Source organism: Vibrio sp. 10N.261.52.C2 (assembly GCF_041471425.1).
Taxonomy (GTDB): domain Bacteria; phylum Pseudomonadota; class Gammaproteobacteria; order Enterobacterales; family Vibrionaceae; genus Vibrio; species Vibrio crassostreae_C.
On the sequence record NZ_JBFROH010000029.1, the window covers coordinates 1 to 57671 of the forward strand.

The 57671-nt window shown below is 44.6% G+C and carries 49 protein-coding genes and 1 pseudogene (1 of these 50 running past the window's edge); 32 read left to right on the top strand and 18 right to left on the bottom strand.

The window, feature by feature from the left end:
* Positions 1-14: 14 nt before the first annotated feature.
* The 16 genes and pseudogenes from AB4307_RS11225 to tldD form a co-directional block, all read left to right on the top strand.
* A pseudogene (locus tag AB4307_RS11225) lies at positions 15-167 on the top strand (MSHA biogenesis protein MshF); the annotation flags it as partial.
* Positions 168-246: 79 nt separating this feature from the next.
* Positions 247-822 (top strand): prepilin-type N-terminal cleavage/methylation domain-containing protein, encoded by a 576-nt coding sequence (locus tag AB4307_RS11230; RefSeq protein WP_372051215.1) that lies wholly within the window; start codon positions 247-249, stop codon positions 820-822.
* Positions 823-857: 35 nt separating this feature from the next.
* The gene (locus AB4307_RS11235; protein WP_372131917.1) at positions 858-1373 is read left to right on the top strand and encodes a type II secretion system protein; all 516 of its coding nucleotides are present in this window, start codon (positions 858-860) and stop codon (positions 1371-1373) included.
* Positions 1374-1523: 150 nt separating this feature from the next.
* Complete coding sequence (locus tag AB4307_RS11240; protein WP_372131919.1) at positions 1524-2015, top strand: prepilin-type N-terminal cleavage/methylation domain-containing protein; 492 nt, start codon at positions 1524-1526, stop codon at positions 2013-2015.
* The gene (locus AB4307_RS11245; RefSeq protein WP_372131921.1) at positions 2012-2593 is read left to right on the top strand and encodes a type IV pilus modification PilV family protein; all 582 of its coding nucleotides are present in this window, start codon (positions 2012-2014) and stop codon (positions 2591-2593) included. The genes AB4307_RS11240 and AB4307_RS11245 overlap by 4 nt, the downstream gene beginning before the upstream one ends.
* Positions 2593-3339 (top strand): prepilin-type N-terminal cleavage/methylation domain-containing protein, encoded by a 747-nt coding sequence (locus AB4307_RS11250; protein ID WP_372131923.1) that lies wholly within the window; start codon positions 2593-2595, stop codon positions 3337-3339. The genes AB4307_RS11245 and AB4307_RS11250 overlap by 1 nt, the downstream gene beginning before the upstream one ends.
* Positions 3329-3766, top strand: a complete 438-nt coding sequence (locus tag AB4307_RS11255) for an MSHA biogenesis protein MshP (protein ID WP_372131925.1) — start codon at positions 3329-3331, stop codon at positions 3764-3766. The genes AB4307_RS11250 and AB4307_RS11255 overlap by 11 nt, the downstream gene beginning before the upstream one ends.
* Positions 3763-8163: a DUF6701 domain-containing protein gene (locus AB4307_RS11260; protein WP_372131927.1), complete on the top strand. Its 4401-nt coding sequence runs from the start codon at positions 3763-3765 to the stop codon at positions 8161-8163. The genes AB4307_RS11255 and AB4307_RS11260 overlap by 4 nt, the downstream gene beginning before the upstream one ends.
* A 150-nt stretch (positions 8164-8313) precedes the next feature.
* Entirely contained in the window at positions 8314-9357 is a 1044-nt protein-coding gene (locus AB4307_RS11265) for a rod shape-determining protein (RefSeq protein WP_017062957.1), read from the top strand.
* 94 nt (positions 9358-9451) lie between these two features.
* Entirely contained in the window at positions 9452-10339 is an 888-nt protein-coding gene (gene mreC, locus AB4307_RS11270) for a rod shape-determining protein MreC (protein WP_004735927.1), read from the top strand.
* On the top strand, positions 10329-10817 hold the full coding sequence (gene mreD / locus AB4307_RS11275) for a rod shape-determining protein MreD (protein ID WP_017061361.1): 489 nt from the start codon (positions 10329-10331) through the stop codon (positions 10815-10817). The genes mreC and mreD overlap by 11 nt, the downstream gene beginning before the upstream one ends.
* Before the next feature lie 7 nt (positions 10818-10824).
* On the top strand, positions 10825-11448 hold the full coding sequence (locus AB4307_RS11280) for a Maf family protein (RefSeq protein ID WP_017066953.1): 624 nt from the start codon (positions 10825-10827) through the stop codon (positions 11446-11448).
* A 20-nt stretch (positions 11449-11468) separates the two neighbouring features.
* Positions 11469-12938 carry a ribonuclease G gene (gene rng / locus AB4307_RS11285; RefSeq protein ID WP_017061363.1) on the top strand — a complete coding sequence of 490 codons (1470 nt, stop codon included), beginning with the start codon at positions 11469-11471 and terminating at the stop codon, positions 12936-12938.
* Positions 12939-12948: 10 nt separating this feature from the next.
* On the top strand, positions 12949-16824 hold the full coding sequence (locus tag AB4307_RS11290; RefSeq protein ID WP_372131929.1) for a YhdP family protein: 3876 nt from the start codon (positions 12949-12951) through the stop codon (positions 16822-16824).
* Positions 16825-16918: 94 nt separating this feature from the next.
* On the top strand, positions 16919-17731 hold the full coding sequence (locus tag AB4307_RS11295) for a carbon-nitrogen hydrolase family protein (RefSeq protein ID WP_017061365.1): 813 nt from the start codon (positions 16919-16921) through the stop codon (positions 17729-17731).
* Positions 17732-17750: 19 nt separating this feature from the next.
* Positions 17751-19196, top strand: coding sequence for a metalloprotease TldD (gene tldD / locus AB4307_RS11300; RefSeq protein ID WP_017061366.1), 1446 nt, complete (start codon positions 17751-17753; stop codon positions 19194-19196).
* Between the two features lie 108 nt (positions 19197-19304).
* Here the strand turns inward: tldD and AB4307_RS11305 are convergent, their stop codons facing one another.
* The gene (locus AB4307_RS11305; protein WP_017062953.1) at positions 19305-20684 is read right to left on the bottom strand and encodes a PhoH family protein; all 1380 of its coding nucleotides are present in this window, start codon (positions 20682-20684) and stop codon (positions 19305-19307) included.
* Positions 20685-21150: 466 nt separating this feature from the next.
* Here AB4307_RS11305 and rapA point away from each other — a divergent pair, with 466 nt between their 5' ends.
* Positions 21151-24060: an RNA polymerase-associated protein RapA gene (gene rapA / locus AB4307_RS11310; RefSeq protein ID WP_372131931.1), complete on the top strand. Its 2910-nt coding sequence runs from the start codon at positions 21151-21153 to the stop codon at positions 24058-24060.
* Between the two features lie 92 nt (positions 24061-24152).
* On the opposite strand, the gene AB4307_RS11315 is transcribed toward rapA, so the two are convergent.
* Positions 24153-25430, bottom strand: a complete 1278-nt coding sequence (locus AB4307_RS11315) for an NRAMP family divalent metal transporter (protein ID WP_065584686.1) — start codon at positions 25428-25430, stop codon at positions 24153-24155.
* Between the two features lie 156 nt (positions 25431-25586).
* Between AB4307_RS11315 and rluA the strand changes: the two genes are divergently transcribed.
* Together rluA and AB4307_RS11325 are read left to right on the top strand one after the other, a co-directional pair.
* Positions 25587-26321, top strand: coding sequence for a bifunctional tRNA pseudouridine(32) synthase/23S rRNA pseudouridine(746) synthase RluA (gene rluA, locus AB4307_RS11320; protein ID WP_102332750.1), 735 nt, complete (start codon positions 25587-25589; stop codon positions 26319-26321).
* 36 nt (positions 26322-26357) lie between these two features.
* On the top strand, positions 26358-27320 hold the full coding sequence (locus tag AB4307_RS11325; RefSeq protein WP_372131933.1) for a D-2-hydroxyacid dehydrogenase: 963 nt from the start codon (positions 26358-26360) through the stop codon (positions 27318-27320).
* 84 nt (positions 27321-27404) lie between these two features.
* On the opposite strand, the gene AB4307_RS11330 is transcribed toward AB4307_RS11325, so the two are convergent.
* From AB4307_RS11330 to argR, 4 genes are all read right to left on the bottom strand, one after another.
* The gene (locus AB4307_RS11330) at positions 27405-27842 is read right to left on the bottom strand and encodes a universal stress protein (RefSeq protein ID WP_010434405.1); all 438 of its coding nucleotides are present in this window, start codon (positions 27840-27842) and stop codon (positions 27405-27407) included.
* Positions 27843-27949: 107 nt separating this feature from the next.
* A complete protein-coding gene (locus AB4307_RS11335) occupies positions 27950-30529 on the bottom strand; it encodes a TRAP transporter permease (protein ID WP_372098529.1) in 2580 nt (859 codons plus the stop codon).
* 255 nt (positions 30530-30784) lie between these two features.
* Positions 30785-31753, bottom strand: a complete 969-nt coding sequence (locus AB4307_RS11340) for a TAXI family TRAP transporter solute-binding subunit (RefSeq protein WP_017061374.1) — start codon at positions 31751-31753, stop codon at positions 30785-30787.
* A 342-nt stretch (positions 31754-32095) separates the two neighbouring features.
* On the bottom strand, positions 32096-32566 hold the full coding sequence (gene argR / locus AB4307_RS11345; protein ID WP_004740827.1) for a transcriptional regulator ArgR: 471 nt from the start codon (positions 32564-32566) through the stop codon (positions 32096-32098).
* A gap of 332 nt (positions 32567-32898) precedes the next feature.
* Between argR and mdh the strand changes: the two genes are divergently transcribed.
* Positions 32899-33834, top strand: coding sequence for a malate dehydrogenase (gene mdh / locus AB4307_RS11350; RefSeq protein ID WP_009847834.1), 936 nt, complete (start codon positions 32899-32901; stop codon positions 33832-33834).
* Between the two features lie 124 nt (positions 33835-33958).
* Positions 33959-34150 carry a hypothetical protein gene (locus tag AB4307_RS11355; RefSeq protein ID WP_017068805.1) on the top strand — a complete coding sequence of 64 codons (192 nt, stop codon included), beginning with the start codon at positions 33959-33961 and terminating at the stop codon, positions 34148-34150.
* 110 nt (positions 34151-34260) lie between these two features.
* On the opposite strand, the gene ispB is transcribed toward AB4307_RS11355, so the two are convergent.
* Positions 34261-35232 (bottom strand): octaprenyl diphosphate synthase, encoded by a 972-nt coding sequence (gene ispB / locus AB4307_RS11360; RefSeq protein WP_372131935.1) that lies wholly within the window; start codon positions 35230-35232, stop codon positions 34261-34263.
* A 268-nt stretch (positions 35233-35500) separates the two neighbouring features.
* On the opposite strand from ispB, the gene rplU reads away from it, so the two are divergent.
* The 6 genes from rplU to folA all read left to right on the top strand — a co-directional run bounded on the left by rplU (position 35501) and on the right by folA (position 39506).
* Positions 35501-35812, top strand: coding sequence for a 50S ribosomal protein L21 (gene rplU, locus AB4307_RS11365; protein ID WP_004740823.1), 312 nt, complete (start codon positions 35501-35503; stop codon positions 35810-35812).
* Between the two features lie 19 nt (positions 35813-35831).
* A complete protein-coding gene (gene rpmA / locus AB4307_RS11370; protein ID WP_004735905.1) occupies positions 35832-36089 on the top strand; it encodes a 50S ribosomal protein L27 in 258 nt (85 codons plus the stop codon).
* A 323-nt stretch (positions 36090-36412) separates the two neighbouring features.
* Positions 36413-37585 (top strand): Obg family GTPase CgtA, encoded by a 1173-nt coding sequence (cgtA, locus tag AB4307_RS11375; protein ID WP_017061377.1) that lies wholly within the window; start codon positions 36413-36415, stop codon positions 37583-37585.
* Between the two features lie 164 nt (positions 37586-37749).
* A complete protein-coding gene (locus tag AB4307_RS11380) occupies positions 37750-38517 on the top strand; it encodes a threonine/serine exporter family protein (RefSeq protein ID WP_017061378.1) in 768 nt (255 codons plus the stop codon).
* A complete protein-coding gene (locus AB4307_RS11385) occupies positions 38517-38990 on the top strand; it encodes a threonine/serine exporter family protein (RefSeq protein WP_017062945.1) in 474 nt (157 codons plus the stop codon). Before AB4307_RS11380 ends, AB4307_RS11385 begins: the two co-directional genes overlap by 1 nt.
* A 36-nt stretch (positions 38991-39026) precedes the next feature.
* Positions 39027-39506: a type 3 dihydrofolate reductase gene (gene folA, locus AB4307_RS11390; protein ID WP_017062944.1), complete on the top strand. Its 480-nt coding sequence runs from the start codon at positions 39027-39029 to the stop codon at positions 39504-39506.
* Between the two features lie 74 nt (positions 39507-39580).
* On the opposite strand, the gene AB4307_RS11395 is transcribed toward folA, so the two are convergent.
* From AB4307_RS11395 to lptD, 6 genes are all read right to left on the bottom strand, one after another.
* Positions 39581-40384 carry a symmetrical bis(5'-nucleosyl)-tetraphosphatase gene (locus AB4307_RS11395; protein ID WP_017062943.1) on the bottom strand — a complete coding sequence of 268 codons (804 nt, stop codon included), beginning with the start codon at positions 40382-40384 and terminating at the stop codon, positions 39581-39583.
* 29 nt (positions 40385-40413) lie between these two features.
* Complete coding sequence (gene apaG / locus AB4307_RS11400) at positions 40414-40794, bottom strand: Co2+/Mg2+ efflux facilitator ApaG/CorD (RefSeq protein ID WP_004735899.1); 381 nt, start codon at positions 40792-40794, stop codon at positions 40414-40416.
* Between the two features lie 88 nt (positions 40795-40882).
* Positions 40883-41698, bottom strand: a complete 816-nt coding sequence (rsmA, locus tag AB4307_RS11405) for a 16S rRNA (adenine(1518)-N(6)/adenine(1519)-N(6))-dimethyltransferase RsmA (RefSeq protein ID WP_017062942.1) — start codon at positions 41696-41698, stop codon at positions 40883-40885.
* Complete coding sequence (pdxA, locus tag AB4307_RS11410) at positions 41695-42687, bottom strand: 4-hydroxythreonine-4-phosphate dehydrogenase PdxA (protein ID WP_102398245.1); 993 nt, start codon at positions 42685-42687, stop codon at positions 41695-41697. The genes rsmA and pdxA overlap by 4 nt, the downstream gene beginning before the upstream one ends.
* Positions 42674-43972, bottom strand: coding sequence for a peptidylprolyl isomerase SurA (gene surA, locus AB4307_RS11415; RefSeq protein WP_065584690.1), 1299 nt, complete (start codon positions 43970-43972; stop codon positions 42674-42676). Before surA ends, pdxA begins: the two co-directional genes overlap by 14 nt.
* A gap of 43 nt (positions 43973-44015) precedes the next feature.
* Positions 44016-46349, bottom strand: coding sequence for an LPS assembly protein LptD (gene lptD / locus AB4307_RS11420; protein ID WP_372112559.1), 2334 nt, complete (start codon positions 46347-46349; stop codon positions 44016-44018).
* Positions 46350-46498: 149 nt separating this feature from the next.
* Here lptD and djlA point away from each other — a divergent pair, with 149 nt between their 5' ends.
* Together djlA and AB4307_RS11430 are read left to right on the top strand one after the other, a co-directional pair.
* Positions 46499-47353: a co-chaperone DjlA gene (djlA, locus tag AB4307_RS11425; protein WP_017061385.1), complete on the top strand. Its 855-nt coding sequence runs from the start codon at positions 46499-46501 to the stop codon at positions 47351-47353.
* A gap of 57 nt (positions 47354-47410) precedes the next feature.
* The gene (locus tag AB4307_RS11430) at positions 47411-47956 is read left to right on the top strand and encodes a DUF924 family protein (RefSeq protein WP_017061386.1); all 546 of its coding nucleotides are present in this window, start codon (positions 47411-47413) and stop codon (positions 47954-47956) included.
* A 95-nt stretch (positions 47957-48051) separates the two neighbouring features.
* Here AB4307_RS11430 and AB4307_RS11435 read toward each other — a convergent pair whose 3' ends face one another.
* From AB4307_RS11435 to leuA, 5 genes are all read right to left on the bottom strand, one after another.
* Positions 48052-48834: a DUF547 domain-containing protein gene (locus tag AB4307_RS11435; RefSeq protein ID WP_017061387.1), complete on the bottom strand. Its 783-nt coding sequence runs from the start codon at positions 48832-48834 to the stop codon at positions 48052-48054.
* A 156-nt stretch (positions 48835-48990) separates the two neighbouring features.
* Entirely contained in the window at positions 48991-49593 is a 603-nt protein-coding gene (gene leuD / locus AB4307_RS11440) for a 3-isopropylmalate dehydratase small subunit (protein ID WP_017062937.1), read from the bottom strand.
* 14 nt (positions 49594-49607) lie between these two features.
* A complete protein-coding gene (gene leuC, locus AB4307_RS11445) occupies positions 49608-51020 on the bottom strand; it encodes a 3-isopropylmalate dehydratase large subunit (RefSeq protein WP_017062936.1) in 1413 nt (470 codons plus the stop codon).
* A gap of 116 nt (positions 51021-51136) precedes the next feature.
* On the bottom strand, positions 51137-52228 hold the full coding sequence (gene leuB / locus AB4307_RS11450; protein WP_102393667.1) for a 3-isopropylmalate dehydrogenase: 1092 nt from the start codon (positions 52226-52228) through the stop codon (positions 51137-51139).
* Between the two features lie 98 nt (positions 52229-52326).
* Positions 52327-53874 carry a 2-isopropylmalate synthase gene (gene leuA / locus AB4307_RS11455; RefSeq protein ID WP_048614879.1) on the bottom strand — a complete coding sequence of 516 codons (1548 nt, stop codon included), beginning with the start codon at positions 53872-53874 and terminating at the stop codon, positions 52327-52329.
* Between the two features lie 568 nt (positions 53875-54442).
* Here leuA and AB4307_RS11460 point away from each other — a divergent pair.
* The 3 genes in view from AB4307_RS11460 to AB4307_RS11470 are tightly spaced (each overlapping or abutting the next) and all read left to right on the top strand, a layout consistent with a single transcriptional unit that may run on beyond the window.
* Positions 54443-55102 carry a TetR/AcrR family transcriptional regulator gene (locus AB4307_RS11460; protein WP_017062933.1) on the top strand — a complete coding sequence of 220 codons (660 nt, stop codon included), beginning with the start codon at positions 54443-54445 and terminating at the stop codon, positions 55100-55102.
* On the top strand, positions 55102-56439 hold the full coding sequence (locus AB4307_RS11465; RefSeq protein WP_372131937.1) for an efflux RND transporter periplasmic adaptor subunit: 1338 nt from the start codon (positions 55102-55104) through the stop codon (positions 56437-56439). The genes AB4307_RS11460 and AB4307_RS11465 overlap by 1 nt, the downstream gene beginning before the upstream one ends.
* Positions 56436-57671 carry the start of an efflux RND transporter permease subunit gene (locus AB4307_RS11470; RefSeq protein ID WP_372131939.1) on the top strand. The gene runs 1872 nt beyond the window's last position, so only the first 1236 of its 3108 coding nucleotides appear in the window; its start codon is at positions 56436-56438; its stop codon lies off the right edge, out of view. The genes AB4307_RS11465 and AB4307_RS11470 overlap by 4 nt, the downstream gene beginning before the upstream one ends.

Here is a 57671-nt window from a genome sequence, read left to right on the forward strand (position 1 = left end):
TTTAATTACGCAACAAAGCCATTTTAGGGCTAAGCTCTCCAAGTGTTGAAGATAAAAGTGATAACATACACTTTCACTGTAGTTATCATTATTCTGATAAATATCAGGTAGATATATTACTTGAAAGCGAAAGGTTTAGTGTAAAAGCCAATATTTTGGCTTTGTGAGAATATTGACACTGTTTTTATGGTTTTATACGTGTGCAAATGTATAATGCGCGTTAGTAATTAGATGAGTAGGTAGAAAATGCTTAAAAATCAAAAGGGTTTCTCCCTTGTCGAATTAGTCATCGTAATTGTTGTCGTTGGTTTATTGGCAGTGGCGGCTTTACCCCGCTTCTTAGATGTGACAGATGAGGCTAAAAAATCCAGTATTGAAGGCGTGGCTGGTGGTTTTGCAACCGCAGTATTATCAGCAAGAGCACAGTGGGAAGCAGAGGCTAGGCCATCAGAGAAGATAGGTGTTGAAACATACAATACTGTAAACTATGATGGTGTTGATTTTTGGTTAACAAGATCAAAAAACAGTAACAACGTCGAGACCGACTTTCGTGATGGCTATCCGTGGACTCTGAACAATAATTCGAGCACTGCTCCACAAGATATTTCAGATGAAACATGTTCTGAGTTGATGGAAAACTTGCTGCAAAACCCACCTAAAGTTGGTGCGGTTTCAGATATCGCTAATGACTCAAATTACAAATATTCAGCGCAAGCGAATTCAGGTGATGCAACCTGTACTTACGTTCAATTAGAAGGTAGTACCGAGCATGAATTTGTTTACGAAATGAAAACTGGTCGTGTGACCGTAACTTTGCAGTAAGTCTGCGTAAAATTAAACATAGAGAGAGCTTAACTATGAAAAGACAAGGCGGTTTCACCCTAATCGAACTAGTGGTTGTAATTGTTATTCTAGGTATTCTTGCTGTAACTGCGGCACCGCGTTTCCTAAACCTGCAAGATGATGCTCGCACTGCAACATTAGAGGGCTTACGTGGGGCTGTAGCAGGAGCCATGGGGATCTCTTATGGTAAAGCGGCAATCAACGGCATTGAAGCTACAACATATACTGCTTTTACTGATGATAATCCAGGTACTGTAGTTGAAGGTATAGCACATAGTTTTGGTTACCCTGTTGCTGTTAACGATGAAACTGCTAACCAAGGCGGTATCATGCAAACCTTAGATGTATCAAATGAGTTCGTGGTTTTAGATAGCTCTGAAGATGATGCAACTGACCCTACAAATACTACTATTGACATTGGTATAGACGGATACACTGTGCAATGTGTTCAGTATACAGCAGCTATTGATGCGAATACGCCTGCGACTGTATTGATTGTTGATGGTGCCGATGGAAACTGTGGCTTATAATCTCCAGTGAATATTATCTAGATTTTAGGCCGGCTTTTGTCGGCCTTTTTCTTCCTATCGCTCATAAATATTAAAACTATTCATATACATAAGATCGATATCTTCATTATCTTGTATAATCAGTATTCGCTTGGCAGTTAGAGGCTCATTATGGATAACAGCCCCACACCCAAAGGCTTTACTCTAGTAGAGCTGATCATCGTTATCATTATCCTCGGTATTGTTTCTACCTTTGCCGCGAGCCGCTTCGTAGGTACCTCTAGCTATTCCACTTTTACTGCGCAAGAACAAGCTACCTCTGTTATTCGCCAAATCCAAGTCAATCGAATGCAATCGAATGTTTCCGCTGCTAATGATAGCTTTCGCCTTGCTATTAATGATGACTGTTTAGGTTCAGTCACCGCTTGCAGTTTAAATCTATCGAACAGCGCTCAAAAGTCACAAGCCGATGCGCGTAGTGATTATGTACGTATATCAGACATAACGTTTTCTCCAGCGAATACTGTTATCGACTTTGATTTATTGGGGAACCCTTCAGTAAGTGCTGGAGTGAATATTACTATTAACTCTACTTCTTCAAATAATAGCGCACAAGTTTGTATTAATTCTCAAGGTTACGTGCGTGAGGGAGCATGTTTATGATGCGCTCCCGTGGCTTCACTCTTATTGAAAGTATTGTGGTGATTATCGTATTGGGCGTTGCTATGGTCACGATTACTAGTTTTTTAGCTCCTCAAGTGGCGGGCTCCGCTGACCCTCAATATCAAAACCGCTCAGTAGCTTTAGGCCAGAGTTTGATGAATCAAATATTGGCACGTGGCTTTGACCATAATAGTGACTTTGACGGAGGGGTAATGCGTTGTGGTGATTTTGAATATAGTGGTTGCACTGATCCCGACAAGCTTGGGGTTGATATTGATGATGGTGAACAAGAAGGTAAGCCAGCAACGTTTAATGACGTGGACGACTATATTGGTTGCTGGTATACGGCTGCGACTGAATCCGCCTGCCTGTCGAGTACTACGAATGAATTAGCCAATATACTTGATGAACAGATAGATGATAGCTATGCCAATTTTCGGGTGGAAGTATCTGTGTTTTACGATGGCAACATGGACGGAATTGATGACAACACAATTGGCACGATGAAGCGTGTTGAGTTACAGATCTTTGGTGGCAACAACCGCTACAGCGTTATCGCTTACAAGGGGAACTACTGATGAAGCAACGTGGTTTTACCTTAATTGAGATGATTGTAACGATTGTCGTCGTTGGTGTGATTGGTTTAGCGATCGCAGGTTTTGTTGAATACGGCATGAAAGGTTATGTCGACACTATCGATAGACAAAAGGTGCAAGTAAAAGGGCAGTTTGTTGTTGAGAAAATGTCGCGAGAAATCAGTCACGCGGTCCCTAACAGTTTTGATTCGAGTATTGCTCCGGCTTCGGTTTTTGCTCAAAAATGTCTTACCTTTTACGCTATTAAGTACTCAGGCTTTTATCACCTTGATGAAGCGACAGATGAACTTAATTTTATTATCGGCCAAGACTCCCCAATACTCGATGAAGATGATTTCCTTATTATTAACCCAACCGCGTACTCGGAGTTGGTGGCTGGTTCAACTAAGCGAATTCCTGTATCGGGGTTAGTCTCAACGAGCAATGTGTTTACCGCTTCTTCGGTAAGTTTGAGTAGTCAATCTATTGCTAAACGTCATTATATTTACGATGACAGTGATAGTGCTCCAGTGAGTTACTGTTTAGTGAACGATACTATTCAAAATCAAGGTCTAATCCAGCGTAATGGAGTTACCGTTGCGGATAGCATCAATTATTCTGAAAGTAATTTTCGTTACGAAGAGCCAAGCCTACAAAGAGGTGGTGTAATTCACATCGATCTTGTACTTGAGCAAAACAATGAAGTAAGTGTTTACCAACAAGATGTGCAGGTACTTAATGCGCCATAGTAAATCATCCCAACAAGGCAGTGTTTTGGTCGTCGCAGTATTTGTTATTGTGGTGATGGGCTTCCTCGCGACTTCTCTGGTGCAAGTCCAGTGGTCAAATCACGATACATTGACCCGCAAACAACTTGGAACACAGGCTTGGCTATTAGCACACTCCGCTAATGAGTGGGCACTTACCCAAGTTTATCCTTTGACTGTTTCGCCTGCGGTTTCAACGAGTGTGAGCACTGTGTGTAGCAACTTAAACTCAAGCCAAGTGAGTAGTGGTATGTCGACTATCTGTACTGTGGATCAACTAACTTGCCAACAAATTGGTGTGTTAGATGGTGTTGGCTTTTTCAAAATTGAATCAACAGCCGTTTGTGGCTCAGGTATCAACCAAGTTCAGCGTATTCAAGAAGTTTGGGTGAAGGAGTCAATACGATGAAAGCATGTAGATATATTTTAGTTGCCTGTTTCTGCCTATTCCCTTTGATCGCGACAGCGTCGACTTGTAACGTAGATCCGAGCGGTGAATTTAAAATATCATTTAATATCAATTCCGCCCAGCTTGTTGAATCTGTGTTTGCAGAGCAAGAGCCCGGAAATAACCGCCCGGAATACACCATCTGGACCAATGATATTAATGAGCCTACGGTGGGAGATACGCCCTTTATTCGCGATCCTCGTTACATGGTTGGTGGGGGAGACTATAGTGTTCAACTGATTTATCAGCCGGGAGCGGGAAATGATGCCGGAACCGCAGACTACTACGTTGACGATGGGCAGGGTTTTACTTTTTTAGGCAATTACCCCGCAGACTTTAAAGGTATTCACCCGCAAAGCGTCGATATTAATAGTGGGGACAGTACTGAACTAGAATGTGACAGCTCGGATATCGAGCCACCGCCGGTTTATTCAAACGATGCTCAGTATGAATTTGGTATCGTTCAGTGCTCTGGTGGAGAATGTAAGATCCCACTGACTCAGTCTTATACCAACACGCCACTGGTGTTTGTGATGCCAACCATTGATTCAAGTGCCCCTGACGCGGATGCTCCTGCAACGTTAATGGTTACCGAGGTAAGCAAAACCGAAGCGACCATCAAGCAGATTAAGGCGCCAAAGAATGGCGGTGGTTCAGATTTAGATAGCCAACCGATAACAGAAGTCAGTTACCTTGCGATTGAGCCCGGTGTGGCCGATTTTAATGGCCATGAAGTCATAGCGGGTTATTTGAACACCGATGCAGCCAGTGCTAAATCAGGCTCAAATAGTAATGATAGAGTCCTTTATAGCGATTTTGGCGGAGCTGGCTTTTCTTCTAATCCGGTGGTATTGCATCAAATTCAAACTCGAAATAACAATGATAAATGGATGACCTCTGGCAAGGTTAGGCGAACCGATGAAACGTCATACATTGATTTGTTTTTGGAGCTAAGTGCTTCTCACCGCAGTAACGATGATTATGACGATGAGAAGATCGCGTTTTTAGCGACGTTAGCCACCAATACTAACCTTGATGTTGATGGTTTTAAGGTTCAATTTGCAAGAGGGTATGATACGCCAAGTCAAAGCGGTAATGACCCAATGTTGGATGGCTGTGAGGATAAGTATGCTACCACCTCTCTAACGAATATTGACGGGATCATAGCTAATAAACAAGAGAGGGCTGGTGGACACGGAGGCTGGCTACGTCGATGTAACATTAACACGAACCAAGTTAGCTTTGTTGTAGATGAGGACTTTAGAGACCGCACGCATATTCCGGAAGAAGTGGGTTACTTTGCGTTTGAGTTACCTGAGGTGGTTCCTGTTGCCAACGTGTGTAACTTGTTTCCCGAGCCCATTCAGAGTTGGACTGGTGTGAATAGCTCATTGACGGTTACCAGCCAGCAAACAAAATTTAGCGGCTGGTCTAATAACTATATCAATCAATCTTTAAAAAAGGTCTCTGAAGGCTATGAGCTCTTTAATGATAAATGGACAACAAAAGATGACTTTTTATTATTGGGTTTTGATGATGCGAGTGAGTTTTATCATATTTATAATTTTCCAGTGTGTGATGAACATCAATGTGATGTTGGTAATAATGATAGCCAACTTGAATTAAGAAAGATTAAAGGCAGTTACGTAACCTCTATTGCAGAAAAAAATCCATCAGAAAGTTTAACCATTACGGGCAAGGCTTCGGATATTTTGCAGAGCTGCGGAGCGGACTCAGAGATATGTTCTTACCAAATTAACGGTGAAACAATAGATGTTTTCATTGAGAGTAACTTGTCTAAGCTCGTTATCAACAAGCAGGGGAATGATTATAATCTAGTTCGAATCGTCTTAGATGAAGACAGTTATATCTCAGATGTTAAAGTTAGTGGAGGGGCGGGTGTAGAACTGGTTTTTCCTGATAATTCCACGGTGACCTTTGATAATTATGAGCATGATGCAGGAGATTTGGTATATGCCTTTGAGGGCAACTCTCAAATAAATGTGATAACACGTATGAAGTTTAACTTGGCAGTTGATATACAATCTGACTTCGCTTATCCCATTATATACGCTCCTAAAGGTGAGGTCATATTTGACGTTGGGAACTCTACTTTCAAAGGATTTATTCTCGCAGATACTGTAGATTTAAATCAGACAGCTATTCATGGTGCCGTGACAGCGAGAGTCGCCGTGCTTGATAATGGTGTAACGATAATCAAACCTGATTATTCTTGTGAACCCCCAGTACAGCAAGGATTATTGGTTGTAGAACCTCAACAATTATATAGCCTAACCTGTGAGCGAATTCCGGTTGAGTTTCGCCTAGAAGAGAATGGCGAATTGGTCGACTCTAATGAGCAGTTTGAAGCGACGGTAACCCCAACGGGAACGCGATGGTGTAAGGGTGAAGCTAACAATGCGTGTGAAACTCCGGATTATACGTTTGATGGTGGCATTCGAACCTTGTATTTAGACTCTGATACGGTTGGTAGTTTCAGTGTTGGGGGAGTCTACGATTCAGAGCCCGCAACATCGACACAAGTTTTTTATGTGCCCTATAAGTTTGATACAAGCCCAAGCCAAATACATATGAATGCAGCTCAAGACTCTCAAGAGTTAGTGGTAGAGGTGACGGCTCAAGCTTGTGATCAAGGCGTTGTTAGCCCAGTAAATGGCTATACTAAAAACTTATCATTTGATGCTTCTAAAGATTACTTTCTTGAAATGCCTACCCCTGAAGATGGATCACTTGATGACTTCTCAGTTACAGATCTAAATTTTGATAATGGTGGTGCTACAACTGAAGTAAATTGGAGCAATGTTGGGCAAGTTAATGTAGTTATCAATGATCCTAGCTTTGATTGTTCTGAAATTGAAGGGTGTCCTATTTATGAACAGCCTGATTCCGCAAGTTCGGGGTTGGTTGGTAGCTTTGTTGTCAAATCTAAACCTTATGAGTTTGCTGTATGTACTGATAGCGATTCAAGTGGAACGAGTACAGAATCCAGTAGTAGTGGCTTTGTTGCAGCGGGGGAGAGCTTTGATGTGGACGTGAAACCCATGATTACCGGAGCTAATGTAAATTCCGTATGTTCAAATAATGTAGGTGTTCCTTCGAATTATTTTGTGTCTCAAGCTTCGATCAGTGTTTCCCATTATTTAGACACACCAAGTGAGGGTGTACTTGGCTATTTGATGCCCGACACGATATCTCCGAGTATTTCAATTAGTGATCAGTCAAATGGTGGGTACCAACTTGATGGGTTAACCTACTCAGAGGTAGGAAGTTTTGAATTGGTTGCAATTGAAACGGGTAACTTTTATAGCACCATTGCCCCTCCAAATGGTGATTCAGGTGTCACTGGGTCTAAAACTATCGGCCGTTTTTACCCCAAATACTTCATGCAAGGTGACCCTGAGTGGAATGTTACAAATCAAAGTGATATTGCATACTTAGACCAACCTTATGACTCAACCGTTCATCAGGTATACCCAATGGCATCAGGTGAAAGCAGTGTTGGTAACGCGCTTAACAACTATCAATTCTTTGCCCCGAGCCTACAAGCCAGTTTTGGTGTTCTAGATGATACAGCTGTCGATAATGGGTTCTTGCTGGATACTGAGGCAGGCACTTGGTCTACTGATCGTAAGCATTGGTTGTTGAACGATAGTGCCGCAGTTCTTCAGCGAGTTACGGATTTGGATGACGTTAGCCGCAGAGATGCACCGTTTAATACTTCAGATGCTAACTCCACTATTACCCACTTTGGCTTGACTGTTGCAGGAGTTGATCCTGTTTCATTTACTGACTCTGATATTTTGACTGATTCTGTCGAGTTTCCGGTCCAGCCTCCAGCTCGTTATGGTCGAATGGTGCTAGATGATATTGGTGGTAATTCTGATACTACTCTAACTATTCCATTGCGCGCTGAGTTCTGGGATGGCAGCGAGTTTATTGTTAACGAGGATGATGACCGCAGTACCTTCAATGGGGCTAATACTTGTAAACAAGTTATTTGGCACAGTGAAGGGGCGGCAACCACTTTAGTTTCACTTAACGGTAGTGGGAATGTGGATGATGGAGAAGAAGAGGTCACAGCAAATCAAAATACGCCAGCAGGAACAGACGCGCCACGTGAGCAAGTTCGTCTGTGGTTAAGAATGGATGACTCTGAGCCTGATAGCGATGGCGGGAATAACATCTCATGTAGTGGCAGTGATCAAGATCAACCATGGCTACGTTACAACTGGCGCCAACTGGGTGATGAAGATCCCTCCACCGTCGTCACATTTGGTATCTACCGCGGTAACGATCGTGTGATCTACCGAGGTGAAAGTGGCTTAACAGGTCAGTAATAATATAATTTTTGCCCCTTAAGTTAGGAATCTGTAAGAAATTGCGGGTTTCAGTCCATGTTTGCACTTCAATGCCTTGCCGTAACAGCAAGGCATTGGTACATTTAGTGCAATTTTTGTCTTCTAATTCTTGCAGGATGAGCGAAGAATATGTTTAAAAAACTTCGTGGCATGTTTTCAAACGACCTATCGATTGATTTAGGTACAGCCAATACCCTTATTTATGTAAAAGGCCAAGGCATTGTTCTTGATGAGCCTTCAGTTGTCGCTATTCGCCAAGATCGTGCGGGTTCTGCAAAGAGTGTCGCTGCTGTTGGCCACGCTGCTAAGCAAATGCTTGGTCGTACGCCTGGTAACATCTCAGCGATCCGTCCAATGAAAGACGGTGTAATCGCCGACTTTTACGTAACGGAAAAAATGCTTCAGCACTTCATCAAACAAGTGCATGACAACAGTGTGCTTAAACCAAGTCCTCGTGTTTTGGTTTGTGTACCTTGTGGTTCAACACAGGTTGAGCGTCGTGCTATCCGTGAATCAGCGTTAGGTGCTGGTGCTCGTGAGGTTTACCTAATCGATGAGCCTATGGCTGCTGCGATTGGTGCTGGCCTACGTGTCTCTGAGCCAACAGGTTCAATGGTTGTTGATATCGGTGGTGGTACTACTGAAGTTGCGGTTATCTCACTGAACGGTGTGGTTTACTCGTCTTCTGTTCGCATTGGTGGTGACCGTTTTGATGAAGCGATCATCAACTACGTTCGTCGTAACTACGGCAGCTTGATCGGTGAAGCGACAGCAGAGAAGATCAAACACGAAATCGGTTCAGCTTACCCTGGCGATGAAGTCGAAGAGATCGAAGTACGTGGTCGTAACCTTGCTGAAGGTGTGCCTCGTAGCTTTAGCCTAAACTCAAACGAAATCCTTGAAGCACTTCAAGAGCCTCTATCTGGCATCGTATCTGCAGTGATGGTTGCACTTGAACAGTGTCCACCAGAGCTGGCTTCTGATATCTCAGAAAACGGTATGGTACTAACGGGTGGTGGTGCACTGCTTAAAGACCTTGATCGTCTGTTAACAGAAGAAACAGGTATCCCTGTTGTTGTTGCAGAAGAGCCATTAACGTGTGTTGCTCTAGGTGGCGGTAAAGCTCTAGAGATGATCGACATGCACGGCGGCGATCTGTTCAGCGAAGAATAATATCTAGTGTTAGGCTCTTTTCTTATCTAGTTTTATGTAAAGAGCCTAGGACCTTGTCTATAGGATCAAATGTAGCTCTAGGACCAAATATAGAATGAAGCCAATTTTTGGTAGAGGTCCCTCTCTACAATTGCGCCTGTTTTTTGCTGTAATTTTATCAGCCAGCCTTATGCTGGCTGATAGTCGTTTAGATGCTTTCTCAAATGTTCGCTATCTATTAAACAGCATGGTTGCGCCTATTCAATATGCAGCCAACTTGCCTCGCACTATGTTCGATGGTGTTTACGACCGTTTTAGCACTCGCAAAGGGTTAATTGAATCTAACCATAATATTAAACGAGAAGTCTTGCGTCTGAAGAGCGAGCTGATTCTGCTTGAGCAATATCAAGAAGAAAACAAGCGCCTTCGTAAGCTGTTAGGCTCGCCGTTTATCCGTGATGAGAAGAAAGTCGTCACAGAAGTTATGGCGGTAGACACTTCACCATATCGCCATCAAGTCGTGATCGACAAAGGTCAGATTGATGGGGTGTATGAAGGTCAACCGGTGATCAACGAAAAAGGCATTGTCGGCCAAGTCACTTTCGTTGCTGCTCATAATAGTCGTGTATTACTACTCACTGATGCAAACAATGCGATTCCTGTTCAGGTTATTCGTAATGACATCCGTGTGATTGCTTCGGGCAATGGCATGATTGATGAGATCCAGCTAGAGCACATTCCAACCAGTACCGATATACAAGAAGAAGATCTGTTGGTGACATCAGGTCTTGGTGGGGTATATCCAGAAGGTTATCCAGTCGCCTATGTTACGGCCGTTGATTACGACCCGAAACGTGAGTTCGCTGTGATTAAAGCTGAGCCTGTGGTTGAGTTCGATAAGCTCAGATACCTGCTGCTTGTATGGCCTGATGAAAACAAACAGATGCAAGCGGATCAATCGAGCATAGAACAAGCATTGTTAGAGGGCGAAGATGGCCAATAGCGTTTTGAGAAGCAAGGTAGTAATTTTCTGCTCATTTTTAATAGCACTGATTCTGCAGACGATCCCTTGGCCTGGTAGCTTAGATTTATTTAGACCATCTTGGTTACTGCTGGTTACGTGTTACTGGGTTTTGGCTCTACCGCATCGTGTTAACGTGGGTAGTGCTTTGATTTTAGGCTTATTGTGGGACCTTTTGATCGGCTCTACTCTGGGTATTCGAGGCATGATGATGGCAATAGTGATGTACATTATTGCGATGAACTTCCTCGTCATTCGTAACATGGCGTTATGGCAGCAAGCGATGATCATTGCCGCGTTAACGGTCTTGTTTGAGGTGTTGATCTTCTTTGGTGAATATTTGATCCAAGATGTTGTTTTCAATCCGTTATCGTTATGGAGCGCATTGATAAACTGTATACTTTGGCCTTGGATGTTTTTATTAATGAGACGCGTGCGTCGCCATTGGCATGTGAGGTAGCGTGACGATGGAAAAGAAACATTTAGTTTTGGCATCCGGCTCTCCACGCCGCAAAGAATTGCTATCTCAACTCGGTTATGAGTTTTCTGTCCTCGTAACCGATGTTGAAGAGTGTAAACACGCTCAAGAAACCGCCGAAGAATATGTTAAGCGACTATCTTTAGATAAAGCTTTAGCTGCGTTGTCTTTATTGAAAGATAACCCTTCTGAAAGGCAGCATGTCGTTCCTAGTTCTGATACTGTAGATCATGGCTCTGATATAGTCGTTCTTGGTTCTGACACAGTCGTCGTAAGCCAAGGGCAAGTGCTTGAGAAACCCACCGATTTTGCTGACTCTAAGCGCATGCTTACTCAGTTAGCGAATGAACGTCACCAAGTGATGACGGCGGTTTCTGTGGTTTCAGAAGAAAAACAAAGAACAGAAATCATTATTACCGACGTATGGTTTAAACCCCTCAGTGAAAAAGAAATAGAACAATACTGGCAAACAGGGGAGCCATGCGATAAAGCCGGTAGCTATGGGATCCAAGGTTTGGGCGGACGCTTTGTCACCCGAATCGAAGGTAGTTATTACGCCGTTGTCGGCTTACCTTTATTTGAAACGGACCAGCTACTGCAAGAATTCTTATAATTACTAACCTGAGGTGCACCATGAGTGCTGAATTGTTGCTGAACGTGACCCCGAGTGAAACTCGTGTGGCCATGATTGAAGGAGGGGCTCTTCAAGAGATCCATGTCGAACGAGATGCTCGACGCGGTATCGTAGGAAATATCTATAAAGGACGTGTAAGCCGTGTTCTTCCGGGAATGCAGGCGGCTTTTGTGGATATAGGCCTTGAGAAAGCAGCTTTTTTACACGCCTCTGATATTGTCCCACACACTGAATGTGTCGCTGAAAACGAAAAGAAACAATTTCAGGTTCGTGATATCTCAGAGCTTGTCCGTCAAGGGCAAGACATTGTGGTGCAAGTGGTCAAAGACCCTCTTGGTACTAAAGGTGCTCGCTTAACCACTGATATCACTCTACCGTCTCGTTATCTGGTATTTATGCCGGGCGCAAGTCATGTTGGTGTATCTCAACGTATCGACAGCGAGTCTGAACGTAACCGTCTTAAAAAAGTCGTGTCTCGTTACTGTGACGAACACGGTGGCTTCATCATCCGCACAGCAGCAGAAGGTGCAGATTCAAATGAGTTGGCACAAGATGCCGCATTCTTGAAGCGATTATGGCTAAAAGTATTAGAGCGTCGTGGTAAGCACAAGGCGCGTACTCGTTTGTATGGTGAGCTTTGCTTAAGCCAACGTATCTTACGTGACTTCGTCGGTACTGAGCTGAGCAAGATTCAGGTCGATTCTCGTCTAGAATATGAAAACCTAAAAGAGTTTACCTCTGAATACGTGCCTGAGCTGACAGACAAGCTTGAGCTGTATGAAGGTGATAAGCCTATCTTTGATATGTACGATACCGAGAACGAAATTCAGCGTTCATTGGATCGTAAAGTCGAATTAAAGTCTGGTGGATATCTGATTATCGACCAAACTGAAGCGATGACCACGGTTGATATCAACACTGGCGCGTTTGTTGGTCGTCGTAATCTAGAAGAGACGATTTTCAACACCAACGTAGAAGCGACTCAAGCGATTGCTCGCCAGCTACGTCTGCGTAACCTAGGTGGCATCATCATTATCGACTTTATTGATATGTTGTCTGAGGAACATCGTAAGCGAGTACTAACTTCTTTAGAGGCTGCGCTCGACAAAGACCGTGTGAAAACCAATATTAATGGCTTCACGCAGCTTGGGTTGGTTGAGATGACTCGTAAACGTACTCGTGAAAGTATTGAGCATATCCTATGTTCGAGCTGTCCTGCTTGTGAAGGCCGCGGCAGTGTGAAGACAGTTGAAACCGTTTGTTATGAAATTCTTCGAGAGATCACGCGAGTGAATCGTGCGTACGACGCCGATAAATTTGTGGTCTATGCGGCAGCTGCCGTAGCTGAGGCGTTAGAGGGCGATGAATCTCATGCGCTTGCGGAGCTTGAAGTCTTTATTGGTAAGCAAGTTAAAATCCAGGCTGAGCCTCTGTACATACAAGAGCAGTTTGATGTTGTTATGATGTAATGGAAATTTTGTGAGCTCAAGCGTTACTCTGATTCTACGTGCATGTTTATGGTTAGTGGTTACTCTCTTAGTAACGCTAGCCATTGCCGTTACTACACTGCGTGTAGCCTTGCCCAATTTAAACAAGTATCAATCTGAAATTGAGCTTTGGGTAAACCAACACTCCGGTTTTGATTTTTCGATTCAAGATGTGGGCGGTTTTTGGCGTAATACTCACCCCTCTATTGCTCTGCAAGGCGTTAAAGCTAGCCTCCCCAATGCAGAAGATGTGACCTTCTCTGTTGAGCGTGTTGAAGTCGAGTTTGACTTGATTCAATCGCTCGTGCAGATGCGCCCGGTTGTGGCCGATCTAGTCATGAATCAAATGTATCTTGATATCCGCTCAATTGATCTGTTTGCCGGACAAAATGGCAAAGACGAACCTACAGATCCCGAGTCTTCCAAGCGAGTGATACAAGAGCTCGATAATTTACTGCTAAAAACACTCGTCGATGTAACTGCAAAAGATTCTTCTATTCTTTATCACTCTGTTTCGGGTGAAGAACGTCAGCTCGATATAGAAACCTTAAAATGGCAAAACTCAGACAAACATCACCTTGCTGAAGGTGTGGTGAGTATCAAAGATGCCAATCTAAACTCTCTGTCAGTGAGTGCTAACTTTATTGATGGTGGGTCACTGACTGATGTGACTGGTGAGTTTTATGTCAGTGCCGACAGCATTTCTGTTAAGCCATGGCTTACGCATTATATGCAGGCGGAATCCGGCATTGAAACGGGTACTGTGAGCTTGAATAGCTGGCTTACACTGCGCAATAGCAAACCGGTAAGCGCTTATGTAGAGGTTTTACCCTCAGAATTGACGTGGAACGAAGATGGCGAGCATGACCTCATGCTTGAGTCCGGTGTCTTTAAGTTATCTCCGACAGATGACGGTTGGCAAGTAAATGGTCACTCACTAAATCTTAGAACGGATGACACACCTTGGCCAGAACTCGACGTAGCCTTCAAGTGGAATCAAGGTCCATGGCAACTCAACATTTCTGAGCTGGATATTGCGACTATTACTCCGTTGATTAAGCTGCTGCCTGACTCTGAACAATCAACCAAAATGATTAACGTATTGGCGCCGGGCGGCTCTGTTTCTGATATCCGTGTTTCCATGGGTTCGGGAATTGACAGTTTACGTTATTCAGCCAGTTTTTCTGATCTTGCTATCGAGCAGTGGGAACTAGTCCCAGGCTTTAGCCAAGTGTCTGGTAGTGTGTTTGGTTCGGCCTCGGAAGCGAAAGCTAGCCTGCATGTTATTGACGATGTGTTCCCTTATGGTGACGTATTCCAAGCGCCTTTGAATATCAAACAAGGTCAGGTTGATATTGTTTGGCAGCAAGATGAAAACGGCTGGAAGCTGTGGTCAGACAAAATCACAGCTGCCACCCCCGATTTACAAGTACTAGGCGCATTCCGCTTAGACTTCCCAAAAGATGCGAGCCCGTTTTTATCCTTCTACGGCGAAGCGGACGCTTACAATGTCGGTGAAACATGGCGCTACTTACCTACACTGGCTCTTGGGCAAGATCTAACAGACTACCTTTCAACTGCGATTCAAGCCGGTAAAGCGGATACCGTAAAACTGTTGTGGCATGGTGATTTGTCTCAATATCCATACACTAACCACGATGGTATTTTCCAGGTTTGGGTTGGCTTAGAAGATGCGAAATTCAGCTTTGATACCGCGTGGCCACTGATTACTGATCTTCAGCTTGATCTGTTGTTTGAAAATGATGCGATGCATCTGGATTCTCGCTCAGCTCAACTGATGGATGTGACGGCAGATCGAATCACAGGACGCATTCCTTATTTAGGGGAAGGCGGCCATATTGAAATTGAAGCTAAAGCGACGGCGTCTGGCAACGCAGTACGCGATTACATGACGTCTTCGCCACTGGTGGGCTCGGTAGGCGCAGCCTTAACCGCACTTCAAGTGAGTGGTGATGTCTCTTCTGAGTTCCAGCTGAATATTCCGTTTGATTCTGAAAAAGAAGCAAGAGCATGGGGTTACGCCGACTTAAGTGGCAACCATGTTGAGATTGAAGCGCCGCCAATGGTGCTCGAGAACACCACGGGTCGAATTGAATTTGATAATGACGTAGTGACGGCAAATGGCCTCGCTGCGGATCTGCTTAACCAAGGTATCTCGCTTGATTTTAAGGGCCTTAATGATGGTCCTGGCTATGCAGTTGATATTGATGTGTTAGGTGATTGGGACGTCAAGCCTCTAGAACCTTACATCGGTGAGCAATGGTTAAGCCGCTTATCAGGTCATGCGCAATGGCAAAGCCAGATTGATATCCAGCTGAATGATATCGGCTTTACCTACCAACTAGACTTACAGTCAGACCTAAAATACTTGGCGAGTGATTACCCATATCCATTGGCGAAAAAATCACTAGAAAGTGGCTCTGCAAGGCTACAGGCATCGGGTAACCAAGAGACGATTACCGCGCGCCTGCAATTGCCAAAAACCAAGTACCAAGCTGAGATTGATATCACAGGCGACGTGCCTGAGTTAACGGCGACCAACTTAGTGCTTGGTCGCGGTGGCTACAAAATTAGCCCGGTGGTGGGCCATCACGCCCTGATTCGTACAGACAAATTCAATGCCGATGATTGGTTATCGGTTGTAATGGAACCGGTAAAGCCTTCAACGGCTGTACTTAGTCAAATGAACACGCCAACCATACCTGCGCCAAGCCGTATTACCTTTGAGAGTAAAGAGCTGATCTTGGGTGGTATCTCTTGGAATGACGTCGATTTTAGTGCTAGTAAGAACAAACAGGCGTGGCAAATGGAAGTGTCTAGCCAAGAGCTAGAAGGGGATATTAACTACCTGCCTCCTTATGATTTGACAGTTTCACTGGATCGTCTGCATCTGTTTGTTCCTGAGTGGAGTGATAAGAACAACCAAGATCAGCAACTGCTGCAACGTAAAGAACAAGCTGCGCCATTGATATCCAAATTGGATAGAGAGATCCACGATGCGATGCCAAACCTGACCCTGACGCTGAACGACTTTTGGCTGCAAGGCTATAAGGTCGGTAAAGTCGATGTTGAGATGGCCAGACAAGATAATCGCATTGATTGGAAGAAGATTCAGGTTCGAAGCGGCGGCAATAAAGCGGATGTCAGCGGTTGGTGGGAACTGGACGGTGACAAGAGTCATTCCGCGCTAACGGTTGATGTTGAAGGCGAAAACAACAGTGAGCTCATGGAGCGCTTTGGTATTACTTCCGGGATTCAAAAAGCGCCATTCGCGTTGGAAGGTCAACTAAATTGGGATGGTTCGCCTTGGGGAATCAAAATGGATACCCTTGATGGCAACGTTAAAACCAAGTTTGGTAAAGGCATTATCTCGGATGTGAGCGGCGCAGCTCGATTACTTGGCCTGTTTAGCCTAGATTCGATCATCCGTAAGATGCAGCTCGATTTCTCAGATGTGTTTGATAAAGGTATGGCCTTCAACAGCATCACCGGAACAGGCGAGATTCAAAATGGTATCTTCCTGACCAATGATCTGAACATGGATGCGGTCGCAGGTGAGATGAAAATCAAAGGTATCGCTAACCTCAACACGCGTCAGGTTGATGCTGAGGTGAACTTTACCCCAGATATTACCTCGGGTATTCCCGTATTAACGGCCTTTGCGGTAACCCCTCAAACGGCGCTGTACGTATTGGCGGTGACCACGGTTATCTCGCCAGTTGTGGAAGTCTTTACCCAAGTAAATTATTCGGTGAAAGGACCATTGGATTCACCAACGGTGAGCGAACTTTCTCGTAGCTCTGGCGAGTTTCAGCTGCCAGAGAAGCTGAGAAAATTAGCCGAATAGGCCTTAAATTAGCCGAAAAGACCTTATGCCCGAGTCTGCGAATATACGGTGAAATGCTGATTTCTGAATCATAATGAATGGAGGAGCGATACACATGGATTGTGTTGGGTTGATTCAAATGACATCTGGCCCCAGCCCTGAATTGAACTTTGAGTACCTTGCTCAAGAAGTTGCAAAGTGCAAAGAGTTGGGGGCTAAGTGGGTTGTTTGCCCTGAAAACGCGTTAGTTTTTGGCAGTAAAGCCGACTATCACCAGTGTGCTGAGCCTTTTAATGATGGCCCACTGCAAAAGAAAATCTCTGAGCTAGCAAAGCTTCACAGAATTTGGATCGTCATTGGCAGTATGCCGATAAGCACAACTAACGGAGTGACGACCACCACCTTGGTGATTGATGATTTTGGTTGCCTCGTTGCTCATTACGACAAGCTACACATGTTTGATGTGGATGTCGCTGACGCCCATAAGTGCTATCGAGAGTCGGATATTTTCACTCCGGGCAACCAAGTTGTGACAGCGGAAACGCCTTTTGGTCGCTTAGGTTTGAGTATTTGTTATGATGTGCGCTTTCCACACTTGTATTCAGAGTTACGTAAGCAAGGGGCACAAATCATTGTGGTGCCTGCGGCTTTTACAGCGGTAACGGGTCAAGCGCACTGGGAAGTACTATTAAGATGCCGCGCGGTTGAAACACAGTCGTGGATTGTCGCGGTAGGTCAAGGCGGAAAACACCCTTGCCAAAGAGAAACATGGGGACACTCAATGGTGGTTGATCCATGGGGACGAGTGGTCGCACAGTTAGACCAAGATCCTAAAAGTATGGTGGTTGAGATAGACACATCCAGTTGCGAGTCCATTAGGCAAAATATGCCCATCGCGCAACACTCTCGATTTACCAATCAATTTTAATTACAAACAAGAGCCATCTATGAGCATTAATCAAATTGAAGAAGCGCTACTGAACCCGACAGGGCTTACGGAGCAAAATATCGCAGATACATTGGCGAGTATTGCTACCCGCCAAATTGATTATGCTGATATCTACTTTCAGTCAAGCTGGCACGAATCTTTAGTGCTAGAAGACAGCATTATTAAAGACGGCTCTTTCAATATCGATTGCGGTGTTGGCGTTCGTGCAGTATCTGGTGAAAAGACTGGTTTTGCTTACTCTGACCAAATCCAATTGGATGGTCTTAAGCAGAGCGCAATTGCGGCTCGTGGTATTGCTAAACAAGGTCAAAACGGCAAGGTTCAAGCGTTCAAACGCAACTCTAATCAAGCTTACTATGATGCAGTTAACCCGCTTGCGAGTTGGGAAAAACAGCAGAAAACAGAATTACTAAAATCATTAGATGCTTACATTCGCACTAAAGAGCCGATGGTGACTGAAGTATCGGTGAGTTTAAGTGGTGTGCATGAGCAGATGCTGGTTGCTGCGACTGATGGCACTTACGCTGGTGATATTCGTCCGCTGGTTCGCTTGTCTATTAGCGTACTTGCACAGAAGGGTGATCGTCGTGAGCGTGGTAGCGCTGGTGGTGGTGGCCGTTTTGGTTACGACTTCTTCTTAAGTGATGACAAAGGCACTCAAGTTGCTTACCAATTTGCGGATGAAGCGATTCGCCAAGCATTAGTTAACCTTGAAGCAGTGGCTGCGCCTGCTGGTGCCATGCCTGTGGTTCTTGGTTCTGGTTGGCCGGGCGTTCTGCTGCATGAAGCGGTAGGCCACGGTTTAGAAGGCGACTTCAACCGTAAAGAGTCGTCAGTATTCTCCGGCAAAGTTGGTGAGCAAGTAACTTCAAGCCTATGTACGATTGTCGATGACGGTACATTAACGGATCTACGCGGTTCATTGAACGTCGATGATGAAGGTGTTAACGGTCAGTACAATACGTTAATCGAAAACGGCATCCTAAAAGGTTACATGCAAGATAAGCTGAACGCTCGTCTAATGGGTGTAGCACCGACAGGTAATGGTCGTCGTGAGTCATACGCGCATCTTCCAATGCCACGTATGACGAATACATACATGCTACCGGGCGAACACACACCGGAAGAGATCATCGCGACGGTTGAGAAAGGTATCTACGCACCGAACTTCGGTGGCGGTCAGGTCGATATCACATCAGGTAAGTTCGTATTCTCAGCGTCTGAAGCGTACATGATTGAAAACGGTAAGATCACTCACCCAGTGAAAGGCGCGACGCTAATCGGTTCTGGTATCGAAGCGATGCAGCAGGTGTCTATGGTGGGTAACGACCTAAGCATCGACCGTGGTGTGGGTGTGTGTGGTAAGGCTGGTCAAAGTGTGCCAGTGGGTGTTGGTCAACCAACATTGAAACTAGACTCGCTAACCGTTGGTGGTACTGAGTAATTCAGACTAACCTCTGCCGACTTACTTCAAAATATTAAATTGAAAAGCGCCTCCAATGTGAGGCGCTTTTTGTTTTTAGATTACTGATTCAGTGAGCGTATAGAGTCACTACATGTTCTCTTCCGCAAACTCAGCTAGTCGGCTACGCACCACACCATTGAGGTGGATGTTGGCACTGCCTTCGAAGTTTTTAAAACGCTCAACCATGTAGGTTAAGCCTGAAGTCACAGGGGTTAGGTAAGAAGAATCTATCTGCGCTAAGTTACCTGAGCAGACGATCTTAGTACCTTCACCACAACGGGTGATGATGGTTTTTATCTGTGAAGCGGTGAGGTTCTGACACTCATCCAAAAGCACAAAGGCATTTTGAATCGAGCGGCCACGCATGAAGTTGATTGATTTGAACTGGATATTGGCTTTGTCACAGATGTACTTCATCGAGCCTTCTGTGCAGTGGTCGTTCTTGTGCAGCGCTTCCAGTGTATCGGTCACTGCGGCTAACCAAGGCAACATTTTCTCTTCCTCTGTACCCGGAAGGAAACCTATCGACTCACCAATATCAGGGGTGTTGCGGGTTACGATGATCTTATCGAATTGCTTACGTTCAATGGTTTGTTCAAGTGCAGCAGCCATAGCAAGCAGTGTCTTACCACTACCTGCGGCGCCAGTGAGAATCACAAGATCAATATCAGGGTCGAGCAGCGCATCAATCGCCATGCCTTGATAGACGTTCTTTGGTGTGATGTCCCATGCTCTGCGATTCATCAATCTTTCGCGGCTGAGGTCTCTCAGGGTAATGCTTTCCGGCTCAATCTCCTCGACTCGAGCGGCAAAGTCACTTTCTTCGTCAATCACATATTGGTTGAGGAAGGTTGGCTCGAACGGCGCTCTTGCTAAGGTGTGCAGCGTCTTGCCGCCTAAACTTCTGCTCTCGACATTATCGATACCATCCCAAAATGAGCCTTCCAGTTGTTGGAAGCCTTTGGTGAGGTATTGGATATCATCAATCAGTTGGTCAGTTTGATAGTCTTCAACAAAACGTACACCGGCGCCTTTTGCTCGTAAACGCATATTGATGTCTTTGGTGATGAGAACCACTTCGCGTGGTGCGCGTTTATTTTGAAGATAGAGGACAGCGTTGAGGATTCGGTTATCGCCCGCCTTGTCATCGGCAAAGGCTTTGATGCTTTCTTGAAGTTCGTAGTCAGCGAGTATTGAAATACTGCCAGATGCATTTATGTCTTTAGAAAAAGGGATGCCTTCCGATATTTGGTCTGGTGTGGCTTCCCTGAACAGGTCTTCGAGCGTTCGAATCGCAATTCTCGCATCTCGAGCAACGTCTCTTTTACTGTCTTTGATTCTGTCGAGTTCTTCTAGCACTGTCATGGGGATAACGACATCGTGCTCTTGGAAAGAAAATATAGCGAAGGGTTCGTGCAGTAGGATATTGGTGTCTAAAACAAATAGCTTCCGGTTGGTCTCGCCCATAGCATCTCCTTGCCGACGTGCGGCTTGCCTTGCATTCATTGAACGTAGATAAAGCTCATATAAAGATTAGTATCTGATTCTGGTGATAGTCAACTACTCACCTAAACTTCATCTAGAGGAACAGCACCATATCGTTACGAGTGAATATGGTGTATTCGTTTGAGAGCAGCAATCTGCTACCTATAGATTAACCATGAATTTTTGACAGTTTGATTGCACTGGCGAAAACAGAAAAAAAGCATGAAATCATCTCCTTTAGGCGTGACCTAAATCACAGCATCGAGTAAGATTAGCGACCTTTTTCTGCACCATTTTCTCGAGATATTTATTATTGAGAGCGCACTTAAAAAGTGGCTGCAAACTAGACATTTTTGGCTATATTTTTAGTTCAGGAGCGATAGTGTTCTTGTTTAAAACTGCAGTTAAGAAGACCAAATTCCAACTATAAGATTGAGGTAGTCGATTCATGACATTTGCTTTGGGGCAACGCTGGATAAGCGATACGGAGAGCGATTTAGGTTTAGGTACCGTTGTAGCAATGGATGCTCGCACAGTGACACTAATGTTTGCAGCGTCAGAAGAAAACCGTGTTTATGCACGTACTGATGCTCCCGTAACCCGAGTAACGTTTAATGTAGGCGATGTCATCGAATGCCAAGAAGGTTGGTCTCTGTCTGTCGAGGAAGTTATCGAAGACAAAGGTCTGCTGACTTACTTAGGTACTCGCGAAGATACCCAAGAAACAGAAGTCACTCTGCGTGAAATCTTCTTAAGCAACCAGATCCGCTTTAACAAGCCACAAGATAAGCTATACGCAGGTCAAATCGACCGTATGGATAACTTTGTGTTGCGTTACCGTGCGCTAAGCAACCAGTACCAACAACACAAGAGCCCGATGCGTGGCTTGTGTGGTATGCGTGCTGGCTTGATCCCTCATCAGCTATACATCGCTCATGAAGTGGGTCGTCGTCACGCTCCGCGCGTTTTACTGGCTGATGAAGTGGGCCTAGGTAAAACCATCGAAGCGGGCATGATCATCCACCAACAGGTGCTGTCTGGCCGTGCTGAACGCATTCTGATTGTGGTTCCTGAAACTCTACAACACCAATGGTTAGTAGAGATGATGCGCCGTTTCAACCTGCATTTTTCTATCTTCGATGAAGAGCGTTGTATTGAAGCGTTTGCTGAATCAGACAACCCGTTTGATACCCAGCAGTACGTTCTGTGTTCTTTGGACTTCCTACGTAAGAGCCGTAAGCGCTACGAGCAAGCACTTGAAGGCGAGTGGGACTTGTTGGTTGTCGATGAAGCGCACCACCTTGAGTGGAGCCAAGACAAACCAAGCCGTGAATACCAAGTGGTTGAAGGCTTAGCGGAAAATACGTCTGGTGTGCTACTACTAACAGCAACGCCTGAACAGCTTGGTCGTGAGAGCCACTTTGCACGTCTGCGTCTGCTTGATCCTGATCGCTTCTACGATTACGAAGCATTCGTTGAAGAAGAAGACCAATACGCACCGGTTGCTGATGCAGTAACGGCTCTGTTCTCTGGAGTGAAGCTTGAAAACAGCGCGAAGAACCAGATTACGGAACTGCTTTCTGAGCAAGATGTTGAGCCTCTGTTCCGTGTGATTGAAGGTGATAGCAGCGAAGAAGAGCAAGCGTTAGCTCGCCAAGAACTGATTGATAACCTTATGGATCGCCATGGTACCGGCCGTGTTCTTTTCAGAAACACACGTGCTGCAATCAAAGGCTTCCCTAAGCGTAATGTAAACCTACTGCCGATGGAGATTCCAACGCAGTACACAACCTCAATGCGTGTATCTGGCATGATCGGTGGCAAAATGGCTCCCGAAGCTCGTGCAATGAAGATGCTGTATCCAGAAGAGATCTTCCAAGAGTTTGAAGGTGAAGATTCAAGCTGGTGGCAGTTCGACTCACGTGTTAACTGGTTGATTGAAAAGATCCAAGACAAGCGCAGCGAGAAAATCCTAGTGATCGCCTCTCGTGCAAGTACGGCTCTTCAATTAGAGCAAGCACTGCGTGAGCGTGAAGGTGTGCGTGCAACCGTATTTCACGAAGGCATGTCGATTCTAGAGCGTGATAAAGCTGCGGCTTACTTTGCTCAAGAAGAGGGCGGCGCTCAGGTTCTTATCTGTAGTGAAATCGGCTCTGAAGGTCGTAACTTCCAGTTCGCTAACCAACTTGTGATGTTCGATCTTCCATTCAACCCAGACTTGCTTGAGCAACGTATTGGCCGTTTGGACCGTATCGGTCAGCTGCGTGATATCGACATTCATGTTCCTTACCTAAAAGGCACATCACAGGCGATCCTTGCGCGTTGGTTCGATGAAGGTCTGAATGCATTTGCGGAAACTTGTCCAACGGGTCGCACGGTTTACGATAAGTACTCAGATGTTCTTATCGAGATGCTGGCTTCTGGTAACACTGAGCAACTTGATGAAGTGATTGAAGAGTCTGCCAAGCTAAATCAAAGCCTGAAATCAGATCTAGAAAAAGGCCGTGATCGCTTATTAGAAATGCACTCAAACGGCGGCGACAAAGCGCATGAAATTGCAGAGAAGATTGCCTCGACTGACGGCGACACTAACCTAGTAACGTTTGCACTAAGCCTGTTCGATACGATTGGCTTGAACCAAGACGACAAGGGTGAGAATGCTCTGGTTGTAACGCCGTCTGAGCACATGATGGTGCCAAGCTACCCAGGCTTACCATACGAAGGCGCAACCATCACGTTTGATCGTGATACTGCGCTTTCTCGTGAAGACATGAACTTCATTAGCTGGGAACACCCAATGATTCAGGGCGGTATCGATCTGCTACTGAGTGAAGGTGTTGGTGCATCAGCGGTATCACTACTGAAAAACAAAGCGCTGCCAGTGGGTACTATCCTGCTTGAGCTGGTTTACCTTGTGGATGCGCAAGCGCCGAAACGCAGCGGTATCAGCCAGTTCTTGCCTAAGACGCCAATTCGTTTGATGATGGATGGCCGTGGTAATGACTTATCAGCTCAGGTTGAGTTCGACAGCTTTAACCGCCAATTAAGCCCTGTAAACCGTCACCTAGCGAGCAAGTTGGTTAACTCGGTACAAGGTGAGATTCATAAGTTAATCGAAGCGGGTGAGGCGCACGTACTTCCTAAAGTGGAAGAAGTGCGTGAACAAGCTCAACGAGAAATGCAGACTAACCTAAACGGTGAGTTAGAGCGTCTACAAGCGCTTAAAGCCGTGAACCCTAACATTCGTGATGAAGAGCTAGAGGTAATCGAAGCTCAAATCAATGAACTGACCGGTTACATCAGCAAAGCTCAGGTTCAGCTAGATTCATTACGCTTGATTGTGGTTTCTCACAACTAGTTTTGAATTAGCGAAATGCTTCAACGAAATAAGGCCTTCATTATGAAGGCCTTATTTGTATCTGTAGCTTAATTAACAATTCAAGTAGCTGGTTACATTAACCACTTCCACCAAACAAATACCGCTAGGAAACCAAATAGGTAAACAAGACCTGCTACAGACAACCATTTTAGTTTGCTGCCAATGGCTAGCGCTTCTGGAAGCTTAGCTTTGTTGACCAAGATGAAATTAAGCAGAGCGAAGAATGGCGTTGTTGCAAACGCGAGTACCATTGCGAAATCGAGCATAGGCATCAGTGCTGCGCTAAAGAACATCACAATCGCGAGTGCCGCGATAGAGACAATGATTATCCAGCCTTGCAGCATTCTTGGGCTTGAATCTTTTTTGAATAATAGACGTTGTGATTCAGCAAGCACGCGTGAGTAGCCATCGATAACGGTAATGGTGCTACCAAAGATACAGAAGAAAGCGATAAGAGCGATTAACGGGCGAGACCATTCACCAATTGTCGAAGCGTAGATGCCGACCAATTGATGAGTAAAGCCAACACCGGAGCGAGACAGTTCAACTCCCGAACCGTGAAGTACTAGCGCGCCTAACGCAACGAATACTAAAGCAAGCAGCGCCGTACCAATGTAGCCAACGTTAAAGTCGAACAGCGCTGATTGTGCGGTCACTTCCTGCTTCTCTTTTTGGCTTTTTAGCCACATAGAGGTGATGCTTGATATTTCGATAGGCGCAGGCATCCAACCCATGGTCACCACGATAAAACCAATAGCAGCCAATGACCAAGGCGACGGTGGAACAAAAGCAGCATCAGGTTCGACTGGAGAGCCGATAGCAATGGCGACTGCAGCTAAGGTTGTGATGGTTAAGATCGCCATGATCGCTTTAGATAGTGTATCTAGAGCACGATAATGGCCAGCGAATAGAATGATTAAGCATGTCGCTAAAACGATCATGCACAAGGTGCTAGTGGCTAAATCGAAAGGAACAAAGTAACTGAGTAGGCTTGCACTGAATAATAGCAGGGCAGCGGTATTCACGACCGCAGATATGGCACTCAAGATCGAAAAGATCACAAGGTATGGGCGGCCTAGGTTAGAGTAACCTTCCACCAAGCTTTGACCCGTTCCTAGCGTGTATTGGATGCCGGCTCTGAAGAATGGATATTTAAATACGTTAACGAGGATAATGAGAGCGGCAAGCTGCCAACCATAAATCGCACCCGCCTTGGTTGAGGCGACTAAGTGAGAACCACCTACAGCCGCTGCGGCCATCATAACGCCTGGGCCAAGAGACTTAATTAAACTTGATAGGGGAGCTGAGGTTGGTGTTTTTGTGTTGGTGGTTTTAACCGTACTGTCCATCATTTTTCCTTTGATGCTGACTTCTTATTTTCCGTTCCCCTATCAATACCATGTTTTGTAAGGTCGTCAACTTTTATGTACAAAAAAGACTTAAATTGTATTTTTTAATAAACAACTTGACCATAAGTTATTATTTAACAGTAACTAGAGGCTAGAATGGCGTTAGAACATTACGCACCACCGCGTGACCCCTGGATTGATATTGTTTATCAAGATGACGATATTCTTGTGGTAAATAAACCTGCTGGCTTACTTTCAGTTCCTGGGAGGTTACCAGAGCATTACGACAGTATGTGGAGTCGCCTAGTCGTGGATTTTTCAGATATTCAGGTGGTGCATCGCTTGGATATGTCGACATCGGGCTTGATGCTGCTCGCTAAACACAAACAAGCTGAGCGTCATTTGAAGAAGCAATTTCAATATCGACTGACACACAAACTCTATTACGCCCGAGTATGGGGTTCAGTAGAAGAAGCAGAAGGTTTGATTGACCTCCCTCTTATTTGCGATTGGCCAAACCGGCCGAAGCAAAAAGTGTGTTTCGAGGATGGTAAATCATCACAGACTCGTTATGTGGTAGAACAGCAAGAACTCCAAACGACTTTACTTAAGTTACTGCCAATTACCGGGCGTTCTCACCAATTGAGAGTGCATTGCATGGAAATAGGCGCACCGATTGTGGGCGATGAGTTTTACGCAACATCAGAAGCATTTGAATACAGTGATAGGTTGGCTTTGCATGCGTGTGAGCTGAGCTTTTATCATCCAGCGAATAATCAATTGTTTAAAGCCTTTGTTCCCTGTGACTTTTATCCTCAAGCATCCCCACAAATCGAACAGCACTTTGAAATTGCGCTTGAGCTTCCAGACTACAGTAAGCTAAAAGCTTAGAATGGACTGATTCATAGATCTAACCAAGGAAGAAGAATGCCAACGCTGAATGTTGTGTTTCTCGATAGAGCGACTATCCCATCTCAAATTCATTTAAAGCCTCTGAGCTTTGAGCATGAATGGGTAGAGTATGATTTCACAGCTCCTGAGCAAGTATCAGAGCGAGTTGAAGAAGCTGATGTGGTGATCACTAACAAGGTAGTGCTCAATGAGTCGAATCTCGCTGGTGCGAAAAAACTCAAGTTGATCGCGGTTTCAGCGACCGGTGTCAATAATGTCGATGTGGAATACTGCAAATCTAAAAACATTGCAGTGACAAACGTGCAAGGCTATGCGATTCAATCGGTTCCTGAACATGTCATCGCAATGCTGTTTGCACTTAAACGAAACCTTGTTGGTTATCATAAAGACATTGAGGCGGGCGAGTGGCAAAAGGACAAGCAGTTCTGCTTCTTTACTCATCCGATTCAAGATGTGGCTGGCAGCACACTGGGGTTGATGGGGAGTGGCAGCTTAGGTCAAGCCACCGCAATGTTAGCCAAAGCGCTTGGTATGAAGGTGATGTTTGCCGAGCGAAAAGGAGCAGAGTCTTGTCGAGAAGGGTATCTACCTTTTGATACGGTATTGAAGCAAGCGGATGCGATCAGTCTACATTGCCCATTGACTGATGCGACCCAAAATCTGATTTCAGAGCGAGAGCTCACAATGATGAAATCGAGCGCGGTATTAATTAATGCCGGGCGCGGAGGTCTAGTAGATGAACAAGCCCTAGTTGAGGCTTTGAAAAAACATGAGATTGCAGGCGCAGGTATGGATGTGTTTACACAAGAGCCAGCCGACAACTCAAATCCACTATTGGCTAATAGCCACTTACCGAACTTATTACTCACTCCACATGTGGCGTGGGGCAGCGACAGCTCGATTCAAAAACTGTCTGATATCTTAATCGATAATATTGATGGGTTTGTTGAGGGTAATCCGCAGAACTTAGTGAGTTGATTAAAGAATTAAATGGTGCGAACGCAAAACAAAAAAGGTTGGCCTGTAGGCCAACCTTTTTAGATTGTGTGTCGATTAAATGACTTAACCTTGCGGTTTAACCACCAATACATTGATTGGTGAGTTCTGTACTACTTTGCTTGCAACCGAGCCAAGTACCACTTTGTCGATTTTTGAACGCTTGTGGCTAGGCATGACGATAAGGTCGGCACCAAGTTTTTCAGCGTAATCTAGGATCGTTGTGTAGGTTTTGCCTTCGGCAACATGAACCTTATACACCACTTCATCATCGATGTGCTTATCGGCAAACTCTTTCAGCTGATTTTTAACATCGAGCTTCATTTGGTTCGCCGCATCTTTTGGGAAGTAAGACGCAACCATCGACATGTGAATGCCAGGTAGTACGTTCAGAATATGGATCTCAGCATTGCTGTGTTTTGCGTGCCATACCGCTAGCTCGACAGCTTTGTCTGAAAAGCCTTTGTCGTTAAGATCTACGGGAACAAGGATCTGTCTATACATGTATTCGTCTCTTTTTGAGCAGCGCTAAGTAAACACCAAACGCTGTAATTATCTTTTCCATGTAGTAAAAAAGCCAAATAGAGTAGAGCGCTACTTGGCTCTATCCATTACGCGCTAATCTCATCCTTACGAGCACGCCTTCTTTGGTTCATTGCTAAACCAATCAAAATCAGTAGGGCAGGCAAGAACACCCACTCTTTCATTGGTCGATCTGCATCTTGGATAACGGATTTAATTTCCCAATCAAAGTCAATACCAGCGGCTTCTGCAGGGCTACCGAACTCAACCATATCAACAATCATTTTGTCGTCAGCTTGTGTCAGCATTAAGCCCATTGAAGCAATACGGTCTTCACTTGTTGTTGCAGAATCTTCAAACGGAAGGCGAACTGTCTTCTCAGAATAGTTACCTTCTAAGTTTTCACCACCTACTCTCAATTCAAGTGATTGTCCCACAGATAGATTCTCTGTGATTTGAGCGATCTCAACTCCAGGTGAAAGAACTTTCTCTGGGTAAATCATGTCCCACCAGAAGCCAGGGCGGAAGAAAGTGAAGGTTAATGCAATAAGCAGCACCGTTTCCCACCACTTGTTCTTGGTGAACCACCAACCTTGTGTTGCAGCTGCGAAGATAAGTACCGCAGTCACAGATGAGAAAATCGTTAGTGCTAAGTGCCACCAAGAATCAATGCCCATCAGTAGTAGTTGAGTATTGAAGATGAACATGAAAGGTAGAATTGCGGTACGGATATCATAGGTGAAGCCTTGGATACCAGTACGAATCGGATCTGATTTCGCAATTGCCGCTGCTGCAAACGCCGCGAGACCTACCGGAGGTGTGTCATCTGCAAGAATACCGAAGTAGAACACGAATAAGTGAACCGCAATCAATGGAATGATCAAGCCGTGCGCAGCGCCTAGGGTCACGATTACCGGAGCCATCAGCGTTGATACAACGATGTAGTTCGCCGTTGTTGGCAAGCCCATACCTAAGATTAAGCTGATTACTGCAGTGAATAGCAACATAAGAATGATGCTACCGCCTGAGATAAACTCAACGAAGTCCGTCATTACTAGACCGATACCCGTTAGAGTCACCACGCCTACAACCGTACCTGCAGCCGCTGTCGCGACACCGATACCAATCATGTTACGTGCGCCTGAAACCAAGCTCTCTGCTAGGTCAACGAAACCAGCTTTGGTTTGCTCTGCAAGATCGTCTGATTTGTTCATCAGAGTCATCAAAGGACGCTGGGTGATCAAGATGAAGATCATGAATACTGTGGCCCAGAAGGCAGATAAACCAGGTGAGAAACGTTCAACCGTCAGACACCAAACTAGCACTACGATAGGCAGTAGGAAGTGTAAACCTGATTTAATCGTTGGGCCTGGATCCGGAACTTCTTTTAGATCAGCATCGATTTCCATGCCGCCTTCAGCTGCGTATTTTGCAGATACGCGAACCAGAGCAACATAAGCGATCAATAGCGCCACAGTTACGATTGGTGTTGCCGCATCGCCAAATACATCTTTCGTCCAACCCACACCGTAGTAAACCGCGGCGCTGATGACACACAGACCTAAAATGGTACCCGTGAAAGACAGTAAGCTTTGTACGATAGTTGGTGTGTGGCGACGAGGTAGGCCAGTCATACCTGCTTTACATGCTTCTAGATGAACAATGTAAATCAGAGCGATGTAAGAGATCAGAGCGGGCAGTAGCGCGGCTTTGATTACTTCTACATACGAAATGCCCACATACTCAACCATCAAGAAGGCTGCTGCACCCATGATAGGTGGTGTTAATTGACCATTGGTTGAAGCCGCGACTTCTACTGCGCCTGCTTTAGTGCCCGGGAAACCAACACGCTTCATTAGCGGGATAGTAAAGGTACCCGTGGTTACCACGTTCGCGATAGATGAACCTGATACCAAACCAGACAGACCTGATGCGACAACGGCTGCTTTCGCTGGGCCGCCTTTCATGTGACCAAGCAGTGAGAATGCAACTTTAATAAAGTAAGCACCGGCGCCAGCACGTTCTAGCATTGCACCAAACAGTACAAACAAGAATACGAATGACGTTGATACGCCAAGTGCCACACCGAATACACCTTCAGTTGTTAGCCACAGATGCGACATTGCCTTGTTCAGGCTCGCACCTTTGTGGGCAATAACGTCCGGCATGTGAGGGCCGCCAAAGGTATAAAGTAGGAATACTGCTGCCACAACCATAAGAGGTGGACCCAAAGCGCGTCGTGTTGCTTCAAGCAGTAAAACCATACCGAATACAGCCGCAACAATATCGAATGTTGTTGGTGCGCCCGATCGCTCAGCGAGTTCAGTATAGAAAATATAGATATAAGAAGCTGAAAAGCTACCTACAAGCGCTAATATCCAATCGACTGCGGGGATGCGATCCCTAGGCGAATTCTTCATGGCTGGATAAGCGGTAAAGGCTAGGAAAATAGCAAACGTAAGGTGAATTGCTCGAGCTTCAGTGTCGTTTAAAATTGCGAAGTTAAAAATGAACGGCAGCGGAGATGCATACCAAAGTTGGAACAGTGACCAACATAGAGGCACAAACCATAAAATACGGCCTTGGATACCACGAGGGCTACGCGCACCAGTATCTGATTGTGCCACCATTTCTTGCACATCTGGAGACGGTGATGTTGTCTGCGTCATGTACTTTATCCTTATTATTGATGGTCTGCCTTTTCTTACGAACAACCAAACGTTATTTATTTCCTATCTAGTGTAGTGAATGGATAGGGAAATGCGTTTTTTGTTCGTCTTTGTCTTAGGCTTGATACGAAGGTAAGTCCTCCAAATTGGAGAAACTTAAAGGGCTGTTCTTTTCACTTAAATTATTTTTATAAAACGTGAAAAGCCAATAAGGAGGGCTAGCCTCCTTATTGGTGTAGTAGGCTTAAAGTAGAGTTACTTTAGAAGGCCCACTTCTTTGTAGTATTTTGCTGCGCCTGGGTGAAGAGGGATAGAGATACCCGCTTTAACCATGTCTTCTTTTTTCAGGTTAGCAAATGCTGGGTGTAGGCGTTTGAAAGTGTCAAAGTTTTCAAATACTGCCTTAGCAACGTTGTATGCAACTTCTTCAGAAACGTCTGAAGTTGTTACCATAGTAGCTGCAACACCGAAGCTGTTTACGTCAGCGTCAGTACCACGGTACATACCAGCAGGAACTGTGCTGTAAGCGTAGTATGGGTTTTCAGCTACGATCTTGTCGATCTGTGGACCTGTTGCTGAAACCAGTTTTGCATCACAAGACGTTGTTGCTTCTTTGATTGATCCGTTCGGGTGACCAACCATGTAGATGAATGCATCAATTTTGTTATCACAAAGTGCTTGTGAACGCTCAGAACCTTTAAGTTCAGAAGCAAGCTTGAAGCTGTCGTTAGTCCAGCCCATAGCGTCCATTACAACACCCATCGTTGCACGGTCACCAGAACCTGGGTTACCAATGTTTACACGCTTACCTGCTAGGTCAGACACATTGTTGATGCCAGCATCAGTACGAGCGATGATGTTGAACGGTTCTGTATGTAGAGAGAACATCGCGCGAAGTTTCTTGTATTCGCCCTGATCTTTGAACTTACTTGTACCGTTGTAGCCGTGGTATTGCCAGTCCGATTGAACAACACCGAAATCTAGTTCACCAGCACGGATGGTGTTAACGTTGTAGATTGAACCACCAGTAGACTCTACAGAACAACGAATGTTGTGGTCTTTGCGGCCCTTGTTCACTAGCTTACAAATCGCACCACCAGTTGGGTAGTAAACACCCGTAACTGAACCAGTACCAATCGTGATGAACTCTTGAGCGTTAACAGCGCCAGCGCCCATTACAGCAGCTGCAATAGCACCAACTTTAATAAGTTTGGTAAATGCCATGAATTTCCCTTCCTTTATTCATTATTAACCCTGAAACAAGTGTAGTTGCTTCAGGAGTTTCCTATTTGGAAACGGCACCTTTTTCAATCCATGTGATGAAAAAGTGGCTGAATAATATCAAAAATTGGCAGAAAATTACTCGAATGTTAAAAGATATAGCTGAAAAATCTAACAAATGATGTCTGGATCTCGTGTTTGATTTACTACTGAGTTTTTTAAAATCAATAGTTTAGTGTGATTTTGGAAGGGGGGTATGGATATTCGAGGATGTGATTTGGATCACGAAGCGAATAGATGCTCGTGATCCATTAATAAGGCTGATAGTTATGAAACAGAGATCAATTATCCAGCGTATTCAAACAGTTCGCACACTGAATCAAACAGTTGCTTAGTGGTAACCGATAACGTTGGAGTAATGAAGATAGTGTCATCACCTGCGACTACGCCCAGTATACCTTCCGACTTACCTAGTGAGTCTAATAAACGAGCAATCAGCTGCGCCGCACCAGGACCTGTGTGTATCACCACCAATGCATTGTTGTGGTCAATATCTAGTACTAATTCTCGTAAAGAGCTAGAAACGGTCGGAACACCTAGCTCAGCAGGAAGACAGTAAACCATCTCCATTTTTGCGTTACGAGTTCGAACGGCACCAAACTTGGTTAACATACGCGAGACTTTAGACTGGTTGATGCTTTCAAAACCTTCGTGTTTTAGAGCATCAACAATTTCGCCTTGTGAGCCAAAACGTTCTTCTTTTAGTAAGGCTTTAAATGCACGAACTAAGTTGTCTTGCTTTTCTGTATTGCGCATATGTCATTCTTATTCATTAACAAAGATGTTTGCATATTCTCGCATACATATTCAATTTTAGCCAAAACATCCCTGTAATTTGTTAGTCATATCACTGTAAATATTTAATAGAATAATGTGTTATTTGCGACGACTTATTTTGTTATTTCAGTCGATTATCGCCATAATGCGAACTTGCTGTGTAGCACGGTTTTATTGACTTGCGCGAAGTCGCAAAGCTAGCGTTAATTGATTGTAATCACTTTGTGATTAATATAGTTTTTTAACTTAGATTTAGCTCAAGAATTACCCTACAAAGAATCTATAAGAGAAAGCTCTCAAGGAGAATAACAATGAAAGTAGCTGTTATTGGTGCCGCTGGTGGCATCGGTCAAGCCCTAGCCCTACTACTTAAGAACCGCCTACCTGCTGGTTCAGATCTTGCACTTTACGACATCGCTCCGGTAACACCGGGTGTTGCTGCCGATCTTAGCCATATCCCAACGCCTGTTTCGATCAAAGGTTACGCGGGTGAAGATCCAACACCAGCACTAGAAGGTGCGGATGTTGTACTTATTTCAGCGGGTGTTGCTCGTAAGCCTGGTATGGATCGTGCGGATCTTTTCAATGTGAACGCTGGCATTGTTAAGTCTCTTGCAGAGAAAATCGCAGTTACTTGTCCGACTGCTTGTGTTGGTATCATTACTAACCCAGTAAACACAACAGTGCCAATCGCGGCTGAAGTACTGAAGAAAGCGGGCGTTTACGACAAGCGTCGTCTATTCGGTATTACGACTCTTGATGTGATTCGTTCTGAAACGTTCGTTGCTGAACTAAAAGACAAAGATCCAGGCGACATCCGTGTTCCTGTTATCGGTGGTCACTCAGGCGTAACGATTCTTCCTCTACTTTCTCAAGTTGAAGGCGTAGAGTTCACTGATGAAGAAATTGCAGCGCTAACGACTCGCATCCAAAATGCAGGTACTGAAGTAGTAGAAGCTAAAGCTGGCGGCGGCAGTGCGACACTGTCTATGGGTCAAGCGGCTTGTCGTTTCGGTCTTGCACTAGTTAAAGCACTTCAAGGTGAAGAAAACGTGATTGAATGTGCATACGTTGAAGGTGAAGGCGAGCACGCTCCATTCTTCGCACAGCCAGTTAAACTAGGCAAAGAGGGCGCTGAAGCGATCCTTAGCTACGGTGAGCTAAGTGACTTCGAACGTAACGCTTTAGATAGCATGCTTGAAACGCTAAATGGTGACATCGAGATTGGTGTTGAATTCGCTAAATAAGCGAAACGCTATTTAACTCAGACTTAAGCTAATTAATAAGGGCCGGTCATTATGATCGGCTTTTTTGATCCTGAAGTTCAAGCTACTCGTATTTAGCTTTACAATTAATGTGAAGGTAAATGTTATGGCTACTGTTCAGAAGGGTATGAATGTCGAATATTTGGGGCACTTAGGAAAAGTATTGGTAATTGATGAGCAAGAGCAGTACGCGCTAGTAGAGACTTACAACGGGCAAGAGCAGTACGCGGTGCCAATGGAAGAGCTTGAAGAGATTGAAGCACAACTGCCGTTATCATTAGAAGCCAGTCGATATTGAATTTGGCTCACCTACAAATATTTGTTGAAAACCAAAAAAAAGAGCCCTGAGGCTCTTTTTGTTATTTATATAGAAGCTAGAAGCTAGAAGCGAGTTGTCTATTAACCTGCTTACTTACTGCGTTTAACAGCTAAGTGTGCGAGCGTGGTTAGCGCTTGCTTATATTCTGAGTCAGGAAGTACAGAAAGCTCATCGATGGCTTTATCGGCCTCTTCGTAGGCTTTATTTGTTGTGTACTCTAAAGAGCCTGTCTCTTTCATTACAGCCATAATATCGTCAAGACGTTCCATGCCGTTCGCTTTCTCAATCGCTTCACGAATCATGCTTGCTTGTTCAGGAGAGCCATTATGCATTGCGTAAAGTAGAGGCAGTGTTGGTTTGCCTTCGGCTAGATCGTCACCAACGTTTTTACCCATCTCTTTACCATCTGCAGTGTAATCCATCACATCGTCAATCAGTTGGAAAGCGGTGCCTAGGTATTTACCATAGTTCTGCATTGCTGTTTCGATCTCTGGTGATGACTCAGTAAGAATCGCACCGATTTGGGTCGCAGCTTCGAACAAACGAGCAGTCTTAGAGTAGATCACCTGCATGTAGCTTTCTTCTGTGGTGTCTGGGTTATTGCAGTTCATTAATTGTTGAACTTCACCCTCGGCAATCACGTTTACCGCTTCACTCATTAGCTCAAGGATCTTTAAAGATCCTAGCGTTGTCATCATTTGGAATGAGCGTGTGTAGATAAAGTCACCCACCAAAATGCTAGCGGCATTACCAAAAGCGGCATTGGCCGTCGCTTTACCGCGTCTCATGTCTGATTCATCGACAACATCGTCGTGAAGCAGGGTTGCGGTGTGAATAAACTCGATAAAGGCTGCAGAGGTGATATGAGCTTCACCTTGATAACCAAGTGCGCGAGCAGATAAAAGAGCAAGCAAAGGGCGTAGGCGTTTGCCACCACCGCTAACGATATAAAAACCAAGCTGGTTGATTAAACTTACGTCAGAATTAAGTTGGGCTTGAATTGTTTCATTCACTTTTGCCATATCATTGGCAGTAAGCGTTTGGATAGCTTTAAAATCCATTGTTCATCCGGCTGAAGTTAGACCCTGTAAGGCTTATACGTTGTATTTAATTGTTGAATAATACACTAAAAAACGTTGATTAATACATCGCTAAAGGGCATGATTGCCGCACTTTTCTTTGGCGAACAGGTTTTCGCCAATTTTTTAAAAATATGGCTTGTCATAGCGCCATGATTCCCGTAGAATCTGCGCCCTATTGATTAGTTTAGCGCACACCCGAGTTGTACAATTAACAACCATAGGCTGTGCGGAAAAAGCGGAGTAAAATATGTACGCTGTTTTCCAATCTGGTGGCAAACAACACCGAGTAAGCGAAGGTCAAACACTTCGTTTAGAGAAATTAGACGTTGAAACTGGTGCAACTGTTGAATTTGATAAAGTTCTTCTTGTTGCTAACGGCGAAGAAATCGCTGTTGGTGCACCTCTTGTTGAAGGTGGCAAGGTTACTGCAGAAGTAGTACAACACGGTCGTGGCGATAAAGTAAAAATCGTTAAGTTCCGTCGTCGTAAGCACTCGCGTAAGCAAGCTGGTCACCGTCAGTGGTTCACTGAAGTGAAAATCACTGGCATTAACGCTTAAGTATTAGGAGAGTTTAACAATGGCACATAAAAAAGCTGGCGGTTCTACTAATAACGGCCGCGATTCAGAAAGCAAACGTCTTGGTGTTAAGCGTTTTGGTGGTGAATCTGTTCTTGCAGGTAACATCATCGTTCGTCAACGTGGTACTAAGTTCCACGCTGGCACAAACGTTGGCATCGGTAAAGACCACACTCTTTTCGCTCTTACTGAAGGTAAAGTGAAATTTGCTGTTAAAGGTCCTAAAAACCGTAAGTTTGTAAGCATCGAAGCTGAGTAATTTAATCTTTAACTAGATTATTTTATTAGCTTTCAAGCTGAATTCAAAAGCCCTGCCGATTCGGCAGGGTTTTTTATTTATAGCAAGAATAAAAAAGCAGACGCTCTTGTTTTGGTTTTGAGAAGCCGTTTTATTTTTTGATAAACAGATTAGTTTTTAAGAAGCCGTTTGTTTTTAAGAAATAAGAAGCAAAGAACCTCTCCTTATTTGTTCCTTGGTTGCAGGTCGGCCTAGATCTTAGGTGATCGATCTAAACACGGATCTGCTAGAATTTATATCACTCCTTGATGAGTGGTAACGCAACGTAAGTGCGGAGTTAAAAAATGAAATTCGTTGATGAAGCGGTAGTAAAAATAGAAGCCGGTGATGGCGGTAATGGTACAGTTAGCTTTTGGCGCGAAAAATTCGTCGCTAAAGGTGGTCCTGATGGCGGCGACGGTGGTGACGGCGGTGATGTTTACATCCAAGCGGATGAGAACTTAAACACACTGATCGATTACCGTTTCCAACGTTTTTACAATGCAGAGCGTGGCGAGAATGGTCGCGGCGGTAACTGTACTGGTAAACGTGGTAAAGACATTACGCTGAAAGTACCAGTTGGTACGCGTGCAGTTGATATCCACACCAACGAAATCGTTGCTGAAGTTGCTGAACACGGCAAGAAAGTAATGGTTGGTAAAGGTGGTTGGCACGGTCTTGGTAACACGCGTTTTAAATCGTCTGTTAACCGCGCTCCTCGTCAAAAGACAATGGGTACTAAAGGCGAAGTTCGTGAACTGCGTTTAGAGCTTCTTCTATTAGCTGACGTTGGTATGCTTGGCCTACCAAACGCAGGTAAATCTACTTTTATTCGTTCAGTATCTGCTGCGAAACCAAAAGTGGCTGATTACCCGTTCACTACTTTGATCCCAAGCTTGGGTGTGGTAAGTGTTGTCCCTGAAAAGAGCTTCGTTGTTGCCGATATCCCAGGACTAATCGAAGGCGCAGCTGATGGCGCTGGCCTTGGTATCCGATTCCTTAAGCACCTTGAGCGTTGTCGTGTTCTTCTGCATATGATCGACATTATGCCGATCGATCAATCTGATCCTATTCAGAATGCACTAACGATCATCGATGAGCTTGAGCAATACAGTGAAAAAGTTTCACAAAAACCTCGCTGGTTAGTGTTCAATAAAGTTGACCTAATGCCAGAAGACGAAGCAGACGAAAAGATTCAAGAAATCATCGATGCTTTGGGCTGGGAAGGCGAGTACTTCAAGATCTCTGCTGTGAATAAAATCGGCACCAAAGATCTTTGCTTCAAACTAGGTGAGTTTATGGAAAACCTACCTCGTGAAGTTGTAGAAGTTGAAGAAGAAGAAAAAGTAGACTTTATGTGGGATGACTACCATAAAGATGCGATGAGCGGTAAGAATGTCGTTACTGAAGATGACGACGATTGGGACGATTGGGATGACGAAGAGGATGACGGCCATGTTATCTATGTTCGTGACTAATCCTCTTAGTTTCTCATAACGCATCGGTCGCTTCTTACGAGTACACTGATAGTTTTATTAAACCGCAATGAAAATTGCGGTTTTTTTGTATCTAAATCATGACGTCTTACTGTTTTTTATGCAAAATTTATCTTTAGATAATTAACGCCTATGGGAAGGAAATCATGGCATCAAAGCAAAGAGCGATCTCAAGACTCGTCGCTCAATCAGGACAAATGTTATTGGCGCACGGGGCAGAGAGCACACTGGTCGGCGATATCATGCGTCGCATCGGTATTGCTTGTGGGGTGAATGAGGTTGAAGTCGCACTGTCAGCCAATGCGCTTGTTGTAACTACCGTAATGGATGATCACTGTATTACCACTACTCGAAGTTGTGCTGATCGTGGCATTAACATGCAGGTTATCACCGACATTCAACGCATTTGCATCATGATGGAGAAGGGAATTCTCGATTATGATTTGGCGTATAAAAAGATTCAAAACATCAGCCCCGAGCGCTACAACCGTTGGTTAGTGGTTGTGATGATAGGGTTGTCGTGCGCCTCTTTTAGCCACCTTGCGGGCGGAGACTGGCAAGTCTTCATGATGACTTTTATTGCTTCAGCTTGCGGTATGATCGTCAGGCAAGAGATTGGGCACCGCCATTTCAATCCGCTATTAAACTTTGCTATCACAGCATTCGTTACCACGACCATTTCAGCTCAAGCCGTACTTTACAATATTGGCGGCCAACCCACGATCGTGATGGCTTCATCTGTATTAATGTTAGTACCTGGTTTTCCTCTGATTAACTCCGTCGCTGATATGCTTAAAGGCCATATTAATATGGGGTTAGCGCGCTTTACCATGGCCAGCTTATTAACTCTGGCGACGAGCTTGGGCATTGTCGCGGCGATGAGTCTATCAGATGTTTGGGGGTGGGCAAGCTAATGAGTATTTTCGAACTGTTTTTAGGTCTGCTCAACGATATGTTTTTCGCCGCTATTCCTGCGGTTGGGTTTGCATTGGTGTTTAACGTTCCGCAACGTGCTTTAATTTATTGTGCACTCGGTGGTTCTATCGGTCATGGTAGCCGGTATCTGATGATGCACTTTGGTATTCCAATCGAATGGGCGACGTTCTTCGCCGCAACCGTGGTTGGTATGATAGGGGTTCATTGGTCACATAAACTGTTAGCACATCCGAAGGTGTTTACGGTTGCAGCTCTAATTCCTATGGTGCCAGGTGTGTTCGCCTTCAAGGCGATGATTGCGATGGTGGAGATTAACAGGGCAGGCTACACGCCTGAGTTGTTGGCAATGTTGATGGAGAACTTTTTAAAATCGATGTTCATTATCGCAGGGTTGGCGGTTGGCTTAGCTGTGCCAGGGCTGTTATTCTATCGCCGTAGACCTATCGTTTAGCGTTAATTTTCTTTTTAGGGACAGGACTTTCGATTTATGATCATCAGCATGATAGCGGCAATGGCAAACAACCGTATAATTGGTAAAGACAATCAGATGCCTTGGCATTTACCTGCGGATTTTGCATGGTTTAAACGCTCGACTATGGGTAAACCAGTCGTGATGGGACGTAAGACCTACGATTCTATTGGACGCCCTTTGCCGGGTCGGTTGAATGTCGTAATCAGCCGTGATGAGAGTTTAAAGATTGAAGGTGTAACGACGGTAACTTCTATTGAACAGGCTCTAGAGCTACTCAGTGATGTTGAAGAGGTGATGATCATTGGTGGCGGCTCTATTTATGAGAGCTGCTTACCTAAAGCGGACAAGTTGTATCTGACTTACATCGATTTCGCCGTCGATGGAGATACACAATTTCCTGACTGGGGTGAAGGTTGGAAGCAGAGCTTTAACGAGAGCTATCAAGCTGACGAGAAAAACAAACACAACATGGAGTTTGTGATTCTCGAGCGTTAACTGTGGTTATCAATAGCTAGTCTCTGAAAAATGCTTGCGTTACCCTACCAAGGTAGCGCAAGTTTCTCGTATCTTTATAGCGCTTTCTGAGTGAAAAACTGTTTATCTTCCCAGCGAAGAATTGTCAATTCACCTCCCCAGACGCATCCAGTATCAAGTCCAATTACGTCTTTTCCGTTATAGCCTTCAAGCGCAGCCCAGTGTCCAAAAACAACGGTTTTATCGAGCTTTATGCGTTGCGGAAGGTCAAACCATGGCACTAATGGTTCATCGGTAATCTCATTCGGTGGTAGCTTACATGCCATGTCGAGACGGCCATCTTCAAAACAGAAACGCATTCTTGTCAGGCTATTGATCGCATAGCGATAGCGCTCAATATCATGTAAATCCTGATGCCATAAATCAGGCGCGTTGCTGTACATGTTTTCGATTAGCCATTGCCATTTATCGGACTTTAACAAGGATACGATCTCTCGATTTTCAACACGTGCTCTTTCTAGATTCCACTGCGGTGAGATACCCGCATGGCACATCACGAACTCTGGGTGTTCTTGAAGCAAAGGCTGTTGTCTTAACCATTCGATTAGCAGTTCACGATCTTCAGCATCAAGAATCGCTTGAGTCTTATCTTTTGGTTTCGCTGGAAATAGTCCTAAGGACACCGCCAGAAGATGTAAGTCGTGGTTGCCTAATACAACCTTAGCTGCGTCACCAAGGTTACGAATAAAGCGTAACGTCTCCAATGATTTAGGGCCTCGAGCAACTAAGTCTCCGGCGACCCATAAAGTATCTTGGTGTTTATCAAAGTTAATTTTTTCAAGTAGTCCTTGAAGTTCGTCGAAGCACCCTTGGATGTCTCCGACAATGTAATTCGACACAATAATTTCCTGTAGATACGGATGTACGGCTAATTAAGAATATTAGGGATTGCGAGTCTGAATGGGTCAACTTCGGTAATAAAATCAATGCCCTTGTTATCGGTCATCACATAGTGACCTTGCATAACGCCAACAGGGGTTTCGATGACCGTACCACTTGTGTAGGTGTACTCGTCGTTGGCTTCAATCACGGGTTGTTGGCCAACTACACCATCACCCTCAATGGTGAGCTGCTTGCCGTTAGAGTCGGTAATTAACCAGCGGCGAGACATAAGTTGCACCGTTGTTTTACTTAGATTTTTGATGGTAATAATGTAGGCGAAGACATAACGATTCTTCGTTGGCTCAGATTGTTCTTCTATGTACTTAGAGTGAACCTGGCATTTGATACAAGGCGTAGATATATCCATATTCGCACCTTTTGTTGTTGATATACTTAATGTAATTAAAGTATTACATAAAAAAGGCTCCTAACCGAAGTGTAGGAGCCTTTTTTATTTATTTGTCAGCGTTATGACTGTCGTACAACCAGTTTGCCATGTCGACAAACTGCTCGAGCGTTAAGTTCTCAGGACGCATGCTTGGGTTGATACCTAGCTCTTCAAGCACTTCCTTATCGATTAAGCTCTTGTAGCAGTTACGAACTGTTTTACGACGTTGGTTAAAGCCTTCACGACATACGCGATCTAGCCATTTCAGATCTTTTGCCGGATAAGGCAGCACTTCGTATGGCTGTAGGCGCACGACTGCTGAGTCTACTTTCGGTGGCGGAACGAAGGCCGTTGGTGGAACTTCTAACACAGGCGTTACTTTACAGTAGTATTGAGCCATTACAGTAAGACGACCGTAAGCTTTACTGCCAGGGCCAGCAGCTAGACGGTTAACCACTTCTTTTTGAAGCATAAAGTGCATGTCTTGCACGTCTTTATGGAATTCAAAAAGGTGGAACATCAATGGTGTAGAGATGTTGTATGGCAAGTTACCGAAGATACGTAGCTTATTGTTTGGCTTAACCAGTTCTTGGAAGTCAAACTTCATCGCATCACCTTCACGGATCGTTAGCTTATCAGCCAGATCTGGATGGTTACGAAGACGTTCTGCAAGGTCTCTATCCAATTCGATAACAGTAAATTTATCGACAAGCTTACCCACAGGCTCAGTAATTGCGCCTAGACCAGGACCGATCTCTACCAAGTTTTGACCTGGTAGTGGGTTAATACTCGATACGATGCCATCAATAATGTATGGATCGTTAAGGAAGTTTTGACCAAAACGTTTACGCGCTTTGTGCCCTAAGTGGACATCATTTCTCATTGCTTTTTCTCTACTAATTCAATGGCGTGCGTGAGCGCTGTTCTAAAGCTCCCTGTATCGGCTTGGCCTTTCCCTGCCAAGTCTAAGGCGGTACCGTGGTCGACTGATGTGCGAATAAACGGTAAGCCAAGCGTGATGTTCACTGAGCGACCAAACCCTTTGTATTTCAATACCGGGAGTACTTGGTCGTGATACATACCTAAAACAGCATCTGCATCTTGCAAATATTTTTCATTAAAGATGGTGTCTGCTGGCAATGGGCCAACTAAATTGATGCCATCTTCTTGGCGAATTTTTTCTAGCGTCGGGGTGATGGTTTCAATCTCTTCACGCCCTAAACAACCATCTTCACCAGCATGTGGATTCAAGCCACACACATAGATAGTTGGTTTCTCAATAGCAAATTTTTCAACCAAGTCTTTATTTAGAATAGCAATAATTTGCTCTAATCTGTCTTCGGTCACAGCTTGAGATACATAAGCTAGTGGGATGTGCGTTGTTACTAGCGCAACACGCAGCCCTTCAGTTGCCAACATCATCACCACCAGTGGTGTATTGGACTTCTCTGCAAAGAACTCGGTATGGCCGCTAAAAGCAACGCCAGCTCGGTTAATTACACCCTTGTGAACGGGGCCGGTGACAATAGCATCAAATTCATCATTCATACAGCCAATTGCTGCGGTTTCTAAAGTATTTAATACGTAATGACCATTAGCCTCATTGAGTTGACCTGCAACTGCCGTTTCAGCAAGTGGAACGTGTTTCACTACCAGTGTGCCAGCGCGTTGCGGTTGCTTAGCTGCATTTGCATCGTAGTCCAGAAGATCGACTTCGATACCAAGAATTTTAGCTCGCTCGGATAGCAGTGTTTTATCAGCACAAACCACGAGTTGATGAGGCCAACTTTCTTGAGATAGAGCCAAAGTTAAATCTGGGCCTATCCCTGCTGGTTCACCTGCGGTTATGACAATACGTTTAGTTGTTGTCATCTTGGTCGTCCTCAACCATCTCAACAAAGGCACTTGCTCTTACTTCTTGTAGCCAAGCACCAGCTTCTTCGTTGAATTTACGGTTAAATAGAATTTGGTAAGCTTTGTTTTTCAAAGCTGAATCGGTACGGTCGACTTCGCGACGGTCTAGTACTTCAACAATGTGCCAACCGTGTACGGTTTTGAATGGCGCACTGATTTTGCCTTCTGGTAGCGTTTCTACTTGGTGTTTGAATTCTGGTACATACAAATCTGGTGTTTGGTAGCCTAGCTCACCATCTTGTACTGCAGAACCTGGATCTTGGCTGTATTGCTGTGCAAGGTCGCCAAAGCTCGCTTCACCTGTGTTTACGCGGCGCGTGATCTCTTCAAGTTGTTCTTTCGCGCCATCGTCACTCAAGATTACGGTTGGCTTAATCAAGATATGACGAGCATTCACTTCCGTTACTGCTACGGTTTCTAAGCCTTTCACATCTTCAATTTTTAGAATGTGGAAACCTACACCGCTACGGAAAGGACCGATGATGCTGCCTTTATTTTGCATTTTGATCTGGTCAGCAAAAATGGTTGGCATCTCTTCTTTACGCATCCAACCCCAATCACCACCTTGCAGCGCTTTAGGACCCTTAGAGTAAGTATATGCCATGGTGCTGAAATCTTTGCCTGAGTTCAGTTCTTCAACCAGTTCAGTAGCTTGAGCTTCTAACTCTTCTTTGGTTTGGTCATCATTAAAGCGCAGTTGAATGTGGCCAATTTTATATTGAACGGTCGCGTTAGTCTCTTGCGCTAAGATATCTGCTAGGTTATCAACTTCCGCAGGAAGAATATTGATACGGCGACGAACTAAGGCGTTACGAGCTTCACTTGCTGCAATCTCTTTTCTTACTTGCTCTCGAAATGCATTGTAGCTAAGGCCTTCTTCAGCAACCGATGCGGTAAGTTGTTCTACCGTTTGGTTGTTGTCTTTAGCGATACCTTCAATTGCTTGATCAAGTCGAGCATCATCAATACGAACACCGATACGTTCTGCTTCTTGAGTTTGAATAGTATCGATGATCAGTTTTTCTAGTACTTGCTCATTGAGCACATCTTGCGATGGCAGTGTTTGACCGCTTTTTTTTGCGTTGGCACGCAGTGTCTTCATCGAAGCATCGATGTCGCTTTGTAAGATAACGCCTTCGTTAACGATAACTTTTACGCTGTCTAGCTCAACCGGTGCTGCAAAGCTTGTTGATAAAGTACAAGTCGCTGCAATAGCAATTAATGTGCGTTTCCACAATGTCATGTGTAATCCTTTAAATTTACTGATGTGTTATCAATAAAGAAAATTAGTTATTTAAGAAGAATGGGCGACCGTAGCTCAAAGAGTTATCTGAACTGCTATCACCAATAGCGCCGGAATCAGATCCGATATTGGTACCAAAGCCAACAATACCGAAGTTCACACTGAAGTTGTTTTCGTATTCAGGTGTGGTATTCGGGTCACTAATGTTATTTGTCAAACGGTTACTATAGGTAAAGCCGATGTACCAACAATCCGATCTATAGTTTAAACGAGCTAACCACTCTAGATCTTCTTGTGTGGTTAAGTCATAGAAATATTGAGCACTGGTGCTCCATTTCGGTGAAATTTGGTAGGAACCAAGTAAACCCGCTTGCGAAATACCATCTCTTGTTATGGATGATACGTCAAAATCTACAGTTTCATTTATGTACTCTTCTGTTACATAGCGGTAGTTGGTTTGTATGTAACCGCCTGCGAAGCGATATTCTAATGTGCTGTTTGCAAGTTGCATTGCAGTAGTATCGATATCGTATTGCACGCCACCATGGTAGAACAGGTAGTCATCATAGTTGAAATCCATTTCAATAGCCCAAGACGAGTAATTAGTTTTTTTGCCTGAATCGTCGTTGTCTAAAGTCTGTTTTGTATCTTTGTCGATATAAAAAATTTGACCGAAAGAGATATTGAGGCGCTCTTTATACTCATCATCGAAGAAACGAGATGATGCACCATAACTAATTTGATTCGCAGATGCGATACGATCAACACCGCTATATTTACGGCTTCTAAATAGACCATAGTAATCGGTCTGCAGTAGTGTCGTATCGTAAAGACCAATGTCACTTTGATCTTCTTCTGGTACGTAAAGATACTGAACTTGAGGTTCGAGTGTTTGAGTGTAATTGCCCACAATTTTTGTATCACGTTCAAGAACGATACCTGCGTGGCTTCTAAACTCTGGAATAACTCGGCTTACCGATTCTTCTAAGCCTTCATAATCAGAACCCGCACCTGTATCAACGCCATCAAGGTCTTGTTGATAGTAAGTACCAAGTAGTCGAGCTTCTGTTGTCCAAGTACCCCAAGTATTGCCTACAGGAATGGTAATGCCAGGTTCCACGTGAATACGGTTCGCAGATGGTTTACCTGCAGCGTCGGTATCAAATATTGAGACATGACTGATCATGTCGAAATCTAAATACTCCATCACTTCAGGAGCATAGTAATTGTACTCTAGCTGTGGCATTAGGCGGTAAGGTAGGTTATTGCTTGTAGTCAGAACTTGGAAATCTCGAACAAGTACCGATGCATCCCAGTTTTGGGAACGGTATGTCGCTCGGCCTTCCTGAAGTAGTTGGCCATCTTCACGGTTACCAATACCAGAACTTAGATCGGTAAAGTAATCAATATCACTGACTTTTGAATAGTCGACTTCAAACAACCACGATTGCTGGAATATCCCTGAATGTTGGAGTTGAGCACCCCAACGGTCACCTTTTTCTGAGTATTTTTTGTCATCCGGCAAATATTCAGACTCGATACTACCTGAGCCAAAATCGCTCAAGTAACGGAATTTACTATTAAGTTGAGTGCCACGTTCTTGCATGTACTTGAAGGTGGTTTCCAAGTCGTAGTTTGGTGCTAAGTTCCAATAAACTGGGATTTCAGCTTCAAAACCATCGCTTGAACCATACGAAACTGTTGGGTACAAGAAACCGGTTTTACGTGTATCACCCACCGGTACTGTTAAGTAAGGTAAGTAAAAGACGGGAACACTTTGGATTTCAAAACGTGGATTATAAAAAGTGGCTTGTTCTTCGTCTTGGTCGACACTGATGCTCGATGCTCTTAGACGCCAAGCATTATCGCCGATAGGGCAAGAGGTAATGGAGCCATCTTCAATCTCATAAACCGCTTTACCTGTTTTTGCTATATAAACAGCATCTCCGCGACCGGGCTCGCAAAGGAATTCGTAATCGGTGTTCTCAAGCGTCATTTCATCTGTAGTCAGATTATTGGTCGCTCTGTCTGAGATAGATTTGATTTGACCATCACTAAAGTTTACGTTGCCTTCAGCTACAACGATATTTTCTTGTTGGTGCAGGGTTACGTTATCTGCAAGGATGGTCTTGTTCCCTTGCGTAACGACTACGTCACCTGAGTATATTGCCTTGTCACCATTGATAGCTTCTAAGCGATCTGACTCAACATGAGCGGGTAGCTGTGTCTCGTTTTCTGCAGCGGGCTCGATCAAGCATTGATCTATAGAGGGCATTTCCTGCACACTACTATCGGTGATTGTTTCAGCTTGAGTTGTCGACACGTATAACGCCGTACTTATAGACGCGGCTAACAAGGTGCGGGAAAAAGATTGCATGAAGTTGAACTATCCTGTGTCACTAGATGAAGGGTTGATCTAGTATCAATCCAATTAATAAAGCATTTTCCTTATGATAAAGGAAATAATAGCATTCAGCATCATCAGACAGCATTACTCAGATAAAATTCATAGATAGAGAACACATAATGCAAATATTTGGCAAAATTTTGGGCGCGTTTTTTGGCTTTTTATTTGGAGGGCCACTCGGTTTAGTTTTTGGTCTGTTTTTAGGACACCAATTCGATAAAGCTCGCGGATTGAATCAATCAGGCTTCAATAGCTCTGGTTTTGGTCGAGGTCCAAGCCAAGCAGAAAGACAGAACGAGTTTTTTAAATCCGCTTTTGCGGTTATGGGGCACGTTGCTAAAGCGAAAGGGCAGGTAACGCCAGAAGAGATTCAACTCGCTTCTACCATGATGGAGCGTATGAACCTGCATGGCGAACAGCGTAAAGCAGCGCAAGATGCATTCCGTGACGGCAAAGAGAGCGACTTCCCTCTGAACGACGTACTTGAGCGAGTTAAAATCTCATCGGGTGGTCGTTTTGATCTTCTGCAGTTCTTTCTAGAGCTTCAGGTATCTGCCGCATTTGCGGATGGAAGTTTGCACCCGAGTGAACGTCAAGTTCTGCATAAAATAGCGCAAGGGCTTGGGTTTTCGGCAGCACAACTAGAACGCCGCTTGCAGATGCAAGAAGCTGCGTTCCGTTTCCAACAGCAAGGTGGAAGCTTTGGTGGCCATCAGGGTCATGGGCAATCATCAGGTTGGCAACAGGCTTCGCAACAGAACCAACTTGGCGACGCATATAAGGTTCTTGGTGTGAGTGAAAGTGCTGACGGTAAAGAGGTGAAGAAAGCCTACCGCAAGCTGATGAATGAACATCACCCAGATAAACTGATGGCGAAGGGCTTACCGCCTGAGATGATGAATGTTGCGAAAGAGAAATCGCAAGAAATTCAGAATGCTTATGACCTGATAAAGAAAGTAAAAGGTTTTAAGTAATTGAACACTAAACCGAGTAATAACAAAGTTACTCGGTTTTTTATTAAAGGGAATTATATGACGGTAACGTATCAGGATGTTCTAGAGTTTTGGTTCGATGAGTTGACGCCTAAAGATTGGTTTACTGGCGGCGCCGAGATTGACACTTTGATAGAGTCTCGATTTTCTGAATTGCATAAAGCAGCCATTCAAGGCGAGCTATTTGAGTGGCGCCAAACTGCGCAAGGACGATTGGCTGAGATTATCGTACTTGATCAGTTTTCTCGAAATATTGGTAGAAAAAGTCCGACAGCATTTTCTGCTGATCCGATGGCGTTGGCTCTAGCCCAAGAGGCGGTAGCGGGTGGTTTTGATCACCAGCTTAACGAGCAACAGAAAAGCTTCCTGTATATGCCTTATATGCACAGTGAATCTTTGTTAGTCCATGAACAAGCCGTGGAACTCTTTTCTCAAACGGGATTAGAGCATAATCTGGACTTTGAGTTTAAGCACAAGGTTATCATTGAGCGATTTGGTCGCTATCCGCACCGTAATGAGGTGTTAGGGCGAGCTTCGACTCCCGAAGAGATTGAGTTCTTGCAGCAACCGGGCTCAAGCTTTTAATTGTAGAAATACGGTCAAAGAATTGAGAAGAGGCTAGAGGTTAATAAAAACCTCTAGCCTCTTTTTTACTTTAGTGATCAACTTTAGCCTTAGAGCTAGTTTGCTTGGTTGAGCGACCAATCGTATTCATAACTGATGTTTTGAGTATTGGTTACTGCTTCAATTCGATATTGTTCTAAGTGCTGAATAAGCTGTTTCTTCGTACCAAAATCCACAGCAAACCATTCGTAAATCGATGATAGTTGAAGCTTATTGTTTGTAACCATCACGCCTTTGTCACTGCTTACAAACTCAGTTGCAGCTTGCTCTAGCAAGGCTTCAGTATTTTTAGAGGTAAAAGCGTCAGGTTGTAAGTTAGGGCAACCTAGGCTGGCACAGTTCACTGCATAATGCGTGCGAGGATCTTGCCAAATTGGTCTTAGGATTCGGTGTTCAATGTCATTGAGTGTCAGTGATTTCCCATTAACGACTACCACATCATCTCCCCACGGACCGAAACTAAATAGTCCGCCAAGTTTAGTTATGGATTTGATCGGGTAGGCATCAAGAATCAAATCGACAGTCACGGCGTTATATAGATTAACCCAGTAGGCATACTGCTCCGCTTTTGAATAGTTGAGCGGATTCACCTGTTCGAGTTGCTTGATGTATTGCTTAAGTTTGGTCTTATCGGCAGTGTTCACCGCTTTATAGCTAACTAACGTATTTTGCCCCTGTTTAACCAAGTAGCTATCGAGGAATTGCTGCCAATCTTGATGAGATACCTGTTCTAGGTTGGTTTCGTCGCTTTGCTTCCAGTATGGCCAAAGATCGGATTTAGGCGCAGACCAAGCTAAGGTTGAGAAAAGTAGGCTGACAATAAAAAGTAGTTGTTTCATGGCATTCTCCTGATGACTGACTACTAAGACCTTAAGGCTTACCATTTTCTTTCATTGCTCTTCATTTAAATAAACATATGAAGTTAAGTTAAAAGCTTAGCCAAATAAAAAAGGTTGGCACTTGGCCAACCTTTAGATTTATTCAGAAACGTCTCATTATTTTAGGAAGCTAGGAATCTTAGCTTCAAACTCTGAGATCTTATCGGCATGTTGAAGTGTAAGGCCGATATTATCTAAACCATTCAGTAAGCAGTGACGACGGAACTCATCAATTTCAAACGAGTACTCTTTGCCGTTCGCGCTGACTTTCATTGCTTCTAGATCAACCGTAATTTCTGCACCTTCATTCGCTTCAACGAATTGGAATAGCTCATCCACTTCTTGCTCAGTCAATCGAACTGGCACCATTTGGTTGTTGATCGAGTTACCGTAGAAAATGTCGGCAAAGCTTGGTGCGATCATTACTTGGATACCGTAATCGGCAAGCGCCCACGGTGCGTGTTCACGAGATGAACCACAACCGAAGTTTTCACGAGCTAAAAGAATTGAAGCGCCTTGGTAGCGAGCTTCGTTCATTACAAAATCAGGGTTTGGCTGTTGGCCTGCATCGTCTAGGAAGCGCCAATCGTGGAACAAGTGCTTACCAAAACCGATGCGGTTTACTTTCTGTAGAAACTGCTTTGGAATGATCGCATCAGTATCGATGTTGGCCGTATCTAGAGGAACGACTAATCCGGTGTGTTGTTGAAAACCTGACATGCTAAATCCTCTAATTAAAGTTCACGAATATCGACAAAGTGACCAGCGATAGCCGCTGCGGCTGCCATTGCTGGGCTAACTAGGTGCGTACGACCATCACGGCCTTGGCGACCTTCAAAGTTACGGTTTGATGTAGAAGCACAGCGCTCTTGTGGACCTAGACGGTCGTTGTTCATTGCAAGACACATAGAACAGCCTGGTAAGCGCCATTCAAAGCCGGCTTCGATGAAGATCTTATCTAGGCCTTCAGCTTCAGCTTGTGCTTTAACTTGCTCTGAACCCGGAACGATAAGCGCTTGAACATGTTTCGCTACTTGACGACCTTTCGCTACCGCTGCTGCTGCACGCATGTCTTCGATACGAGAGTTAGTACAAGAACCCACGAACACTTTATCTACGTTGTAATCAGATAGAGATTTACCGGCTTCAAGACCCATGTAAGCCAGCGCTTTTTCAGCTGATGCTTTTTCTACAGGGTCTGCGAAGCTTTCTGGTGCAGGGATTGGTGTGTCTACTGAGATAACCTGACCTGGGTTGGTACCCCAAGTGACTTGTGGTTTGATGTCTGCCGCTTCTAATGTAACAACTGCATCGAATTCTGCATCAGCATCGGTTTTTAACGTATCCCAGTATTCGATTGCTGCTTCTAGGTCTTCGCCTTCTGGAGAGAACTTACGACCTTTGATGTACTCGTATGTCGTTGCATCTGGAGCGATTAAGCCTGCTTTAGCGCCAAGCTCGATTGCCATGTTACATACTGTCATACGACCTTCCATCGTAAGGTCGGTAATTGCCTCACCACAGAATTCAACTACGTAGCCAGTACCGCCAGCAGCCGTTGTTTTACCGATGATCGCTAGCACGATGTCTTTTGCAGTGATGCCAGGAGTAACCTTGCCTTTTACTTCGATCTTCATGGTTTTAGCGCGAGCTTGTTTTAGCGTTTGCGTAGCTAGAACGTGTTCCACTTCTGAAGTACCGATACCAAATGCTAGTGAACCAAATGCACCGTGTGTAGCCGTGTGCGAGTCACCACATACGATGGTCATGCCCGGTAGCGTAATACCTAGCTCAGGACCCATTACGTGCACAATACCTTGGTATTTGTGGTTTAGATCGTAAAGCGTGACACCAAACTCTTCACAGTTCTTCGATAGCGTTTCCATTTGGATACGAGCCATCTCACCAGAAGCGTTGATGTCTTTAGTTTGTGTCGATACGTTGTGATCCATGGTCGCAAAAGTTTTGCCTACTTGGCGAACTTTACGGCCTTTTTCACGTAGGCCATCAAAGGCTTGTGGCGACGTTACTTCGTGGACTAAGTGACGATCGATATAAAGAATTGGTGTTTCGCCCTTCGCTGCAACCGCAACGTGAGCGTCATAAACTTTTTCGTATAAGGTTTTTGCGTGCTGGTTTGTCGACATAGCTTTTCTTCCTTGGGAGCATCAGTCCCAGTGTTTGTTTCTAGCCAAGTCAGGCACTCTGGATGACTTGGCTTGATATTATTCTTATGTACTTGCTTCTAATCTAAGCATCTCGCTTATGAAGCTAAGATGTACTCAGCGATCTTGTCACCCATTTCTGAGGTAGTCAGTGCTTCGTTCTTACCTGCAAGGTCTGCCGTTAGCTCGCCTGCAGAAAGTGCTTTCGATACCGCTGCTTCGATGTCTTGTGCTGCTGCTTCTTCGCCTAGGCTGTAACGAAGCATTAGTGCTGCAGAAAGAATTTGCGCGACTGGGTTTGCAATGTTCTTACCTGCGATATCTGGTGCGCTGCCACCTGCTGGTTCATATAGGCCGAAGTTGCTTTCGTTTAAGCTTGCAGAAGGAAGCATACCCATCGAACCTGTGATCATTGCACACTCATCAGAGATGATGTCACCAAAGATGTTTGAACATAGCATTACGTCAAACTGAGATGGATCTTTGATTAGCTGCATGGTCGCGTTGTCGATGTACATATGGTTTAGCGTGACATCTGGGTAATCTTTTGCGATCTCTTCAACGACTTCACGCCATAGGATAGAGCTCTGTAGAACGTTCGCTTTATCGATTGAGTAAACGTTTTTGTTACGTAGGCGTGCCGATTCAAACGCAATCTTTGCAATACGTTCGATTTCGTAGCGGTGGTAAACCTCTGTATCAAAAGCTTTTTCAGTTGCGCCTTCGCCTTCACGGCCTTTAGGTTGGCCGAAGTAGATACCGCCTGTTAGCTCACGGACTACCACGATGTCGAAACCGTTACCTGAGATGTCAGCACGTAAAGGAGAGAAAGACTCTAGACCTTTATGGATTTGAGCTGGACGTAGGTTACAGAACAGTTGGAAGTGTTTACGTAGAGGAAGTAGGGCACCACGCTCTGGTTGGTCGTTCGGTGGAAGGTGTTCCCATTTAGGACCGCCAACAGAACCAAAAAGTACTGCGTCAGATTCTTCACAGCCAGTGACTGTTGCTTCTGGAAGTGGACAGCCGTGGTTATCAATTGCAATACCACCAACATCATACTCTTCGCGAGAAAAGCTAATCGCGTGCTTCTTTTCGATCGCGTCTAGCACTTTATGCGCTTGTTGCATTACTTCTGGGCCAATGCCATCACCAGGTAGTACGGCAATTTTGTATGATTTATCAGTCATGTTAATCCTTTAATTCTTTGTTACTGAGCTATTTAGCTCGTTTTAAATTTTGTCCCTAAAGCCAATAACATCGGCTCTAGGGCTCTGTTATTGGGTGTTTAAACTGTTGCGATTCTTTGCTGTTTCATTTCAGCAATGGTGTCTGCGCGTTGAATGCTATTAATAACGTGCAGTAGCGCCTGACCAGAGGCCTCAACGATATCCGTTGAAACGCCTGTACCGTGGTACTTGCGGCCTTTGTAGTTCGCAATAATATCAGCTTGGCCTAAGCCATCTTCGCCTTCACCTTTCGCGGTAAGGTCGAATTTATCCAATGCAATTTCGTAACCCGTTAAGCGGTAGATACATTGGTATAAAGCATCAACCGGGCCGTTACCGACAGCCGCTTCGCATTTCTCTTCATCACCACATTGCAGCTTGATGCTGGTGGTAGACATAACACTACCAGATTGTACGCTTAGGTAGTTAAGTTTATAGAAGTCATCTTCGTCACGTAGATTTGCGAAGTGCATTAGTGCTTCTAGGTCGTAATCGAATACTTGGCCTTTACGGTCAGCCAGTTTCAAAAAGTCTTCGTACAATGAATCTAGGTTGTACTCATTGTCTTTGTAGCCCATTGCGTCCATGTGGCTCTTAACGGCTGCACGACCACTGCGACTTGTTAGGTTCAATGCCTTGTTTTTCAAGCCAATAGACTCAGGAGTCATGATCTCGTAAGTGTTCTTGTTCTTTAGCATGCCATCTTGGTGAATACCTGAAGAGTGGCTGAACGCGTTTGCACCGACGATAGCTTTGTTGTCTTGAATTGGCATATGGCAAAGCTGGCTAACCAATTTACTGGTACGGTGAATCTCTTTGTGGTCCAAACCGGTATGAACACCTAATAGCTCTTGACGAGTTTTGATGATCATTGCGATTTCTTCTAAAGAACAGTTACCCGCACGCTCACCAATACCATTGATTGTGCCTTCAATTTGTCGAGCACCTGCTTGAACGGCAGCAATTGAGTTAGCAACCGACATGCCTAAGTCATCGTGACAGTGAACAGAGATGATCGCTTGGTCGATGTTGGGTACGCGATCAAATAGCGTTTGGATAATGCCACCAAACTCATTCGGTACTGTGTAGCCTACGGTGTCTGGAATGTTGATGGTTTTTGCGCCCGCGTTAATCGCGGCTTCAACCATACGACATAGGTTGTCGATAGGTGTACGACCGGCATCTTCACAAGAGAACTCAACATCGTCAGTGTAGTTGCGCGCATGCTTTACCGCTTTCACTGCCATCTCGACAACATCGTCGTAGCTGCGGCGTAATTTATCTTGCACGTGAACCGTCGATGTAGAAATGAAGGTATGAATACGGAACTGCTCAGCCACTTTTAGCGCTTCTGCAGCGGCATCGATATCTTTTGCAACTGCACGAGAAAGCGCACAGATACGGCTATCTTTAATATTTTTTGCGATGGTTTGTACTGATTCGAAATCGCCTGGCGATGACACAGGGAAACCCGCTTCAATAACATCTACACCCAGTCGTTCAAGTGCATAAGCGATCTGTAATTTCTCTTTTACCGTAAGGCTTGCTGCCAACGCTTGCTCGCCGTCACGTAAAGTCGTATCAAAAATTATCACTTGATCGTTCATGGGTGCTTCCTTATATCGATATTGTATCGATTGCTATCCAAATTATTATTGAGAATGATGTTCTTTTAAAAGTGCCAGTTACAAAAAAACCCGCTCAGCGCGGGTTTTAATATTTGTGTAGTTCTTGACCCACAACTTACCCGCGCGATTGGTTCACGATAAGGAGAAGTTTCAGCAGTCGAGAAGAAGAAAAAATCATTACACAAATATCCGTAAATAAACTGTTAACACCATATTTACCGCAATTTATTCTGAGCGTCAAACAAGAAAATCCAATATCAGCGTGCTTTGGCGGTGTTTTTTTTTGGTTTGTGCTGCTTGCGTGTTGTTTGCTGGTGTTATCAGCTGATTGAGTGTTTTGTACTGGGCGGTTAGTTTATCGTTTGGCTGATGTGTAGGTTAAAACTTTGTAGTAAATCTTTTTGATGGAACGATTCACCAATAAAATTTAAAGGGTGGCTAAATTAATTAATCATTTGATTAAATAGTGAGTAATTAATCTTCTACAACCATGTCGATTTATCCCTATAATTAATCGTGTGATTAATTATAGGGATAGGTCTCAGTGATGGCAGCGCGTAAAGCAGGGCGACCTCAACAGAATCTAGATGTACGGCAGTTACTCATTGAGCACGCTCGAGATCTGTTCGTGGTTCAACCGTACGACAAGGTATCGACTCGCTTAGTTGCTGAGCGAGCGGGTGTGAATATTGCGATGATTCGCTATTACTTTGGCAGTAAAGCCGGATTGTTTGAGGCGATGCTGCGTGAAACATTACGCCCTATGCAATTACAAATGCAGAGACTCGTTGATGAAAGCAGTCATGAGAACTTTCTTGATTTAATGCGGACTTACTACAAAGAGATGGTCAAAGTGCCGAAGTTTCCTCGCTTGATAGCCCAAGTGATGAATATGCCTCCCTCTGAAGTGCAAAGAGAGTTGCTCGAAAAGGTTTTCCTCGATGTTGCAAAGCCAGCCCAAGATGTCATTTTTGAAAAGTTGGTTGAACAAGGCATCTTAAAACAGAACATGGATCCAAAATTGTGCCGTATTTCGTATGTAAGCTTGATGGTGTTTCCTTTCATCGCTCCGCCGCCTTTATTGGCAATTCATGGGATTGAGATTAATGAAGAATTTCTTAATCGTTTAATCGAACACAACATTCAATTGATGACTGAAGGCTTTATTAACGCACCGAGCCCTTCTTCCGTGCAGGACCAAAGATAATGAAAATAAATAAAAAACTACTCTTCTTTCCAGCACTTGCGGTTGGTGTTATTGGCCTTGTCGCCGCGATTAACTTGAAGCCGGATCTTCCAACCAAACCTGCGGGTGATAGGGCTCGCTTAGTTGATACTGTGAGCCTAGAACAACAACTGATAGCGCCGTTAGCGGTCGGCTTTGGCAAAGTAGTGCCTAAAGTTGAATGGAAAGCGATTGCTGAGGTGACAGGACAGATCGTGTATCGACATCCAGATCTTGAAAAAGGCCAGGTGATCCCTGCAGGAACGGTCGTGCTCAAGGTTGATCCATTGGATTACGAATTGAAACTGATACAAGCAGAGGCGGATCTAAAATCAAGCCAAACCTCATTAGCGAAATTGAATCAAGAAGAAGACAACCTTAATCAGACTCTTAAGATCGAAAAGAATCGTTTGGTGATCAGCAATAAAGAGCTACAACGTAAACAGGATCTGCGTAAGAAAGGGCTCACCTCTCAATCGGATGTCGACCTGCAACAACAAAGCGCATTGTCTCAGCAGAAGTTGGTATTAGATATCGCGAACCAAATCGCGTTGATGCCAGATGAAAAGCGTGTTGCGGAAGCGGTGATTAAGGTCAACGTGTCTAAGGTAAAAGAGGCGCAGCGCTCTCTCGATAAGACCACGATCACTTTGCCAAGAGCGATGCGAATTGCTCAGGTTGATATCGAACAAAATCAAGTGGTTAACCTTCAGCATGAGATGTTTATTGCTCACGGGATTAATGTCATGGAAGTAGAGGCGCAACTTTCTATTCACGATATGCAAACTTTAGCCTCCAGCTTTAACCAATTTCCTCGCGATGCTGCAGGAATCCCTAATCCTTATGAAGCGCCAATCAAAGCAAGCATTCAACTTAACAGCGGCAACCTGAACCTCAGTTGGCCAGCGAAGGTGGCAAGAATCAGCGAAACAGTTGATGAAAACCAAGCGACGGCGGGGATTATTCTCGAGATCGCTCAAGATTACTCACAATTGCAACCAGACAGCGCGACGCCTTTGGTTAACGGTATGTTTGTCAAAGCTGAGATTGAAGGTGTAGCAAATCTAAGTTGGGTGTTGCCTGAACGAGCGCTACATGGTGACAAAATTTATCTAATGGACGATAACTCTCGTCTGAAAATGGTCAATGTTGAAGTGCTTTATCGCAGAGACAATCAAGTGGTTGTGAGTGGAGAGCTACAAACTGGAGATAAACTGGTTCTCAATGATGTCCTGCCAGCAATAGAAGGCATGTTACTGAGAGAGTCCAACTCTGAAGAGGCTGAGCTTGAATCAGATACTCAGGAGAGTGCGTCATGATCAAGTTTTTCTCTCGGCACCCAACAGCAGCAAACTTGTTGATGCTTGGGTTGTTGATCTTGGGTATAAGCTCACTATCAACCATCAAACGTGAAACCTTCCCCGCTTACGATCCGCCTTACATTATGGCTGCGATTGTTTATCCCGGCGCCTCTCCACAAGAAGTGGAAGAGAGCTTGTGTGTGCGAATGGAAGATGCAGTAGACGGCTTAGCCAACATTGAAGAAACTCAGTGTGAAGCCATCGAAGGCAGCGCTCGTTTAATTCTAAAGTTAAATGAAAAAGCGGACATCGGCCGAATGCTGGTGGATGTGCAAACCCAGATCAACTCGATCAATGATTTCCCAACTGAGATTGAATCGCCTGTTGTTCAAGAGCTAGATTGGAATGAACCGGTTGTCGATATCGCTATAACAGCCGAAACGTCGTGGCCAGAACTTAAGGCCTACGCGGAAGATCTTAAGCGCACCATGAAGCTTGATTACGATGTCTCTTTGGTCGAGGTTAGCGGCTTCTCGGATCATCAATATCGAGTGGAACTGGATACCCAAGCTATTCGTCAGTTGGGTTTGAGTGTCGGTGATATCGCGGATCAAATTGGTCGACAGAATGTAAAACTGCCGAGTGGTAACGTTGAAACACCAGACAAAAACTTTCTGATTCGTTTCGACGAGAGACGAGTTACGCCTGTTGAGCTGGAAAGCATCGTGGTTGGATCTGCGCCTAATGGCTCGGTGATTCGTTTGAGAGACATAGCCAAAATAACCGACCGCTTTGAGCTTGATGAGCAAAAGGTGCTATTTGATGGCAAGCCTTCAGCGCTATTGAAGATCAGCAAGAACAAAGAAGACGATGCGCTGCGAATCAAAGAGAACGTAACACGATTCGTTGAAGATCAAAGCGCGATTGCTCCTGATGGCGTGACACTACAAATGACCAACGATCTATCATCGGTACTCTGGGATCGTCTAACCATGATGGTACGCAACGGCTGGCAAGGTATTGTGCTGGTGTTTGCTACTATGTGGTTGTTCTTCAGTTTGCGATATTCATTCTGGGTTGCGGCAGGTTTGCCCGTAGCCTTCCTTGGTGGCTTGTTCTTAATGGCGAACCTTGGCCTATCGATCAACATCATGTCACTGGTCGGCTTATTAATGGCGATTGGTATTATGATGGATGACGCCATCGTGATTGCCGAATCGATAGCCTCCCATTTAGATAGGGGGCAAAAC

Coding starts and splice junctions, on each gene's coding strand:
- AB4307_RS11335 (WP_372098529.1), bottom strand. CDS start 30,529: ATGACGCAGACAACATCACCGTCTCCAGATGTGCAAGAAATGGTGGCA.
- leuA (WP_048614879.1), bottom strand. CDS start 53,874: ATGAACGATCAAGTGATAATTTTTGATACGACTTTACGTGACGGCGAG.
- rluA (WP_102332750.1), top strand. CDS start 25,587: ATGGCGTTAGAACATTACGCACCACCGCGTGACCCCTGGATTGATATT.
- AB4307_RS11460 (WP_017062933.1), top strand. CDS start 54,443: ATGGCAGCGCGTAAAGCAGGGCGACCTCAACAGAATCTAGATGTACGG.
- AB4307_RS11240 (WP_372131919.1), top strand. CDS start 1,524: ATGGATAACAGCCCCACACCCAAAGGCTTTACTCTAGTAGAGCTGATC.
- argR (WP_004740827.1), bottom strand. CDS start 32,566: ATGCGCAATACAGAAAAGCAAGACAACTTAGTTCGTGCATTTAAAGCC.
- AB4307_RS11325 (WP_372131933.1), top strand. CDS start 26,358: ATGCCAACGCTGAATGTTGTGTTTCTCGATAGAGCGACTATCCCATCT.
- surA (WP_065584690.1), bottom strand. CDS start 43,972: ATGACATTGTGGAAACGCACATTAATTGCTATTGCAGCGACTTGTACT.
- rng (WP_017061363.1), top strand. CDS start 11,469: ATGAGTGCTGAATTGTTGCTGAACGTGACCCCGAGTGAAACTCGTGTG.
- leuC (WP_017062936.1), bottom strand. CDS start 51,020: ATGTCGACAAACCAGCACGCAAAAACCTTATACGAAAAAGTTTATGAC.
- AB4307_RS11265 (WP_017062957.1), top strand. CDS start 8,314: ATGTTTAAAAAACTTCGTGGCATGTTTTCAAACGACCTATCGATTGAT.
- AB4307_RS11255 (WP_372131925.1), top strand. CDS start 3,329: ATGCGCCATAGTAAATCATCCCAACAAGGCAGTGTTTTGGTCGTCGCA.
- leuB (WP_102393667.1), bottom strand. CDS start 52,228: ATGACTGATAAATCATACAAAATTGCCGTACTACCTGGTGATGGCATT.
- AB4307_RS11430 (WP_017061386.1), top strand. CDS start 47,411: ATGACGGTAACGTATCAGGATGTTCTAGAGTTTTGGTTCGATGAGTTG.
- djlA (WP_017061385.1), top strand. CDS start 46,499: ATGCAAATATTTGGCAAAATTTTGGGCGCGTTTTTTGGCTTTTTATTT.
- AB4307_RS11465 (WP_372131937.1), top strand. CDS start 55,102: ATGAAAATAAATAAAAAACTACTCTTCTTTCCAGCACTTGCGGTTGGT.
- AB4307_RS11435 (WP_017061387.1), bottom strand. CDS start 48,834: ATGAAACAACTACTTTTTATTGTCAGCCTACTTTTCTCAACCTTAGCT.
- AB4307_RS11330 (WP_010434405.1), bottom strand. CDS start 27,842: ATGTATAGACAGATCCTTGTTCCCGTAGATCTTAACGACAAAGGCTTT.
- AB4307_RS11245 (WP_372131921.1), top strand. CDS start 2,012: ATGATGCGCTCCCGTGGCTTCACTCTTATTGAAAGTATTGTGGTGATT.
- AB4307_RS11305 (WP_017062953.1), bottom strand. CDS start 20,684: ATGGGCGAGACCAACCGGAAGCTATTTGTTTTAGACACCAATATCCTA.
- AB4307_RS11295 (WP_017061365.1), top strand. CDS start 16,919: ATGGATTGTGTTGGGTTGATTCAAATGACATCTGGCCCCAGCCCTGAA.
- rapA (WP_372131931.1), top strand. CDS start 21,151: ATGACATTTGCTTTGGGGCAACGCTGGATAAGCGATACGGAGAGCGAT.
- apaG (WP_004735899.1), bottom strand. CDS start 40,794: ATGGATATATCTACGCCTTGTATCAAATGCCAGGTTCACTCTAAGTAC.
- folA (WP_017062944.1), top strand. CDS start 39,027: ATGATCATCAGCATGATAGCGGCAATGGCAAACAACCGTATAATTGGT.
- AB4307_RS11250 (WP_372131923.1), top strand. CDS start 2,593: ATGAAGCAACGTGGTTTTACCTTAATTGAGATGATTGTAACGATTGTC.
- leuD (WP_017062937.1), bottom strand. CDS start 49,593: ATGTCAGGTTTTCAACAACACACCGGATTAGTCGTTCCTCTAGATACG.
- rpmA (WP_004735905.1), top strand. CDS start 35,832: ATGGCACATAAAAAAGCTGGCGGTTCTACTAATAACGGCCGCGATTCA.
- pdxA (WP_102398245.1), bottom strand. CDS start 42,687: ATGACAACAACTAAACGTATTGTCATAACCGCAGGTGAACCAGCAGGG.
- ispB (WP_372131935.1), bottom strand. CDS start 35,232: ATGGATTTTAAAGCTATCCAAACGCTTACTGCCAATGATATGGCAAAA.
- mreD (WP_017061361.1), top strand. CDS start 10,329: ATGGCCAATAGCGTTTTGAGAAGCAAGGTAGTAATTTTCTGCTCATTT.
- AB4307_RS11380 (WP_017061378.1), top strand. CDS start 37,750: ATGGCATCAAAGCAAAGAGCGATCTCAAGACTCGTCGCTCAATCAGGA.
- lptD (WP_372112559.1), bottom strand. CDS start 46,349: ATGCAATCTTTTTCCCGCACCTTGTTAGCCGCGTCTATAAGTACGGCG.
- AB4307_RS11235 (WP_372131917.1), top strand. CDS start 858: ATGAAAAGACAAGGCGGTTTCACCCTAATCGAACTAGTGGTTGTAATT.
- rsmA (WP_017062942.1), bottom strand. CDS start 41,698: ATGAGAAATGATGTCCACTTAGGGCACAAAGCGCGTAAACGTTTTGGT.
- AB4307_RS11230 (WP_372051215.1), top strand. CDS start 247: ATGCTTAAAAATCAAAAGGGTTTCTCCCTTGTCGAATTAGTCATCGTA.
- AB4307_RS11385 (WP_017062945.1), top strand. CDS start 38,517: ATGAGTATTTTCGAACTGTTTTTAGGTCTGCTCAACGATATGTTTTTC.
- AB4307_RS11315 (WP_065584686.1), bottom strand. CDS start 25,430: ATGGACAGTACGGTTAAAACCACCAACACAAAAACACCAACCTCAGCT.
- mreC (WP_004735927.1), top strand. CDS start 9,452: ATGAAGCCAATTTTTGGTAGAGGTCCCTCTCTACAATTGCGCCTGTTT.
- rplU (WP_004740823.1), top strand. CDS start 35,501: ATGTACGCTGTTTTCCAATCTGGTGGCAAACAACACCGAGTAAGCGAA.
- AB4307_RS11260 (WP_372131927.1), top strand. CDS start 3,763: ATGAAAGCATGTAGATATATTTTAGTTGCCTGTTTCTGCCTATTCCCT.
- mdh (WP_009847834.1), top strand. CDS start 32,899: ATGAAAGTAGCTGTTATTGGTGCCGCTGGTGGCATCGGTCAAGCCCTA.
- AB4307_RS11355 (WP_017068805.1), top strand. CDS start 33,959: ATGGCTACTGTTCAGAAGGGTATGAATGTCGAATATTTGGGGCACTTA.
- cgtA (WP_017061377.1), top strand. CDS start 36,413: ATGAAATTCGTTGATGAAGCGGTAGTAAAAATAGAAGCCGGTGATGGC.
- AB4307_RS11280 (WP_017066953.1), top strand. CDS start 10,825: ATGGAAAAGAAACATTTAGTTTTGGCATCCGGCTCTCCACGCCGCAAA.
- AB4307_RS11340 (WP_017061374.1), bottom strand. CDS start 31,753: ATGGCATTTACCAAACTTATTAAAGTTGGTGCTATTGCAGCTGCTGTA.
- tldD (WP_017061366.1), top strand. CDS start 17,751: ATGAGCATTAATCAAATTGAAGAAGCGCTACTGAACCCGACAGGGCTT.